Source organism: Alteromonas sp. WD8-37 (assembly GCF_055326825.1).
Map to the genome: position 1 here is coordinate 1 of NZ_JBUZOV010000004.1, position 57,671 is coordinate 57,671.

Here is a 57,671-nt window from a genome sequence, read left to right on the forward strand (position 1 = left end):
GATACACCGCGGAGTGGCCGGGAGATCCCGACTTTCGTCGGGATGACCGCTGGAAAAGTCATCGCGGCGCAGGCCGCGATCTCTATGCATTATGAGTAATGTTGGCAACACCACGGAGTGGCTGGGAGATCCCGACTTTCGTCGGGATGACGGGTTTTTATGGCCGGCGTCCGGCGGGATGACTTACCCCTACAGTCATCGCGGCGCAGGCCGCGATCTCCATGCACTACGAGTAATGTTGGATACTCCGCGGAGTGGCCGGGAGTTCCCGACTTTCATCGGGATGACGGTTTTTTTGGCCGGCGTCCGGCGGGATGACTATTAATTTGAGGCCTGCGTCAGTGGTATCTCGATACAATCCGGGCTTAGGTAAAATGCGCGGCTGCATTTGCACTGGTCAATATTTACTTTAGACAGCTCCCGGTTACCTAGTAAAACAGAAAAAGACTGGTGGCTGGCGAGCACATCGGGTGAAGCCCAAATGGCGGCCCGTTTGGGTTGCAAGGTGGCGCGGAACTGGCCGAGCTCTTTATCGTGGGCGCGCAGGGTGACAGTGTGTGTCGATAATGGATTGCATAACATGGGTGGCTCCGAAAAGGTGATTTAAAATGTCGCTCTCACCTACGTGCGTCGAATTCGGGTAGATTGCCGGGCAACAACAAAACCACGTAAATTGCTCAGCAACCTGAATTACCCATACTTAAGTACCAGCGCGTATTTGCGATAAGCAGCGGCGTTACTCACCTTCTTTGGGCAATCCCACATGCATCCGCCCGCGGCCGTAGTCCATGGTCAGTATAAAATGTTTGAGCACATCATAGCCAATCAGTCCGGCCACCCGTCGGCTCCTGATTCTAGACCCGGTGGTATGTACCTTACTATTAAAACTGGTGTTGAAGTCTTCAGTGCTGAAAGTTACCAGCACGTTTTCCAGTGTGTAAGGGCCAAAACCAACTTCCGAAGCCCGAGTAGATTCCACGGTGGCTTTGGAGTTTACCCCACTGACTTCCTCAATGGCGTTATCATCCTTTAACAAATCCAGTTCGGCAGCCAGTGAACGTTCAATCATGATTCCCCCAGAGCTGCCGGTATCCAGCATGAGCCAGACATCGTGACCATTTAACGACACCTCCACTAACGGCATACCGGAATTTCGCTTACTGAACATTGCAATGTTGGTGAAATCACGCAACTCCATGGCGTCCCGGGTGACCACACGCAGGCGTTTGCTCGGGTAGTCTATCTGCAAAATACGGCCATAAATTAGTGGCGCTCCCAGCAGCATGCCCACCGAGTGATGGCCCAGCGATACTTCCACCACATCGTCAAAATCGGTTTCGTTACCAAACATGGTCACCGGGATATTCGACAGGGTATCGCGCTCCTGCTTTTTGAAGACGCCTTCAATGCGTACCTTGCCTAGCCGCGGGTAATCAAGACTATGCTCTTGCAAAAAAGCTTCGTTGATCCCGTTTATCTGCGCCCCACTGTCCAAAATAGCGTGGCTGGGCACCCCGCTGACCGCAATGGGAATCGATATATGGCCGTTGTGAAGAGAAAAATCCAGCCACGGAGTGACCCCGCCGGCTTGCGCAGCACTGGAAACGAGCGCCATACAGCCAAGAGATGCTGCACCGACGCAGCGTTTAAATGTGGAAAAACATGACGAAAACAGCATGACAAATCCTTGTTAAATTACATCCTTTAAATCACCTTACCACAGGCGAGCACACAATAAAAAGCCGCCCTAAAGGACGGCTTTGTCGAAATTCATACAAACATCGCGGTTACGGCATGGGGTCCATGTCCGCACCTTCTTTTTCTACCTGCGGTGGCATTAGATCTTCTTTGCTGATACCCAGCAATAGCGCCACTGAGCTGGCCACGTAGATAGATGAGTAGGTTCCTACCACCACACCAAACAACAAGGCAGTGGCAAAGCCGTGAATCAGGGCACCGCCTTTGAAGAACAGCGCCAGCAACACCAGTACCGTGGTCAACGAGGTGATAATGGTCCGGTTCAGCGTCTGGGTCAGTGAAATATTCACAATTTCCTCGGCCTCACCCTTACGGATTTTGCGGAAGTTTTCCCGGATCCGGTCGCACACAACGATGGTATCGTTAAGCGAATAACCAATCACCGCCAGCACGGCTGCCAGTACGGTCAAATCAAATTCGATTTGCAGCACCGAAAACAGGCCCAAAGTCAGAATTACATCGTGAGCCAGCGCAGAAACAGAACCCAATGCAAAGCGCCACTCAAACCGCATCGCCACATACATCAGGATACACAGCAAGGCCACCAGCATGGCCAAACCACCCTGTTCGGTCAGCTCGTCACCCACGTTGGGGCCGACAAACTCGATGCGGCGCATTTCCACCGGCTGGCCATCGGCGCGCAAGGCATCTAATACCTGGTTACCAATTTGGGCCGACTTTACCCCTTCACGCGGGGCGATACGGATCAGTACTGCATCGCTGGAGCCAAAGTTTTGTACCACTGCGTCGGCAAAATCCGCAGCATTTAGCTGCTCACGAATTTGCGGCAGATTTGCCGGTTCTTCATAGCCCACTTCGATGAGCGTACCACCGGTAAAATCCAGCCCCCAGTTCAGGCTGTTAACCGCCAGTGATGCCACAGAGCCCACCAGCAACAAGCCAGAGATCACCATCATGACTACACGCATGCGCATGAAGTTGATGGTATCGGCTACCTTTATAATTCGCATAATAACTCCTTAAATAGCCAGCTTGTTGACGCGGCGCCCGCCCCAAATCGCATTTACGATGATGCGGGTCAGCAGGATTGCGGTAAACATTGAGGTGGCGATACCAATCATCAGCGTAATGGAGAAGCCTTTGATCGGGCCGGTTCCAACGGCGAACAAAATCAACGCTGCAATAAAGGTGGTGATGTTGGCATCCATAATGGTGGAAAAGGCACTGTCATAGCCACGGTGAATCGCCTGCTGCGGGCTCTGCCCGTCGCGCAGCTCTTCACGGATCCGCTCAAAAATGAGGACATTAGCATCCACCGCCATACCTACGGTCAAGACAATCCCGGCCATGCCCGGCAGGGTCAGGGTAGCGCCTGGGATCATCGACATGATACCCACAATCATCACCAGGTTAGACACCAGCGCCACATTGGCCACCAGGCCAAAGGCTTTGTAGTAAATCAGCATGAAAATCAGGATAGCAATCAGGCCGTAAACAATGGCCTGCATACCCAGGTCGATATTTTCCTGGCCCAGACTTGGTCCAACAGTTCGCTCTTCCACAATCTGAATCGGTGCAATCAGCGCACCGGCACGAAGCAGCAAGGCCAAATCACGGGCTTCTTTAGGTGAGTCCAGGCCGGTGATTCGGAATGAGCTACCCAGCTGTGCCTGAATGGTGGCCACCGAAATCACTTCTTCGTGTTTTTCGAAAATCAGCTTGCCTTTGTCATTTTTTTCGCCAGTCGCTTTATATTCGATGAACACCGTCGCCATCGGGTTGCCGATGTTGCCACGGGTACCGCGAGACATCTTGTTGCCGCCCTCGGAATCCAGTGAAATATTCACCTGGGGAATACCGTATTCATCCACACTGTTATTGGCATCGATAATATGGTTACCGGTCAGCATCACCCGCTTTTCCAACAACTGTGGACGGCCATTTTTGTCCATAATCAGCTGTGAACCCGGCGGTACCCGCCCTTCAACAGCGTCACGCACATCATTGTCCTGGTCCAGTAGGCGGAACTCCAGGGTGGCCGTGGCATTCAAAATTTCTTTAGCGCGGGCAGTATCCTGTACGCCTGGCAGCTGCACCACAATGCGGTCGGCGCCCTGCTTTTGGATCAGTGGCTCAGCCACACCCAGTTGGTTTACCCGGTTGCGCAAAATAGTGATGTTTTGTTTTACCGCATAATCGCGAATCTCACGTAGCTTATCTTCTGAAAAACTGGCTCGCAGCACCAGGTTATCCTGTTCGGTGAACAGCAGATCCGGGTTGCGGTTGCGTAAAAAGAATTGCGCGCTGTCCAGGGTTTCCTGGTCGCGGAACGTGATATCGATATAATCATCACGCTGGGTGACAGTGCGATAACGCAGTTTTTCTTCACGCAGAGAGGTCCGGAAACTACCTTCGGCATCTTCCATGGATTTGCTGATGGCTTCGCTCATATCCACTTCCATTAAGAAGTGCACTCCACCACGTAAGTCCAGGCCCAGCTTCATCGGTGAAGCGCCCAGCTCTTCCAGCCACTGTGGCGTATCGGCAGCCAGGTTCATGGCCACCACATAGTCGTCGCCCAGGGCTTTTTCCAGGGTTTCGCGGGCTTTTAGCTGTTCTTCGGAGCCAGTTAGCCGAACCAGAATCTGATCGTTGGCAAATTCAACCCGTTTGGGGTCAATGTTGGCACTGCTCAACGACTGCTCGACTTGACTCACCATCGCTTCGGTGACGGTGGCATTACGGCCTGCAGAGATTTGTACGGCATTGTCTTCGCCGTAAAGGTTGGGAAGCGCGTACAAGGCGCACAAGCCGACAAACAGGACTGCCGCCAGTACCTTCCAGACAGAATTCTTGTTTAACACAGACAAATTCCTTTTTGCCGGCAGCCGGAACAGGAGGTCCGGCTCCGGCGTAGAACTTTTTTTAGATGGCTTTCATGGTGCCTTTAGGCAGCACCGCGGTGACCGATGATTTTTGCACAACAATGTTATTGGTGTCGTTAAGCGCAATTTCGATAAAGTCTTTTTCTTCTGACACTTTAGTGATACGCCCTACCAGGCCACCCTGAGTCAGTACTTCATCGCCTTTACCCAGCGACGAAACCAGTGCTTTATGCTCTTTCACACGCTTAGCTTGTGGGCGGTACAGCAAAAAGTAAAAAATCAGGCCGAATACACCCAGCATGATCAGCATTTCAAAGCCGCCGCCTTGCTGCCCTGCGCCCGCTTCCTGAGCATACGCGTTGGAAATGAATAAACTCATAGTCTTCCTCTATCTTAGTTGTTGTTATAGTGCCGGAACCGGCAGCCCTTTTTGAGCATAAAATTCGCTGACAAAGCCATCCAGATCATCGGCATCCAGGGCATCACGCAAACCTTGCATCACACGCTGGTAGTAGCGCAGGTTATGAATGGTGTTTAACCGTGCGCCCAGTATCTCATTGCACTTGTCCAAGTGATGGAGATAGGACCGCGAATAATTTTTACAAGTGTAACAGTCACAATTTTCATCCAGCGCCGAGGTATCATTACGGTGCTTGGCATTGCGGATCTTAATTACCCCTTCGGTCACAAACAGGTGGCCGTTACGGGCATTGCGGGTCGGCATCACACAGTCAAACATGTCTACACCGCGACGTACTGCTTCGACAATATCTTCCGGTTTGCCCACGCCCATCAGGTAACGTGGCTTATGCTCCGGAATTTGGTGAGCAGTATGATCGATGATGCGGATCATGTCTTCTTTGGGCTCGCCAACGGACAAACCGCCAATAGCGTAACCATCAAAATCAATCTCTTCCAAGCCGGCTAGCGATACATCACGCAGATTTTCGTACATGCCGCCCTGAATGATACCGAATAACGCCGCCGGGTTGTCGCCATGCGCTTCTTTTGAGCGCTTAGCCCAGCGCAGTGACATTTCCATAGACACCCGGGCTTCCTGCTCGGTAGCCGGGAAAGGGGTACATTCGTCAAAAATCATCACGATGTCAGAGCCCAGGTCGCGCTGTACTTCCATCGATTTTTCCGGGGTTAGCAGAATTTTTTCGCCATTAATGGGCGAACGGAAGGTCACTCCTTCTTCAGTGATCTTGCGTAAATCGCCCAGGCTGAACACCTGAAAACCGCCGGAATCGGTCAGGATCGGCTTGTCCCAGTGCATAAAATCATGCAGGTCGCCGTGCTGGCGAATAATGCTTGTGCCCGGACGCAGCATCAGGTGAAAGGTATTGCCCAGACAGATGTGTGCGCCGCTTTCCTCAAGCTCTTCAGGGGTCATGCCCTTTACCGTGCCGTAGGTGCCCACCGGCATAAAGGCCGGGGTTTCCACTTCACCGCGTTCGAATTTCAAGCGGCCGCGGCGCGCTTTTCCTTGGGTTTTTAACAACTCAAATTGCATGGATGTGGGTGTCCCAGTAACAGGCGCAGCTGCGCCACAGTCAAAAATAAATTGGCGGCGATTATAGCAGTTCTGTGCTGCAGATCATGCCCTGCGGCGGCAAAATTCTTAGTCGCCAGCGCACAGGGCCTCTCGCCGGCTATGCTTACGCTTTTTCGATAAACATGCTGTCGCCATAGCTAAAGAAGCGATAGCGCTCGTCGATGGCCAGCTGATAGGCCGCCATCACATTGTCGCGGCCGGCAAAAGCACTGATCAGCATCATTAGCGTAGACTCAGGCAAATGGAAGTTGGTGAACATGGCATCCACCACTTTAAACTCAAAGCCCGGGTAGATAAAAATGTCAGTGTCGGCAAAAAATGGCGCAATCACATCATTCTGCGCAGCCCGCGCGGCAGACTCTAACGAGCGTACCGAGGTGGTGCCCACTGCAATCACCCGTTTGCCAGCGGCGCGGGTGCGCTTGACCGCCTCCACCACATCGTCGCTGACTTCGGCATACTCAGCATGCATCTTGTGCTCAAGGATGTTGTCGACGCGCACCGGCTGGAAAGTGCCCGCGCCCACATGCAACGTCACAAACGCGGTTTGCACACCTTTGGCAGCCAGGGCGGCCAAAATATCATCATCAAAATGCAAGCCGGCAGTAGGGGCAGCTACCGCGCCTGGCTTTTGGTTGTAGACCGTTTGGTAGCGCTCTTTATCGCTGGACTCATCTGGGCGATCGATATACGGCGGCAATGGCATATGGCCATGGGCTTCAAGCAGGCTTAACACAGACTCGTCATGCTCAAATTGCAAATGAAACAAGGCATCCTGACGACCGATAACCGTGGCCTGTACAGCCTCCTCCAGAATCAGCTGGGTGCCGGCTTTGGGTGCTTTGCTGGCGCGTACATGGGCCAGCACAGTGTCATCAGGTAAAATGCGCTCTACCAATACCTCTACCTGGCCACCGGTAGGCTTACGCCCTTTAAGGCGCGCCGGAATGACGCGGGTATTGTTAAATACCAGCAAATCGCCTTCTTCCACCAGCGCCGGCATCTCGGCAAACATGCGGTGATTGACCGCCCCGCTTTGGCCATTGAGGTGCATCAGCCGGCTGGCGCTGCGTTGTTCGGTCGGGTATTTGGCAATCAGTTCTTCAGGTAGGGAAAAGTTAAAGTCGCTTAGTTTCATCACACCCACTGCATTGGCTTTTCAGGCTTGTGGCCCTCCTGCGGCTGCGTATTCACCGGCATACGGTGGACTCGCAATCAATACGCACAAAAAACACACAAGCAAACTTAATCGGTTAAGATAGCACCTGATAGAGATGACGTTCTCCCATGCTTATCCTATTACTCTATGCCCGGCTCATGTAGCCGGGTTTTTTATTGCACCTAGTTTACCTGTCTTTGCCGTCAAGATCAGTCAGGATTTCGGCTAAATCAGCGGTATCAATTGGCCTGGCCCGTAACACCAGCAGGATTTGCAACAGCAAATCGGCCCCCATAATACCTTTATTGATTTTATTGCGCAGGTTATCCGCGCTTTGCGCAATGCCGATCTCTGCCAGTCGCTCACTCAAGCCCTGGTATTTAACCCCACGAACCGACATTTCTGACTTTACAATCCGTTGCACCACCTGGCGCCATTGCTGCTGCGTTTTCACATAATCACCATTTGTGAATGATATTTTACAAATAAATATTTATTTACACATTTATGCCGTATATATTATTGACCATCACGGCTGTGCTGTCTACACTGAGCATGCGATGGTTGGCGGGGTATAGGTTGTTGGGTAAAGTAACTGTCTACCCCACCAGTATTTTTGTGAAAGGAGAACGACTATGAGCTGGGATCTGGAACAACTTGAATCCCTTTTAACCCAATACGATGATTTTGTGGTAACCCGGGAGGAAGGCTGTTTGCTGATCGCCAACCCAGATGGCATTGATGCCTGGCTGGCCATAAGCGGAGAGCAAATTCTGGTCGAAAGCCTGTTATTCAGTGCCGACCAGGTGGCCAACAAAGCGGCCCTGGATCATGAAATTTTGTCGACGCACATGGTGTTTCCGCTGACCACAGTGGGGATCTCAACCATCAACGGCCAGGAATACTACACCGCCTTTGGTGCGCTGAGCGCCCAGTCAAAAGCCGTCAGTGTCGTGATTGAAGTGGAAACGCTGTTTCAGAATGTGGCGTCATTTTTAGATGCCTATGAAACACATCTTAAATAACTGGTGCATAACAGGAGAATTGTATGTCTGTTTGGAAAAAATTGATTACTGCGGTAAAAGGCGGTGCCACCGAGGCAGCTGAAGCAGTGGCCGATAGCCAGGCGATCCGCATTCTGGAACAGGAAATTCGTGAAGCCAAAGAAGAGCTGCGTAAGTCAGATCATGCCCGCACGCAAATTCTGGCCAAATGCAAATTGTCCAAGCAAAAGATTGACAGCTTCAATGCCTCGATCAGCGAGTATGAAGCCCATGCCCGTAAAGCCGTAGACAATGACCGTCAACTGGCGCTGGACTGCGCGCAAAAAGTGGCGGAGCTGAAAGAAGAACGGGCCCAGGAGCAAAGCTATCTGGACCAGTTTGAGCAAAGCGAAAAACAACTGGCCGGCAATATTCAAAAAGCCAAAGCCAACTTGCGTCGCCTGGAGCAGCAAGTGGATATGGTAAAGGCCACCGAAAGTGTGCAAAAAGCACAGGTTGCGGTGTCGTCACGCCACATGGGTGCCAACAGCAAGATGAAAACCGCCACTGAGTCGCTAAGCCGCATTCAGGATAAACAAAAGATGCGTAATGCAGAATTGCAGGCGGCAGAAGAGCTGGCCAGTGAGGACAGCAATACCGACCTGGAAAAACGCCTGGCCGATGCCGGCATCAAAGGAGGCAAGTCCTCCGCTGATGATGAACTGGCCCGCATTCTGGGTAACTAATCATCACAACGTCTAAGGGGCCAGCTGGCCCCTTTGTTGTTTTTAAGGCAATGTGTGTGAGGCTTGCCTGACGCCCCTTGCCACAGGCATACTTGGGTCACAAAAAGAATACAAACAGGATGTTAGGTTGCCAATGAACACCTTGATTCAGCTGCGCAAGCTGATGGCCAAATATTTCAGCGAGTCGCGCTGGTATACCATTGTGGTGCTCACACTGGTGTATGCCATGATGAGCTGGTCACTGCTGTTTGCTACCGGCGAGGAAGCACTGACCAACCAGGTAGACTTTATCTACTGGCTGGCGGTCACCGCCTCCACGGTGGGCTATGGCGATTTATCTCCGGTGACCCCGGCTGGCAAGCTGGTGGTGGCCTTGTTTGTGATCCCCGCCGGCCTGAGTATTTTCGCCATGGTCATCGGCCGGGTCGCAGCCTGGGTGGGCAATCAGTGGCAAAAAGGATTAACAGGAATGAAAACACTGCACGTCAAAAATCACATTCTGGTGATTGGCTGGAATGAGCAAAAAACCCTCTTACTGCTGGACTTACTGCTCAAAGAACGGGCCGACCTGGCCGATCCGCCGGACATCGTGTTATGTGTTAAAGCAGACATCACCAATCCCCTGCCCGGCCTGGTGGAATTTGTGCACGTCGAGTCGTTCAACAAAGACGCCGACATGGACCGGGCGTGTATCGCCGATGCCGGGGTGATTTTAATTGATAACCCGCAGGATGATGTGACTCTCACCACCGCGTTGTATTGCAGCAAGCGCAACCCCGATGCCCACCAGGTGGCCTATTTTACCGATGATTCGCTGGTGTCTTTGCTGCAAACCCACTGCCCGAATGTGGAGTGCACCCCCAGCGTGGCGGTGGAAATGCTGGCTAAGTCTGTGTTCGATCCCGGTTCCAGTATGCTGCATCATGATTTACTCAGCGTAGATGAAGGTCAGGCTCAGTTTTCGACGCGCCTTCCCGCGGCATGTGAGAGTCTGACGGTTGGTGAGTTATTTATTAATATGAAAAAGCAGTACGATGCTATCTTTATTGGCTATGCCCCTAACGGCGAATACAAAAAGATGGTGGTGAATCCGGATTTTGATGCGGCGTTATCGCCCAACGATACGGTGTTTTATATTGCCCGGGCTCGCATCAAAAAGATCGACTGGCAATCACTGGGAGCAGCACATGTTCAGTAAATGGTTTGGCCAAAAAAAATCATCTGATAACACCCCCAAAGCACCTGAAATCATGGGCCTGTATTTGGGTGGTTCGTTTGAACTGGATGCCCTGAAACTTAAAATGCTTACCCCTGAGCTCACCATCAGTGAGTGCGCCGGTTCTCAGCTAATCCAGGCCGTCGGCAGTGCGCCGCTGGATACCGGCGGTACGCTGCTGCGCTTTTACACCGACGATGAGGCCTTTTTGCAGGTAGTGACGGATGGCGGCTTAACCGAAAATCACATTACCGATGTGAAACTGTGGCATTTTTACGAAACCAAAACCATTGGCAGCGATGCCCAATGGAATGCCTGCCTTAAAGATACCATCTCGCAGCCCACCTTTGAACTGGACGGCCATACCTTTACCCGGGTGTGGGATGCTGTGGGCGAAAACTCACCACCGGTGGCGGTCACCGAAACCACTTATGAAGAAGACGGCGACACCAGCACCACCGATCAGTTTATGATGCTGTATGAGCGCCCGCTGGATAACGACCGCTACGAATCGTTATTAGTGGTGGGCGAAGAAAAAATCATTGGCAATAACAAAGATCGCTGCCTGGTCATCAGTACCGGCTTTGACATTTTACCTACTGACATTCAAATCAACGGCTAAAGGACTTTACATGGACTCGATAATGGCGTCGCTGGCAGGGCTGGACAACTTTGCCCTGTATTTTGTTATCTCAATTGTGTTTTTGTTTATCTTCAAATTTGTCTATGCGCTGGTCACTCCGCATGATGAATGGAAGCTGGTCAAAGACGACAAAAATGTGGCAGCGGCGGTGGGCTTTGGCGGCGCCATCGTCGGCTTTGCGCTGGCCTTGTCCGGCGCAGCCGCCAACTCGCTGGGAATTATCGATTTTGCTATCTGGGGTGTGGTGGCGATTATTGCCCAGTCGCTGGCTTTCGCACTGCTGCGCTTTACCTTTATGCCGCGTATCGCCGAACGCATCAACAACAACGAAGTCTCGGCCGGGACCATGCTGGCCGCCATGTCCGTGGCTGTAGGCCTGCTTAATGCAGCCTGCATGACCTACTAAGCAGGAGGCTTTATGACCGCCTTAAAACGCACCCGTCACATCAACTTAAGCCGCATGCGTAAGTCGTTTGCTCTCAAGCCGCTGGCTGTGGGCGTCGCCGGTGTGCTGCTCAGTGCCTGTTCGGATAACCGCCAGCAAGCACAGATTTATACCTCGGTGAATGACTGTACTCAGGATAACCCGGACGCCAAACAGCAATGCCAGGCTGCCTACGAGCAGGCGATTGACGAAGCCGCCCGCACCAGCCCGAAGTTTTCCTCGGAGTACGATTGCGAATATGAATTCGGGCCCAATCAGTGTCGCCAGGTGAGCAACGACTCAGGCAGCTTTTTTATGCCCTTTATGGCCGGCTATATGGTCAGCCAGTTGCTTTCGCCACGTTCCTACTATTCGCAACCGGTGTTTACCTCGTATTCGCCTTATTCGCCATTTCGCTCACGCTGGGTGACTGCTGACGGCTACATTTTTGATGGCGATATCCGCAAACGTAACTACAAGGTTAAGCAATCAACCTTCAAACCTAAGCCTACTGTGACCCGGACCATGAGTCGCGGCGGTTTTGGCAGTTCGGTGCGGGCCAAATCCAGCTGGGGCAGCAGTTCTCGTTCCAGTGGCTGGGGCGGCTAGCCGTTGTTTCGCCAGACCATCGCTGCGCGCCCGCACTGGCAACAACTGGCGCAGGAATTTGGCTTTCATTTTCATACCATGTACGGCCAGCCGTACTGGGACGAAACAGCCTATTACCAGTTTTCATTAGCGCAAATCGAGCAGGATCTTGAAGATCCTACCGCCGAATTGCACCAGATGTGCATGGCGGTGGTGGAGCGCGTGGTCCATAGTGAAGCCTTACTGACCCGCTTTCAGATCCCCTCTGCGTACCATGAATTGGTGCGCGACAGCTTTTTAGCCGGCGACCCGTCGCTCTATTCGCGCCTGGACCTGGTCTATGATGGCCGCAACCCGGCGAAGTTACTCGAAAATAACGCCGACACCCCCACCTCTTTGTATGAATCTGGCTTCTGGCAATGGCTATGGCTGGAGCAACAGGTGGATGCCGGCGTACTGCCCCGGCATGCAGACCAGTTTAACTCGCTGCAGGAAAAGCTGGTGCATCGCTTTGCCAGCATTGCCACGCGCAATCACATCACCCAGATGCATTTTGCCTGCTGTCAGGATACCGATGAAGATCGCGGCACCGTGCAGTACTTACAGGACTGTGCCAGTGAAGCCGGTCTGCAGGCTGATTTTGTCTACATGGAAGATATCGGGCTGGCTGATACCGGGGTCTTTACCGATCTTAACGATGCCCCCATCACAGATTGCTTTAAGCTCTATCCGTGGGAATTTATGCTGCGCGATCCGTACGCCGAGCACCTGATGCAGGCCGGGGTCAGTTGGCTGGAGCCGGCTTGGAAAGCCATCGTGTCGAATAAAGCTTTAATGCCGCTGTTGTGGGAGATGTTTCCTGACCACCCCAACCTGCTGCCAGCGTATTTTGCTGATAGTGCACCGGCAGGCCTGGCTGGCAAGTGGATCAAAAAACCGCTGTTTTCCCGCGAAGGGGCCAATATTTCCATGTTGGAAAATGGTCGGGAACAACAACTATCGCCGGGGCCGTACGGTGAAGAAGGCTTTATTCTTCAACAGTATCATCCACTTCCGCAGTTTGACCGTAACTATACGCTGATCGGCAGCTGGTTGGTGGACAACCTGCCTGCCGGAATCTCAGTGCGCGAAGATACCTCTTCGATAACTCAGGATCTGTCGCGATATGTACCCCACATAATTATATAGGCTGGTTTGCATGAGCCCGATGCCCAAACTGAAAGATCAGTTTCGTCTGATTGCCATTGTGGCAGCAGCATTAATCATTATAGAAATTATCAACCTGATTACCCTGCGTAGCCTGAATGATTTAGGGATCCTGCCACGCTTTTTACCCTCGTTATGGCATATTTTGACCGCCCCCTGGGTACACCAAACCCCGGCCCACCTGATTGCTAATCTGCTACCTCTGCTCTTGTTTGTCTGGCTGACGTTGCAGTGGGGTAATAAAACCTTTTTTCAGGTCACGGTGGCAGTGATGCTAATTGCCGGCCTGGCAGTATGGCTATTTGGCCGCTCGGCGGTGCATCTGGGTGCCAGCGGCATGGTATACGGCTACTTTGGTTTTTTATTGCTTGCCGGGTTTAAAACCAAAAAAATTCCCTACATGATCATTTCGGTATTAGTGGCTATTGTTTATGGAGGGCTGATTGTTGGCGTACTCCCCGGCCGGGACTTTGTCTCTTACGAATACCATCTGTTTGGCTTTCTCACCGGCCTGGCTGCCGCCTGGCGCTGGGGTGCAACCCGCACAGTATAATCCGCATGGTGTACGCGGCGCACGCCGATTTAATGTGCTGCTGTTGACACGCGATGTTACATTAATGGTGCGATAACCCCGTTGGCAGCCACCCGTAAATTCTTATAATGCAGTTAAGAAAAGTGAATTAATTTGTCATGACTTCCACAAATCAAAAGCAACAACAAAACCAGGGCTTTTTTGGCAACCTGGCCTTTAACATTGTGATCCCTGTGGTCATCATGAGCTATACCAGTTCAGACGAATACCTGGGTCCGGCCTGGAGTATTGTGGCCGCGCTGGCCTTTCCCATCGGCTATGGCTTATGGGATCTAAAACAGTCTGGTAAGGTTAACGGGTTTTCGATTCTGGGGATTGTCAGTGTGCTTTTAACCGGCGGCATTAGCCTGTTGAAGTTGCCTGCCGAATATATCGCCATCAAAGAAGCTGCCATTCCGGCGCTGATTGGCCTGGCGGTGCTGATTACTCAGTACACCAAAAAGCCGCTGGTCAAAATGCTGATCTTAAATGACCAGATCATCAACTGGCCGGCGTTGAATGACGCACTGGAAAAGCAGGGCAAAGAACGGGAGTTTCGTCGCAAAGTGGCGAACAGCTCTTATATCGTAGCCACCTCCTTTTTTGTGTCCTCGGCACTGAACTATATTCTGGCCAAAGTGATCCTGGTCAGCGAACCAGGCACCACCGCCTACACCGAAGAACTGGGCCGAATGACCGCCCTGAGCTACCCGGTCATTGTTATCCCCAGCATGATTTTGCTTGTCACTGCCCTGTGGTACTTGTTTAGCCAGATAGGCAAAATCACCGGCCAGGACCTGGACAACTTTTTAAATCATCAATAACAAAAAAGCCTGCATCAGCAGGCTTTTTTTATATCTCACTTATTTAGTCACAATGTGACTGTTGGCTGAAATCACAGTGAGTATCTACTGCCGGCAGGCTGTCAGCATTGTTGCCTGTCGCCACCTTTTGATTTTTCACCATAGCTTTTAAGCGCTTGGCGATATCCGTGTTGTCCATCTGGCCCATAAACGCTTCTTTACCGGCACCAAAGGCAAACACTTCCACATCGACCCCGGTGTGGCCGCCCGTGGTCCAGCCGGTATTGGTTTTACTGTCTAAAAAGCGTTTTAGCACCGCAACCCGCTCGCGCTCATTGTCCTGATCAACCAGCGTTTGCAGCATGGCCTGGTCATCCTCGCTAAACGCAAAACCCAGTTGCTGGCTGACATAAGCCAACGGCTGGTCCATCTGCGGCATGTTTTTGGCGATGGTTTCCACCGAAGACTTCATATTGTGCAAAAACTCAGGTGACCAGCGGTACTCGCCTTTTGCGCCAATGCTCAAACCACCCGTGCTGTGATCAGCAGTCAGCACTACCAGGGTATCCGGATGCTTAGCCACATAGTTTTTTAAGTATGACATTGTCGCGGCCAGATCATCCATCTCGGCCATGGCTGAGCCAATATCATTAGCATGTCCGGCCCAGTCAACCTGGCTGGCTTCCACCAGTAAAAAATACCCGTTCGGGTTTTCCAGATGCTTGATGGCATGTTCAGTTAAATATGCCAGGCGATGTGGACGGCTATCATCCAGCGCGGCGGGCAGACCGACAGGCGCAAATAGGCCCAACACCTGGGAACCGGCCGGCACAGTGGCCAGCTTATTGTAGGTATCCACATAGGCATAATCTTCATCGATAAAGCCTGCCACCAGGTCACGGTCTTCGCGTTCAAAATACTGCGTACCACCGCCCAGCATCACATCGGCAATGGGCTTACCATTAATGCGATTATCGTAAAAACTGTCGGCCAGCGCATTGTAGTTTTGGCGGCTTTCATTATGCGCAATATACGAGGCTGGCGTGGCATGCACGATTTGTGAGGTTACCGCCACACCGGTACGCAGGCCCTGCCGTTTAGCTAGCTGCAACACTGACTCTACCGGGCGTTTGTTCACATCCACTCCGATGGCACCATTGTAGGATTTCACCCCACTGGCCAGCGCAGTAGCCGCTGCCGCCGAATCAGTAACATAGCCTGAAACGTGCGCCGGGTGCGTGGAGGCATTGCCGGTCAATAGATCATCAAACACCACGGGTTCAATCGCCGGAGTGGCCGGGTCATCTTTAAAATTTCTGTAGGCAGTCGTATAAGCCGGGCCCATGCCATCAGCGACCACCATAATAATATTTTTAGGGCTGTGCGCTGGGCTATTATTGGTGCCTGGGTTCGCATCGGCTGCTGATGCCGTTCCGGCACCGGACTGGGTAGCCTGACAGCCGGCCAGCAGCAAAGCTGCCGCCAACGAGGCAAAAGAGAATTTTTTCATCCTAACTTCATCCAAGAATAATGACTGCGCGAAAGTGTAAAGCACGCGCGCGTCAGTCACAAAGATTTTACGGCTATTGGCCTGAATTTCCCGGTGTTTTGATGTAAAGACCACATTTTGCAAATGAGCTTGCTAGACCAATCACTCCGACAAAGTCTTTGAAACGCAGGCTGCACCGATGTCGCTACAGCTCGAAGCCATTATCATCAAGGCATTTTCGCCAATACATTCAAATTATGAATGACGGCAATGCAAATTATATATTTACGTTATTGATAAATCCCGCCTAGGATGAAATTGACCCTACGCAATGCAGGCGCTGACCTGGGCAGTTCCAGAGAAAACAGCAGCCGCATACAGACAACAAAAAATGATGGAGAACGAGCATGTCGCAATACCACACTGATCTCGATGCGATCGCCACGTTAAAAAACAGCCAGAATGGCACCTGGGATGGAATCAACCCTGAATACGCCGCCCGCATGAAAGCCCAAAACCGGTTTAAGACCGGCCTGGATATCGCCCGGTATACTGCCGCCATCATGCGCCAGGATATGGACGACTATGATGCCGACCCGACCAATTATACCCAGTCTTTAGGCTGCTGGCATGGTTTTGTCGGCCAGCAAAAAATGCTGTCAATTAAAAAACATCAGGGTACCACCAGCAAGCGCTACCTGTACCTGTCTGGCTGGATGGTTGCCGCGCTGCGCTCTGAGTTTGGCCCTCTGCCAGACCAGTCCATGCATGAAAAAACGTCGGTACCGGCTCTTATTGAAGAGCTGTATACCTTCTTACGTCAGGCCGATGCCCAGGAATTGGGTAAGCTGTTCAAGCAACTGGATGACGCTAAGGCTAACGGTGGTGATGTCAGCGCCATCGAAGAGCAAATTGAAAATTTTGAAACCCACGTGGTGCCAATCATTGCCGATATCGATGCTGGCTTTGGTAACGAAGAAGCCACCTATCTGCTGGCTAAAAAGATGATTGAAGCCGGTGCCTGCTGTATTCAGATTGAAAACCAGGTATCTGATGCTAAACAGTGTGGCCACCAGGATGGTAAGGTGACTGTGCCCCACGAAGATTTTCTGGCCAAAATTAACGCGGTTCGCTATGCCTTTTTGGAGCTGGGCGTAGATGATGGCGTGATTGTGGCGCGCACCGACTCCCTGGGTGCCGGCCTGACCCAGAAAATCCCGGTATCTACCGAGGCGGGTGATTTGGCAGCGCAGTACAATGCCTTTTTGGAAACCACCGAGGTGACTGATGTCAGTCAGCTTAATGACGGTGACCTGGTCATCAAGCAGCAAGGCAAACTGGCCAAGCCGACCCGTCTGCCCAATGGCCTGTTTAAATTCAAAGCTGACACCGGCGTTGACCGGGTAGTGCTGGACTGCATTACTTCGCTCCAGCATGGTGCTGATTTGCTGTGGATTGAAACTGAAAAGCCGCATGTCCGTCAAATTGGCGACATGGTCGACCAGATCCGTAAAGTGGTCCCCAATGCCAAGTTGGTATATAACAATTCACCATCGTTCAACTGGACGCTGAGCTTCCGTCAACAGGTATTTGATCAGTGGCAGCAAGAAGGCAAAGATGTGTCTGAGTACCAGCGCGACCAGTTAATGGCCGCTGAGTACGACAGTACCGACCTGGCCCAGGAAGCTGATGCCAAGATCCAGAGCTTCCAGCGTGATGCTGCCCGTGAGGCCGGTATCTTCCATCACCTGATTACGCTACCCACTTACCATACCGCCGCCCAGTCTACTGATACCCTGGCAAAAGGCTACTTTGGTGATGAAGGCATGCTGGCATACGTTAAAGGTGTACAGCGCAAAGAAATTCGAGACGGATTAGCGTGTGTGAAACACCAGGCCATGGCCGGCTCTGATTTAGGTGACACCCACAAAGAGTACTTCTCCGGTGAAGCGGCCCTGAAAGCCTCAGGCAAAGACAACACCATGAACCAGTTTGATGTCTAAGCAATAGACACCCAATCAGTTCCAACCTCTGGCTCCTTCGGGAGCCTTTTTTGTGGCCGGCACCTACCAAGGCCAACCTGTATATTCTGCCAACAGATATCTGACAGTCGCACCAAATGCCTATATACTGACAACGCTCTCTTGCATGAATAAAGGCATAATTTGCATGAATATAGCCAAAGTGGATTTGAACCTGCTGGTGTACCTGGATGTGTTGTTGCGGGAAGGCAGCGTCACCCGGGCGGCCAATCAGCTCAGTATTACGCAGCCAGCCATGAGTAATGGTCTTAAGCGCCTGCGCGATTTATTTAAGGATCCACTGCTGGTCCGCACCAGTGATGGCATGACCCCCACTAAGCGGGCCATGGAGCTGCAACCGGTGATCCGCGATGTGCTCAGCCGCCTGGAAAGCTCCATCCAACCGGAAACCGATTTTGACCCGGCCACCAGCCGCCGCACCTTTCGGATCATGACCAGCGATTATGCGGAAAGCACTTTGCTATTAGGTTTGCTTAGTGAACTGGCGGTGCAGGCACCGAATATCACCCTGGATCTCATCACGCCCAGTGATGTGACCTTTCACGATGTGGAACAGGGCAAGGTGGACATGGCCATCAACCGCTTTGAAGAATTACCCCTTTCATTTCATCAAAAAGTCATCTGGTATGACAGCTTTAGCTGTGTACTAAGCGCCGACCACCCGCTGGTGAATGAGTGGAGCCTGGACGGCTACCTCAATTCCCGCCATGTGTGGGTAAGCAAAACTGGCTTCGGCGTGGGTGTGGGCATCGATCCCAACGAAGTACAAAAGCTGGGCTGGGTCGATGCAGAGCTGATTAAGCTAGGCAAACAGCGTGATATCCGGGTGTTCACCCGCCATTATCATGCCGCGCTGCAAATCGCCAAAACCCAGCACCTGATTGCCACCTTGCCAACTAAAGCCGCCCGCTTGTTCAGCGACGATCCCAGCGTGGTTCTGAAAGCGCCGCCCTTTGACATTCCGCCCATCGCGCTGAAGATGGCCTGGAGTGCCCTGCTGCACCATGATGCTGGCCATATTTGGTTGCGCCGTCTTATTGGCGAGGTCGCTGACCAGCGCACTGCGGGAGAAACATTCAGCTAATTTATGGCAACAATACAAGCCATAAATTCATCATAGGCTGGCTGAGCCCGTACACTGAAGAAAAAAGCAATGGAGATAACCCTTATGGAAGGTTACACCGCAAAAGGTCGCCTTAAGATCGCCTCTGCCCTACATCAGTTTATCGATCAGCAGGCCCTGCCGGGCACCGGCATCAGCGCCGACTCATTCTGGCCAGCCTTTGAAGAGCTACTGGCCAGCCTGACTCCGGAAAACCAACAATTACTTGCCACCCGCGATTCCCTGCAACAACAACTGGATGCCTACCATCAGGCTGGCAAACCGGTGAACACCGACAGCTATCAAGCCTTTTTACGTGAAATTGGCTACCTGGCCCCGCAGCCAGACACCGTGCGCATCACCACCGCGAATGTGGACCGCGAGATTGCCACCATGGCCGGGCCCCAACTTGTGGTGCCCATCAACAATGCCCGCTATGCCTTGAATGCCGCCAATGCCCGCTGGGGTAGCTTGTACGATGCATTTTACGGCACCGATGTGATTGAGCAAAAAGGCGAACTCGCTCCTGGTAAAAGTTATAATCAGCAACGCGGCGATGAAGTGGTTGCCCGGGCCCGCCGCTGGCTTGATGAGGTGGTCCCGCTGCAGGGTGCCAGCCACAGCCAGGCTACTGCCTATGCTATTGCCGATGGCCAACTTGCAGTCACTCTAACCAACGATGAAATGGTGGGCTTACAGCAGCCAGGCGCTCTGGTTGGCTATCAGGGCCAGTCGGATGCCCCTTCTGCCATTTTGTTTGTACATAACCAGCTGCATTTCGAATTGCAAATTGACAGCGATCATCCCATTGGCCAGCGCGATGCTGCCAGCGTCAAAGATATTCTGGTAGAAGCAGCATTAACCACCATCATGGATTGTGAAGATTCGGTGGCTGCCGTGGATGCTGAGGATAAAGTGGTGGTGTATCAAAACTGGCTGGGCCTGATGCGGGGCAACCTGTCCATTAAGGTAACCAAAAACGGTCAGTCGTTTACCCGCACTCTCAACCCTGACCGTGAGTATCACTCAGTGTCAGGCGATGAAACAGTGACGCTGCCGGGCCGTAGCCTGATGTTTGTGCGCAACGTGGGCCACTTGATGCAAAATGATGCGATCCTGCTCGACGATGAGCCGGTGTATGAGGGCTTGATGGATGCCATGCTCACCACTCTGATTGGGCTGCATGACATCGAAGGTAACAGCCAGTTTGTGAACTCCAAACAGCGCAGCATCTATATCGTCAAACCCAAGATGCACGGCCCGGCCGAAGTGGCCTTTGCCAACCGCTTGTTTGGCCAGGTAGAACAAGCGTTGAATCTGCCGGCCAATACCGTAAAAATGGGCATAATGGATGAAGAGCGCCGCACCAGTGTGAACTTACAGGCGTGTATCGGCGAAGCTGCTGCCCGGGTGGTGTTTATTAATACCGGCTTTTTGGACCGCACTGGTGATGAAATCCACACCTCCATGTATGCCGGTGCCTTTGCCGCCAAAGCTGCCCTTAAAGATCGCCCCTGGATTGCTGCTTACGAAAAAGCCAATGTGCATACCGGGCTGGCCTGTGGTTTATCTGGCGTTGGCCAGATTGGTAAAGGTATGTGGCCCACTCCGGACAATATGCAGGCGATGATGGAAGCCAAAATTGGCCACCCCAAAGCCGGGGCAACCACTGCCTGGGTCCCCTCGCCCACCGCGGCCACCCTGCATGCTTTACACTATCATCAGGTAGATGTGTTTGCCTTACATGGCACGCTGCAACAGCAAGCCTACGACGGACTGTCAGATATTTTAACAGTGCCCTTATTAGGTGAAGATGAGCAACCTAGTGCGGAAGAAATTCAGCATGAACTGGATAATAATGTGCAGGGCATTCTGGGTTATGTGGTGCGCTGGGTGCATCAGGGCATTGGCTGCTCGAAGGTGCCGGACATCAACAATGCGGGCCTGATGGAAGATCGCGCAACCTTGCGTATCTCTTCTCAGCATATCGCCAACTGGCTTGAACATGGGCTGGTCAGCGCGCAGCAGGTGCAAGATACCTTACAGCGCATGGCCGGCCTGGTGGATGAGCAAAATCAGCACGACCCGGAGTATATTGCGATGGGCCCGGATCTGGACGACTCGCCCGGCTTCCAGGCTGCTTGTGAGCTGATTTTTAAAGGCACCGCCCAGCCTAACGGCTATACCGAGCCCTTGCTGCATCAAAAGCGCCGGGAGATGAAGGCTCGCCTGGCCTGAGCCCAGTCTTTTGCCGCCTTCTTGCTAATTGATTAAAACGCCCGCCCCTTGCGGGCGTTATTTTTTCAGGCATCCCCTTTCTGATACCGTCCAATATCCCCGGTAGCAGTGCGAATGCTAGCCCGCTGTTGGCCTGACCTGATGGCACCACGCTCGTAGGTATCATTAAAGATACCCGTCTAACCTGATTTACCACCACTTTCTGCTTGGAAATTAAACAAACAGATGCAACACTTATTAAACGCCCCAGCTATCACAAACAACGCCCGCAGGGAGTCTGCTGGCAGGATGTGACATTTAGTAGTTTGATTATGGCCAACAAGCAATCAATGATGAGTTCTTTTTCACGCCGCATGAGCAGCACCAAGCTTGGTAAGTTGTACAAAGGATACCGGCAACTGCGTGAAGCCAATTATATTTCCACACATTTTGGAAACTACCTGTCTCCAGTGCTGGCCAATTCCCACGAACTGCGTAATGCGGCTTATAAAATACGCCACAATGTGTATTGTGAAGAGCTAAAGTTTGAGCCGACGACAGCCAACGGCCTGGAAATGGATGAATTCGATCAGTATTCCCGCCATAGCCTGATCCGCCACCTGACCAGTGGGGAGCTGGCCGGTACAGTACGGATTGTGCGTCCGCTGCAATCTGATGAATTACTGCCGATTGAAAAATTCTGCATGTCATCCATTACCCGCGACGACCTTAACCCGCAAAATTTCAATCGTCGCGATATTTGCGAAATTTCACGGTTGGCGGTACCGGCCGCTTTCCGGCGCCGTCAAATGGACCGCTTTGCTGGGGCTGCCACCGGTGTCATCAACCAGGCGTCTTATTCTGAAACTGAATTGCGTTGCTTTCCGTTTATCGCCATCGGTCTGTATTTTGCCGCAGCGGCCACCGCGGTAGAAAGTGATATCAAGCACGCGTTTGTGATGATGGAGCCGCGGCTGGCCAGAAGTATGAGCTTTGTCGGCATCCGCTTTGAACAAATCGGCCCGGTGATCGATTATCACGGTAAACGCGCCCCCTACTACATCAGCCGCGAGCTGCTTATCAAACATCTTAAGCCCGGCTTTCGCACCATGCTGGACAACATCCGCAGTAATATTCGCCAGCAGTTACCGGCAGCCGAACAGTTTTATGCCAAAGAGTTGGCCCAGGCCCAGGCTGAGCCATTGTTGCGTAAAGTGTACTAGCATAAAAAAAGGGGCTTCACGCCCCTTTTTTTATTCAGTCAACGCTGCCTTTCACACCTTGTAGTAGTCGCGGTACCACTCCACAAAGTTGTTCACGCCAGTTTCAATGGTCGTAGTGGGCCGGTAGCCGGTATCTTTGACCAGCGCTTCCACATCGGCAAAGGTATCAGGCACATCGCCCTGCTGCAGCGGTAACAGCTCTTTTTCTGCTGTCTTGCCTAATGCTTTTTCCAAAGTCTCGATGTACGTCAGCAGATGTACCGGGGTTTGTGCGCCGATGTTATACACTTTCCACGGCACCTTGCTGGAGCCTGGATTGGGCTGCTCGCCTGTCCAGTTCGGATCGGCTTCCGCGGTATTATCCAGCGTGCGGATCACGCCTTCAACAATGTCATCGATGTAGGTGAAATCACGGCGGTGATTGCCGTAGTTGAATACCTTAATCGGCTCATCTTCGATGATAGCTTTAGTGAACAAGAACAGCGCCATGTCCGGACGGCCCCAGGGGCCATACACGGTGAAAAAGCGCAAACCAGTGGTGGGCAGGTCATACAGGTTACTGTAGGTGTGTGCCATCAACTCATTGGCTTTTTTACTGGCTGCGTACAGTGACATGGGGTGGTCCACATTGTCTTCCACTGCAAACGGCATGCTTTCGTTGGCTCCATAAACCGAGCTTGAAGAGGCATAGACCAGATGCTTCACTTTGTTATGGCGGCAACCTTCCAGAATATTCATAAACCCAACAATGTTGGAGTCGATGTAGGCGTGGGGGTTTTCGATAGAATAGCGAACGCCGGCCTGTGCTGCCAGGTGCACCACTTTGTCGAACTGCTCGGCCTGGAACAACTCTTCCATGCCGGCGCGATCTTCTACCGACATTTTCACAAAGCGAAAGTTACCGGCGCTGGGTAACTGGTTGATGCGCTCTAGCCGGGCCTCTTTAAGGGTTGGGTCATAATAATCATTTAAATTATCCAACCCAACCACTTCATCGCCGCGCTCCAGCAGATACATTGAAACATGCGAACCAATAAAACCCGCTGCTCCGGTAACAAGCACTTTCATTTTTTAGCAATCCTTATAAGCGAATATCTACGCTTGATTTATCAAACATGTATTTTAAATCAAAAACCACACTGTCTTTTTTGCACAAGCTGCGGAATTCTTCAGTACTCCAGGCTTTAAACTGATTATGGGCCACTGCGGCGATGATTGCATCGTATTTGCCTTTTTGCGGCTCAGCAACCAGCTCCAGGCCATACTCATGCAAAACTTCCTCCGGATCAGCCCACGGATCGTAAATATCCAGATTTACATTGTATTCGCGAAGCTCTGTGGCGATATCAACCACTTTAGTATTGCGAATATCCGGGCAGTTTTCTTTAAAAGTGATACCCAGCAGCAACACATTGCCGCCATTGACCATAATTTGTTTTTTCAGCATGGTTTTTACCAGCCGCGACACCACATACTCGCCCATTTTATCGTTAATGCGCCGGCCCGCCAGGATCACATCCGGATGGTGCCCGAGCTCTTCTGCTTTGTGGGTCAGATAATACGGGTCGACGCCGATACAGTGGCCGCCCACCAGGCCTGGACGAAACGGCAAAAAGTTCCACTTACTGCCTGCCGCTTCCAGCACTTCTTCGGTGTCGATGCCGACCTTATCAAAGATCATAGCCAGTTCGTTGATGAGCGCGATGTTCAGATCCCGCTGGGTATTTTCAATCACCTTGGCGGCTTCAGCCACCTTAATAGATGATGCTCGATGGGTACCGGCCGAGATAATTTCGCGGTATAACGCATCCACTTTTTCGGCAATCTCCGGCGTGCTGCCGGCGGTTACTTTGACGATGGACTCCAGGCGATGCTGTTTGTCACCGGGGTTTATGCGCTCAGGGCTGTAGCCGGCAAAAAAGTCTTTGTTAAAGGTGAGCCCGGACTGCTGTTCGATAAGCGGCACACAATATTCTTCGGTGGCCCCCGGATACACGGTGGACTCGTAAATCACCACGGTGTTCGGCGTGATCACCTCACCAATCATCTGGCTGGCCTTATGCAGCGGCGTCATATCAGGCTGCTTATTTCTATCGATTGGCGTAGGCACAGTAACAATGATGACATCGCATTCCGACAAGGCCTGTTTGTCATCAGTAAAGCTTAACTGAGAAGCTGCCTGCAGTTCCTCACTGGTCACTTCCAGTGTGTGGTCCTTGTTGGCCTGCAACTCTTTGACCCGGCGTGAGTTGATATCAAAGCCTACTGTGGGGCGATATTTTCCAAATGCGACAGCCAGGGGCAGACCGACATAGCCCAGGCCAATAACACCGATTTTTTTAAATTCTACTGACATACAATTACAATGCTCATGATTTGTGATGTTTGCACATGTTTTTTAGCAAAGAAACGGCAGCCTGCCCAGTGAGTATTCACTCAATAGGCAAATTGTGCTTACGGGCCAGTGCAATAATATGCTTCGCCGGGATGGCGTAGGTAATGCCGCTGGGGTGGGTAATGGCCGATTCCTTGGTTTCCTTAACAAATACTTTATTAATTACAGCAAATACCGCGCCGGTATCTGGGTGGTACACCGGGCTGCCACTGTTGCCTGGATAAGCAACAATATCCAGCTGATATACCATAAAAGGACTACGCAAACGGTTAAGGAATTGTTCAGATATCTGCTTAATGTTTTTAGCAGCGATAATGTTGGGAGTAAAGGCCGCTACGATACCTTTGTGTGTGGCCGGATACAGGCCTAATACACCACCAATTGGAAAGCCGGTGGTTGCAACATCACTGCCATCTCCCACGGGAGTATCGCTACCGTCTAATGCAACCGCAGGCAGGCGGGTATCAATTTTTAGAATGGCAAGATCGTGTTCTTCGTCCCTGTAAATTTTTTTGACAGCCAGCGCGCGCCCTTGTCTGCCGTGGCCTGCAAAGATGGTGCGCTGAAATTTCACATCGTCAGGAACCGGTGTATCCACCACATGGGTGTTGGTAACCACATATTCTCCATTACCTACCACAAAGCCGGTGCCTTTAAGCTGATGGCTCACGGTGGCCAACGGCGCCACCAGGCCCACGCCTACCACAGAAGGTTTAATTTTTTCGACAGTCTGCGCCAGGTTGGCCTGCACCACGGGGCTAGCCAGCAAACATAAAAAAAGTAGAACAAGCACGCGCATTTGCATGAACAGCGATCTCCTTATCATCGATAATAGTTTGAGTATGCATGAAACCAATGCCCAGCACTAACCCAAAATTTAACCATTTGCACCCGCTGGTGCGGCGCACACTGTACACAAATTCATATCGACGGGTATACTTCAGTGAATTGGACCAAGGCAAGCGAGCAACACGTGTTTGACTATGATGTAGCGTTTTCACGCAATATTGGCTGGGTAACCCGGGAAGAACAGGCTTTATTACAAACAAAACGGGTGGCAGTAGCCGGATGCGGTGGCGTAGGCAGCCTGCATGCACTGACATTGGCCCGCATGGGAATTGGCAAGGTCAACCTGTCTGATTTCGACGAATACGATGTTCATAATTTTAACAGGCAGGCCGGCGCCTTCTTATCCACGGTGGGTAAGAACAAGATGGATGTTATGCACGGCATGCTCAAAGACATCAACCCTGAGATGGATATCCGCGAATTTGGCGAGGGTGTCACCCCGCAAAATGTGGATGAGTTTCTTGATGGCGTTGACTTATATATAGATAGCCTTGATTTTTTTGCCCTGGATGCACGCAAGCTGGTATTTCAAAAGTGCTATGACAAAGGCATACCGGTAGTAACCGCCGCCCCGCTGGGCATGGGCTGCGCCCTTTTGTGTTTTATGCCCGGCCAGATGAGCTATGAAGAGTACTTCCGCTTTGAAGATAAAGCCGATGTTGAAAGCCAGTTGATTCAATTCTTAATTGGTTTATCCCCGGCCATGCTGCAGCGCCAGTACCTGGTCGATGAATCGGCTGTCAGCTTTGCCGAGCGTCGCGGCCCCTCCACAGCCATGGCAATCAACCTGTGTGCCGGCATGGCAGAAACCTATGCACTAAAAATCCTGCTTAACCGAGGGCCGGTGATCAGTGCCCCCTATGGCCTGCATTTTGATGCCTATCGCAATAAATTTACCCGTACCTGGTGCCCCCGTGGTAACCGTGGTCTGATTCAAAAGCTTAAATTTAAACTGGCGGCGCGTATTGTGGCGGATGACTAGTAAAAAGGTTGTCAAGAAATTTTACACGCGGTCAAATTTAGCTTCAGCTGAAAATTAAAACAACAGCAAAATCAATCAGATAAAAAGTTGGCATCATAGCTGCTATATCTCTAGCGTGGCTTTCTCAGGCCTCACTAAATTGGAATATGGAGATGGTTATGAAAATTAAACAACTTGTAAAATCTTTAGCTCTAACTGCTGGTCTAACTGCTTCTTTTGCTAGCCACGCTGACTTCCTGGACTTTCAGGTAGATGAAACTCCTTACGGTGGCGAAGTTATCACTGCTGATAAACTGAACGGCGGCTACGAAGAAATCATCACTTTTGATGGCATGGGCGGCTTTACTGCTAATGCTTTCGCAGCGATGAACCAACTGTTCTCAAACGATGGTACGCCAAATTCAAATAATTCAGTGCTTGGTTCAAACTACAACCTGTACGCTACTTTCACTGCTTCAGGCACAGTAATGACTCCAGGGGTTGATGGTTCAATCTCTTCACTGTCTGCTGACTCAGGTTCTTTCCAACTGTACCTGGATCCAATGCGTGATACCACAGCTACAGACGTAGCAACACTAACTTTGTCCGGTACTGCTGACGACTTACTGTTAGGTTCAAGTGATGACATCGGCCGCAATGTTGGCTTGTTATACGGTTTCGGTGGTGTATTCGATTTCATGTTCTCTGATTTCGAACTGACTGCAGACGGTGACTCTTACTTCGTATCACCTACTCCGTTCTACATGTATGTGAACGTAGATGGTGACTTCGACACCTTCCCTCTGGAAGGCCAACAACGTGTAACTGGTGATGTGAGCGCAGTATTCGTTCCAGAACCTTCTACACTGGCTGTTTTAGGTCTGGGTCTGCTGGGCTTAGGTGCTACCAGCCGTCGTAAGTCATAATATCGCCTAAAAAAGAATATAGAGGCGGCCTTTGGCCGCCTCATCTGTTCAAACTTTATACATAAAGCTGTCAGCTTTATTTACACTTCCCCTTACATTCAATTTTCTTTATAAACCATTTCTGATTCAAATCATGAAGATGACGATTTGGCACCAAAGCTGCTACCTCCTCGCCGTGGACGACTCATCCACTTTTTTTGGAATATGGAGATGGTTATTATGAAAATTAAAACCTTAGTAAAATCTTTAGCGCTAACTACTGGAATCATTGCGTCTTTTTCTTCTCACGCTGACTTTCTGGATTTTCAGGTAGATGAAACTCCTTACGGTGGTGAAGTTATCACTGCTGACAAGCTGAATGGTGGTTATGAAGAAATCATTACTTTTGATGGCATGGGCGGCTTTACTGCTAATGCGTTCGCAGCGATGAACCAACTGTTCTCAAATGAGGGGACACCAAACTCAAATGATTCAGTGATTGGTACTAACTACAACCTGTATGCAACTTTCACTGCTTCAGGCCAAGTTATGACTCCAGGAGTTGATGGTTCAATCTCTTCACTGTCTGCTGATTCTGGTTCTTTCCAACTGTATCTGGATCCAATGCGCGATACTGTTGCTACCGATGTAGCGACGCTGACTTTGGACGGTACTGCTGACGACCTGCTGTTAGGTGAAAGTAGCGACCTGGGCCGTAACGTTGGCTTGTTATACGGATTCGGTGGTGTATTCGATTTTATGTTCTCTGACTTCGAACTGACTGATGCCGGTGACTCTTACTTTGTATCACCTACTCCGTTCTACATGTATGTGAACGTAGATGGTGACTTCGATACTTTCCCTCTGGAAGGTACCCAACGTGTGACTGGTGACATGAGCGCTGTATTTGATGTTCCAGAACCTTCTACGCTGGCTGTGTTAGGCTTGGGCCTGTTGGGCTTGGGTGCTACCAGCCGTCGTAAATCATAAGTTCGCATAATAGCGAATAGAAAGGCGACCTTCGGGTCGCTTTTTTTATACCTGTTTTTTGCCCTACTAGTGTCAGGCTACTTTACACGAACGTACAACTTTTTCATTAACAATAGATAATAACTATACATTACAGCGAGTTACAGTAGTGGCATCGTTATTGCTACCCTGTTCGCCTATTGAAGATACGTAATTGAAATACACGGACGACTATTAGAATGAAAATTAAAAGCATACTAAGAACGCTGGCGCTAACCACCACTTTGGCTGCAACATTCTCTAGCCACGCAGAATTTCTCGACTTTCAGGTTGATGAAACTCGCTATGGCGGAAGTGTGACCACTGCCGATAAACACAATGGCGGATATGCTGAAATTATCAATTTTGATGATGAAGGCAACTTTGTTGCAACCGCCTTTGCAGGATTTGGCCAGTTGTTCAGCAATGACGGTGACCCAGATACGGGAAGCAACTTTACACTAGGCACCAATTATTTGTTGTATGCCATTTTTACAGCAGAAGGTAATCTGAGTGGCCCAATTAATTACGGTAAAGAGGTTAAAAATGCTGCCACAAACGGCGGGTTTTCTCTGTATCTTGATCCAAACAGCGATACAACTGCCGATACCTTTGGTAGCGAAATGATTATGACTGGCACCTCAGAGGACATCTTTTTGGGTGGCAGTGATAATTTAGGCAGAAACAGCCTGGTATTTACCCCCAGCGGCGGTGTTTTTGATTTTATGTTCAGCAACTTCGAACTTTCTACTGCTGGGCATGAATATTATGTCTCACCTCAACCTTTTTATTCTTATGTAAATGTCGATGGTGACTTTGACAACTTCGCCTTTGGCGGTACCCAACGGGTAACGGGGGATGTCAGCGCCGTGTTCATCCCGGAGCCATCAACCCTGGCCGTTTTAAGTTTAGGTCTGTTAGGCCTGGGCACAAATCGCCGCCGTAAAGCTTAATATAATCTACAGTTAAATAATGAGGCGACCTTCGGGTCGCCTTTTTTTGCCTGATCAAAAACGCTCAATACGCGTATTGTCTTTAACTTTTTTAATAATCGGCTTACAGTAAACCAGTAGTCACTTAATAAGCGGACGTTTATGAAAACATTCTCCCGAAAAATGCTTCTTGCCACCCTGCCTCTGGCCATCATGGCCGGATGTGCCGACCAAAGTATTGAAGAGCAGCTTGCCAAAGCCCAAACCGCCCTGGACAGTAAAAATTACCAGGAGGCGATGATCACGCTAAAATCAGCGGTGCAGGACAATCCAAATAATCAGGAAGCGCGGCTGTTATTAGCAGATGCTTATTTTAGTATAGGAGACATGGAAAGCGCAGTCAGCGCGTACGACCGTGCCATGGAAGCAGGGGCTTCGCCGGCCAATTTTGCTGATCGCTACATTAGCGCCACGTATGCCTATGCAGATAACAATGGCACATTGCAAACCATTGAACAGCTAGAGGCGCGGGAAGATTATACTGCATCCAACTTTGTTCAGCTGATAGAGGCTTTAGTACTCGGCCGGCAGGGAGACACTCAGGAAGCCCAGGCTATTCTTGATGAACTTGCTAATACTCAGCTAGATGGCCGTGAAGCCACCCTGCTGACTCTGGTAGATAAATTTGTGGTGAACCCTGGCAGTGCAGACAAAGCATTGCTGGAAAAAGCACAGGATCGTATGGCTGATGACTGGCTTACTCAGTCGCTTGTAGCCGAGATCCAGTTTGGAATGGGCAATACCGAAGCGGCTCTGGCAAATTTTAAAGCCTTGCTTGAGCGCAAACCCGCCTTCCAACGGCTAAACTTTAATATCGCCGAAGCTTTGATACGGCTGGAGCGCTTCGACGAAGCAAAAACCTACGTTGATGACATTCTGAAGCGCTATCCAGACCAAGCACTGGCTAATCAGCTAGCCGCCATTATTGCTTTATCAGAAGAAAATTACGATAAAGCAGTGAAGTCTATTGAAAAAGCGCAAAATGCCGGCCTCAATCAGCCGCTGACCATTTATGTGGCAGCGCTGGCGCACTTTCAGCAACAAAATTACGAGCAAACATTGGCTAATCTGGAGCGCATCATTCATCAGGTGCCTAAAGGACACCCTGCCAAACAAATGTACGTGGCGGCCAAGATTCAAACCGGCGGCAGTAACGATGCTTTAGAGATTTTAGAGCGCGACCCCGATATGGTATCCGAGAATGCTGAATTGTCAGTAGTCACCGGTATGCGCCTGATTCAGGAAGGCTTTTCAAAAGGTGCTAACAAGGTTTTTTCTAAGGTTGATGCCAATACACTGGAAACTGAACAGCAGCGTCAGGAAGTGGGCTTATTCAAGCTGATTTCCGGCGACAGATCCGGCATGGACATGGTACGCCAGTCTTCCCAGCGTATTTTGACTCAGCAGGCAGAGGGCGATACCAAACAAGCTAAGTTGATTTTGTTGACGCTAAAGGCCGACGAAGAAGGTGAAGAAGCCGCCCGGGCTCAGCTGCAGCAATGGCAACAAGAGGAGCCAGACAATCTGGATAATTATCTGATTGCGGCAGAATTTGAAAAGTATCAGGGTAATTATGGCGCACTGGACGATATCTATGCCAAAGTTCAGGAGCTGGACAGCGACAATCTTATCGCATTGAACCACCAGGCCATTCGCGCGCTGGAGAAAAATGAGTTTGATAGCGCCTACAAGCAGTTTTCTGACATTCTGGCCATGTCACCCAATGACGAACAAGCCTTGAAAGGTGCTGTATTGGCGGCACGCAGCACTAGCAACCCGCAGAAAAAACTTTCGGCGATTCGCGAGCAGGTGGTTAGTGCTAAAGAGGCCTCCCCTTACACCAAAATGTACGTGAACGTATTAACCGGTAACCTTAAGCTCGCCATCGATATTGGTAAGAACGCCAATTTCAGTCAGCAGGACGCACCTAAAGCGCAATTTTTACTGGCTCGCGCTTTTGTGCAAACAGGCCAGTATGAAAAAGCCGAGTATCGCTTAAACAAAATGGTGGAAAGCGAAATGACCACCCCGGGTGTGATTTATCTTCTTGGCCGCACTCAAGCTTTACAAGGTGCCAATGATACTGCGCTGCGTACCCTGGAGCCTTTATTAGAAGCTGAGACGCCAGTGAAAGATCGTGCCCTGCTGCTTGCAGCAGATATTTATCTGACTAAAAAGCAAGTGGGTGACGCCAATCGACTGATTAGCCAGCTGAATAATGGTGATTCAGCCGCAGCCAAACTTATTCAGGGCAAAGTCGCTCTGGCGCAGGACAATGCCTCTCAGGCAGTGGCTATGCTGCGTGAAGCCTATGATGCCTCACCTAACACCAACACTGCACAGATGCTGTATCGGGCGCTTAATGCCGATAATCAGCAAGAGTCAGGGTTAGCTATTCTGGAACAGCATTTAGAGAGCCACAGTGATGCGCAAACCATTCGTGAGCTATACGCCAGCGAACTGGCTAAAACCGCTCCACAGCAAGCGATTGCTGAATACCGCACCTTGGTGCAGGACCAGCCAAAACATTGGGTAGCGATGAATAACCTTGCATGGTTGTTGAACGACCAGGGCAACCACGATGAAGCCTATCGCTGGATCCAAAAAGCATTGGAGATAAAGCCTAATCAGCAGGCATTGTTGAATACGCAAAAAGAGATTGAAGCGAAGATGTAAAGACTGTTTGCCTGGCTCGAGAAGCAGAGTCAGGCATCTGTACTACAATATTCTTTGCGCCTGTACGATCTTCGTGCACATCCTCTAGTTGGAGCAGTCAGTGTCGTTAAATGTTCGTTCCCCCTACCTCGTAAATCGAGAAAGACTTCCTGGTTTAGATTTAGTGAGGGTTTTAGCGGTATATTTCATAATACTAAGTCATTCAGGGCTCACTGCATTTCGAGGTATAGGTGTTCCTTTTTTATTGGCACTGTCGGGTTTTTTAATCACCAACTCCCTATTAAAGGAAATTGAAAATAATAATGAGATAAAAACAAGAGCCTTTTGGAAAAATAGGTTTTTAAGAATTGCACCAGCTTATTATGCCTTCATTATTGTCGCATACCTTCTGGATACTGTCGTACTGGGCGATACATGGGAACACAATCTTTTGTATCATGCTACTACGCACACAGTTAACTACTACAACTCAGTCTATGGTCATGGCACGGGGATGGTTGCCCATCTGTGGACACTATCGACAATGGAGCAGTTTTATCTTCTGTATCCGTTAATCCTGCTCTTCGCGTTTAAAACTAGAAAACCAGTTTTTGTACTTGTTTTCATCATATTAGCAAGTATTACCTGGCGAACCGCCATCTACACAGAATTTTTTTACATAGAAAATAAAATTACGTGGATTTACAACTCTCTGGATACCCGATTTGACTCACTCATAATCGGTTCTTTAGCGGCATTCCTGTTAGCAAAAAAATCGTACTCTTCATTTTCTTTAACAATTCCTTACTGGATAGCACTTCTGTTAGTAAGTGGAATTGCTATGAATATTTCAAAGTCAATTCCTGAGATACATTATACCGTGGGTTTTACTATTGAAGGTACTTTGGCTTTGTTAGTTATGTTGTCGATTATGAAGCTTTCAGAAAGTCGCTGGCTTTCCTTTGCCAATAGTAGCTTAATAACAAAATTAGCGAAAATTTCCTACCCGATGTATCTATACCATCCAATTGGTTTGGGCGTTGGGTTTAAGTTTAGTGGAAACTTTATGGTTGGATTAACACTTGGTACTGCTACAACGATTATTTTAGCGGCGTTGTCGTTTGCAATAATTGAAAAGCCTTTTATAAAACTAAGAACTCGGAAAGAACCTATTGGACTGCTCGCAAGATAAAGCTGTTATCAGGTAAAATGGATTCAGTTTTACCCGCTCGAAACCGATTAAAGCTTCCCAAAATCTAGTATCACATTATCTCGGACTTGGAGCGGATGTCCCCCAGACTTCCGCTTACTTGTTTGCCCTCCTGATTCTATTCCTGCCTGCTAGATGGTACATGTTCAACTTTTGAGCAATATATTTTACTCGATGAAATATGAATATTGTGCAAGTATAGTACTAAAGAAAGCGTATTTTCTGGGATTAGAGGTATCAATGGAAGATTTAAGACACATAACTCCAGTTTTTGTCGTAGGCTCTGCCCGATCAGGTACAACTATGATTGGGAAATTACTTTTTTCACACAGCTCATTTTTTCAGTATAGAGCGGAAACTCTTCTAAAGACTGTATGCCAAAAAAAATACGGCGATATATTTTCCGATGAAAATCTAAAAGATAAATTTTACAGTGACTGGTTTAAATCGAGACAATTTTCACGTTCAAACTTAACGGAAATTGACTTCAAAAATCTTGTCGATAGTAGCCAATCTTACTCCGAGCTGTTGGTCAAATTTCTAAGAAAAATGGCAAAAAAAGGTGAAAAAAAATACATTGTTGACAGTACACCTGCGAATGTATTTCACATTGATAGTATTTTAGAATTCTGTCCGAAGGCAAAGTTTATCTGGGTAATTCGGGATGGTCGGGATGTAGCGATATCGCAGGAGAAATTAGGATGGGTAAATCCACCTTCCCCGTTCACATCAAGGCCTGACAGATTAGCATATTCATTGATCAATTGGAGACTGACAAATGCTCATGCAGCAGGCATTAAGAACAAACAAGTATTGACTCTGAAATATGAAGACTTTTTAGATGACCCCGTGAATAGTACCCGTCTAATTGCAGAATTTCTTGAGACATCTTCGACAGAGTTTGACCTTGAATCAACCTTAAGAAGAGAAGGATCTAATAGTGCTTTTGGAAAACTTGGTGAGTCTCAAAACCCATCCGCCCGGGGCAGGTGGAAGAGCATCGATACGGATCTGATAGCAAACTTCACTATGCTCTGCACAGGTGCGCTAGAAAGATTAGGCTATGAAAGTAATCAAAAAAAATTATCACTTCCAGGTTTAATTAGATCTCTTTATTTCTACACCCATATATTACTTAAACGAAACCTGAATAAATTTTACTTCCTATCAAAAAGAACATCTGAAAAACTTGAATATTAAATTTATTCTTATAAATGCACACAAGCCAACTCTAAGTTGGCTTGTGTGTAATATATCTTATCGCTTGTAACCTACACTGCCTTCGTATTCTTTCGCAAATCCCATTAAGTCACCCTCTTCATTAGAAATGAAATCGCCTTTAGTGCCAGTCAGGTTTGGAAAGTAAGTCTTCATAGTTGATTCATTCCACTTACCAGGAAAATCAGAAACAACCACATTGCCGTCAGCAAAATATTTGTTTTTTCCTGGAAAACGTACCCAAGCCATACCGTTTACGAAAGTATTTCTATATATAAAAGAATCATGGTGTTTACCGTTCCAAGAATCTTGACCAGCAAACTGTAGAGCAATAGCACGATCGTACTTATCATTGAACACAATTTTATTCCAAGCTACTTCATGATGATGCGGGATCTCCGGAGATTCTTTTCCATATCCGACACAAATACCACCACTAGTGATATTGTCGACTGCATGATTGTTTCTTATGGTGACATAACTTGTAGTTCCTTTTGCCCAGAACCCACATTTATTATCACTATTTCGAGCAACATTACCTTCAATCAGTACATAGCTTGAGTAATAAATATCTACATAAGAACCGTTACCACGCCCATTGTTAAATTCATCATGTAAGTTATCTTTGTATAGAATATTTTTCTTGTGCTTGCGCCTACCTGAAATAAAAACTCCCGCAGGATTGTCATTCCCTTTTTTGCCCATACCGTGATTTTTAAAAGTATTTCTCCACCACGTCGAACGACTGACATCACCAATTGCCCAAAAGAAATGCGCGTTACCTACGTCCTGTCGAGAATCAGAAAAAGTGAGATCCGCAACAAATAAATCCGTCATTTTTCTTGGGTCGGTAAAAATTTTTGCTTGGGAAGCATTAATAACAGCCTTTTCTCCTGGATAACCGATCAGGCTAGGGGTCTTGGTATTTGCATCTAGACGAACATTACCGTTTGTCTTCTCTGAGCCGTATAGAAGATATGAACCACCTCTGAAAACTATTATCTTGTTGTGGTACTTTTTATTTCTACGATCATTAAGATACCAATCGCTAATATCTTCCAGTGGAGCGTCTATAGTTCCTTTCTTGTCACCGACGTAGTTATCTTCAATAAAAACAAATTTGCTGTTATCAATGGTAACAGTCCAGGTGATATCAATATTATTACCCGCTTTATCGGCAACTCGTACCCGAAAAGATTGCTCAGTAGCATCACCGGGAGATGGCTTCCAGGAGATTACTCCGTACTTATCAGATGCTTCTGTTTTACCAATGCTAGCGCCTTCCGGGCCTTCTATCAGAGTATAGGTAAATGGCCATGCACCGCCTTGCACTCCAATAGGGATCTCGTAAGGCATATCAGTATGCGCCCAGCGATGTCGGGCGTATTGCTCTGTCTCACAATCAGGCCGCGGGTAAACCGCATGCATAGGCATCTTTGCCTCATAGGTCCATTCCTGGACCTTTGCATTGGCTTGCGAAGGGCCGATAAACGCAAGCACTGCCAGTGACATTAAAACCAGGTACTTGATAGAATTCATGTTGTTACCTTACATCTTAAAAAGCGTAACCAGCTATTAATATTGATAATTCACTTTTGCTAACACCTGAGATTTAGCCTCATCGAGTTTCAGGTGATATCCATCTTTGAAGAATCTGATCTGCTCGGTCACATCCGTATTGATTGCTTGATTGATACAGTCGCGAAGCGCTGCACTATCATTTTTAGTATAAAATGCTGCGTTGCCAAACAGTTCACGGTTAACATGCGTATCAGACAAAATAACTTTCTTAGAAGCCGCAATTGCCTCATAAGCGCCGCACACTAAGCAGTCATCTCTGAGCGTAAGATCTAAAACAGCTTGAGCATCAGTAAGTAAGCCAACATACTCGGCTTCACTCACAAATCCAGCCAGAATGATATTACTGGGCAGCGCATTGATTTCACTTTGTGCAAAATATTTTTTGTAATTTCCGGAAAATACAAAATTGATGGCAGGCATTCGCTTTGCAGTCTCCATATAAGCCTGAATCGGTTCGTCCTCTGCCCAGGAGCAAACTACAAAAATATAGTTTGTGTAATGTGAGCCTTCTGGTTCCAACAATTCTGGCAAGGGATCAGTAACAGCGGCACTAGATACTTTATGCGTACTTAAGAATTGCATTAAGCGCTGGTTTGTCACTATTACACAGTCAGCGCCACGCAGTATCGCCATATTAATCTTCTGCAGTAAGACATTCTTACCTTCCCTTGGTCTGACGCCGGCATTATGCGCATCTATAACAAGTTTATACTTCAACAGTGGCTTCAGAATGACCGCAAGAGCAGCAAGGATTATTGAAGGATTTTGAACAAAAACCAGCTTATACCGATTACTTTTCAAAAGGCGGTAGGTGGTTTTTATACAGTAAAGGTAGCGCTTAAATCCCTTATGCTGCGATATTACCTGCTCGAACTGTGCACCAAAAATGTTTGCCATGGAACGGTTTCTGGGTTGTTTCTCCCACGTGATCCATACTTTATCGTACTGCATGACTACTCATCTTATAACTTTGTTGCTGTTGGGAAGGCACTCTTTGCTGCTTAAATGCATTATTAAGTGCTGTTTGAAGTGCTATTGAGATCCATAAAAAAGGATAATAGCCGACCGTCACGAACTGACCCGCGATTACAAAACCAATGATACCAATTTTCAAACCTGGCCAGATATAATGATATACCTCGTCAACCTTATGCTTTTCATTCGAATTGGATATAAAGGTCATTCGCTTTTTAAGCAGAGCTGTTGCAATAATAAGTAAATAAGCAAATAGACCAGCAAAACCAGCATCCGTACCGATTTGTATAAATATGTTATGCGGTAGCTCTGCATAATCATACAAAACATCTTCTGGGTAGTAGGTTTCAAAATATGGCCGGAAATTATAATACCCAACACCAAGTGCAGGATGGTCCTTCATCATCTCCCAGCCATTTTCCCAGTATAGCTGACGCTGCATAGACGATTTATCGGTTCCTATCGTGGTATATCTATCTTTTTGCTCTTGTGGTAGGACTTGCCAGCCAATGTACCCAACGATTACCATTCCTATTACCACTTTAGGCTTGAAAATCTGACGCCAAAACATTACAAAAAACTGCACTAATAGAGCGAGTTGAGCTCCTCGACTACTTGAGCCGAGAATTGTTAACACTGGGCATACAGTCGCTGCAAGTAAGATCAATTTCTCCCATGTTCTTACATCTTTTCTTAAGGATCTATAAAGATAAAATCCGATGGGAAAAAGAATGAGCATTAAAATAGCGAGCTCTCCTGAGTTTTCAAAATACCCAGAAGGCCCTTTTAAACCCCATGAAGTAAATCCAAAACCACGCAATGCCCAGTTTTTTGATGTACCTATGGCTATTTTCAACATACAAAGGAAAAACACCATGAAGAAAATATAGAACCGCTCTCTCGTCGTAACAATCGCAGTAATAAGATAGAAGATGACTATCCACTGCATAAATAAGATATAGTACTTTATTGACCATTCCATACTGAATGCAGTCACCATGGAAAGATGCATTATTAATGTAAAGAACAGCAATAAGGCATGCATACCTGTGAAGCGAAGGTTTGACCTTTCATCCGTGAAAATTCCCAAGAAACTTAGAACGAGAAAAACTTGCGCCCATGGCAAAAAGTCGATAATCGGGAAGATTTCTTGAGGCCTCGCGTACTCAATAAACATGTAAGCACAAATGCTTTTAAACGCCAGCGACTCACCTTTAAAATAAGTCCATAAGTTTTTTATTTTTAGAAATAAAAAATCCGTATCCCTGAGTGCCGGTGCTTGCGTTTTCATATGCTACTTCTTTATGGAGTTAATCAAAGCCAGGGTCGCTTCTTCGATTTGCTGCATGCAGCGGTCAAAAAAGGCCTGATTTGTATTGAATGGATCATGCAGGTAAACCGTGGTGCTGCTGGCAAACCAGCCAAGCAATACTTTTGCCTGATCTGGATAGAGCTCTTCTAACTCAACCAAATGCGCAGGCTCCATCACTACCAGCAAGTCGCCGGATTGCGGTTGATAATCTTGCATACGGGCAGAGCGGTGATTGCTTAAGTCATACTGATGACGATGTGCGTAATCCAGAGTTTTTTCGAATGCGGGATCACCGCCGCGGCAATGCAAGCCAAAAGAAATCGCTGGGAAGCCCGCTTTATGGCTTACCGCCTCACCAAAAGGGCTGCGGCAGATATTACCGCTGCAAATAAAAATCAGGCGTTTGGTGTCTTTTACCTGCGCTTTGCCTGCCTGGCGATAACCGCCCAGCCATCGTTTGGTATTGAATACTAAGTAACGGGCCAGGCCCCGCTTGGAGCCATAGGTATCGGCGATATACTGATTATAATTCAACGGCCTGGCTCCAGTGTTACAGCGTGCTGGGGAAATGCAGTATCAGCAGCCCGATACAGCTGCGCGTACGCATTAACCATCGCCTCTTGCGAAAAGGCACTTTGTACTCGCGATATCGCGTGCTGGTTCACCGCCAAAGTAGGCTGGTTTGCTACCAGTTCACAAATTGCATCGGCCAACGCGCCTGCGTCAATGTCTACCAGCGTCGCCTGCTGAGGGTTCTGGATAATCTCTTCAGGCCCGCCACACTTAGTGGCAATCACCGGCAAGCCGGTGGCCATGGCTTCTATGGTGCTGATGGAAAAGCCTTCGGCATCCGAGCTCAACACAAAGCCATCAAGGTTTTGCAGATACTCCGGGGTATCATCAATAAAACCAATAAAATGGATGTTGGTTACTCCCAGGCGTTGCATTTGTTCGTCCAGTGCCTGTTTCAATGACGCCTTCGGGTCGCCGGCTACTGCCACCGCCACTTTGTGGCCGCGCTGGATTACCTGATGGATGGCCTCAATGAGCAAATCATAGCGTTTGGATTTGCGGATATTGCCTAGTGCGCCCAATAAAAAGGTATCCTCGGCGAGCCCCAGCTGTTGCTTGAGCCGGGAACTTCGCTGCCCCTGATATAACGCAGTATCAATGCCGTTATAGATTACACTGGTGCGTTCCGGCACCAGCAGATTATGCTCTTGAATTTTTTGTTGCAGCGAATTACTCACGGCTACAAAGCGGGCAATACCATTACGCATAAACCATAGCTTCAACGCTTTGAACCGTTCGTTGGGAGATACATCTACCATACCATGGTATGTGGCTATCACCGGGGTGCGGGTAAGCAGGCCCACAATACTGGCGTACACATTAGAGCCCAGCAAATGCGACTGAATAATTCGCACCTTGTGCTGTTTTACCAGCTTGCAGAGGTCACGAATAAATCCAATGTTGAAGCTGCCTTTGGAATCCAGAATGATCGGTTCCAGCCCTTCTTCGCGTAAACGCTTTGCCACGTATCCTTCGCCGCGGATCACCACGACGGAGTGAGTATTGAGGCGGCGTAACTTATCGGCTAATGTGATGAACACATCTTCAGCCCCTCCAGGGCCGGTAGTGTCAATCAAGTGTAAAATTGTGTACGTCATAATGAGGTGTAAGGCGTTAGCCGAAAAACTTCCTATTTTTTACTACTCCAAGCAAGGATAACAAGCAAAATCCTTGCTGCATACTGGACATTGTTGTATTGCCATGGAAAAAACAGCGGTATTAATTTTTGATGCAGCTCAGCGCAGTGCGCTGGCTGCCACCCGGGCTCTGGGCCAGCGCAGTGATATTAAAGTATACACCACCGATAGCCGGCTACAGGCCCTGGCGGGGTGCTCACGCTACAGTGCGCAATACCTGCCCTGCCCTAATCCCACAGATGATACGGGTGAGTTTATCAACTGGGTTCACCATACAGTGACAAAATACCATATCGACTTTCTGCTACCGGTTACCGAAGTGACCAGCCGCACTCTGGCAGAGCACCGTGAGCAGTTACCAAAGTGCAAGCTTCCTTTTGCTGATATCAGCACTTTGTTGGCATTAAGCGACAAAAGTCGGCTCACTAAACTGGCCGAATCACTGGATGTCCCGGTGCCCTTTTCTCAGTATTGTTCATCCCCGGATGATGTCAACTGGCAAGGCCTAAGCTTCCCCTGCGTATTGAAACCGGCGCTATCCAAGGTTCTCGTAAATAATCAGTGGCTGGAAACGCAGGTACATATCGCGCAGTCTCAGGCCGAGATGCAGATGCTGTTGGATGAAAAAGAATATTTTCAGGCCCACCCATTTATGGTGCAGCAGTATATTGAAGGGCATGGCGCCGGCGTGTTTTGTTATTACCAGCACGGCCAGGCGAAAGCCTTTTTTGCCCACCAGCGTCTGCGCGAAAAGCCCCCCTCAGGCGGGGTGAGCGTATTAAGTGCCAGCGCGTCCATCAACCCTTATATGAAAGCTCATGCGCAGGCGCTGCTAGATGCAGTAAACTGGCATGGGGTGGCAATGGTGGAATTTCGGGTTGCTGCGGACGGCACTCCCTACCTGATGGAAATCAATACGCGCTTATGGGGCTCACTGCAACTGGCCATTGATGCCGGAGTAAACTTTCCGGAGCTGCTATTTGACGGCGAATACAAAGATTTGCCTGACCATGCCGGCTTTAAAGAAGGCGTGCAATTGCGCTGGTTGCTAGGCGATGTCGATAATCTGTACCTGCAACTTAAAGATAAACAGTTATCAGGCAAAGATAAAGTAAAAGCCGTGACCCGATTTTTAACGCCAAAATGGCGCGGCCGGCGTCATGAGATCAACCGCCTGCACGACATGGGCCCGTTTTGGTACGAACTGAAGCATTATTTGTAGGAAGTCAGCATGGTTAAGCAACTGCTCAAACACACTTTGAACCAGGTAGCCGGCCGCCTGGGCTGGTCTATGCTAAAACGCGGCGAGAATAAGCTGGCTATTTTAATGTATCACCGGGTGCTGCCTGTTAATGATCCCCGCTATCAGCGTGAGGAGCCTGGCATGGTGGTATCAGATAAAACCTTTGCGATGCACATGCATACCCTGCATGAAGAGCAGATACCGGTAATGACGGTCACCGACTGGCTCAAACAACCTGATACCGCCAGAGTGCCGCTTACTGTGGCAATCACTTTTGACGACGGCTGGCTGGACAACTATCAATATGCTTTTCCGGTACTCAAATCCTATGGCTTTCCTTCCACCTTATATGTGGTCACCGACTTTTTAGGGCAGCCAGCGCCATTCTGGCCTAACCGGGTATTGAATTTACTGCTTGATGGCAATCAGCAGGTCGATGAACACTGGCAACCCTTGCTAGACCTGATCGGCCAACCGGTTCAGCCACCCCTTAGTCGGGATCACGCTGCACAAATAATCAACGATCTTAAACAGTATACTGATGACGAAATCTATTCTAAACTGGAACATATTCCCATTACGGAACAGGCTTCACCGGAAATGATTTCAGCAGAACAGCTGTTAGAGGCTCAGCAGCATATGCTGGTCACTGTAGGCAGTCACACGCGTCGTCATTACCGGCTCAAGGACAATATGGACGAGGCATTACTGCGCGAAGAAGTGGTGGAAGCCAAAGATATCTTGGAAACCCTGACCGGGCGAGCAGTTGACTCTTTTTGCTTTCCTAATGGGGATTTTTCTGACGCAGCTTATGATCTGGTTAGCCAGCACTATTCTGCCGCTGTTACTACGTTGCGCGGTATTAATAAAGAATCCAGTCTGGTGCGTCACCGTCTGCTGCGCATTGGTGTGCACAATGATATTAGTGACACACCTCTAAAATTTAAAGCAAAATTAGCAAATGTATTGTAATAAAATGACAACAAAAGGAATGTTGTGTCGATGAACAATGGAAGAGAAAAATATAAGTATATTATTACTTCCGGCTGGTGGTGCGGCGAAGAGCCAAACGAACGACGGGTACGCTACGGAAGTGAAGAAATTCGCTCAGTCTCATTTTTTCGAAAATGGAAACAATCAGTACTCACCAATACCAATCCGCGAAAAATTCTTGTTGTAGACAGTAATTCGCCCATCAAGCCCAACCCGGATGATCTAGAGGGTGTGGAATTTCTTTCTTTGTCTGAAAATGCCGGGCACAGTACCGAGCACTCAGGCAAATACTGTGGTTATATGCGCTCAGTAATTATGGGGCTTACTTACGCCTCTTTGTGCGATTGTGATTACTGGGTGTATGTAGAGCAGGATGCTTTGCTGCAGGGCGAAGGTGTTATTGAATATTGCATTTCAAAAATGGATAAGCCTTTTATGTTTGGTAATGCCCAGGGAGTCCCACAATTGCTCCAGCAAAGCCTTATCATTATTCGCCGGGATGGATTCGAAGATTTTTTAAAGCATCTGAATAATATCGACCTGACTGACAACCAAATGCCGCCGGAAACAAAATTTGCTTTGGCCGCCAGCCCTTACTTACGACTTTTGCCACGCTCTTTGTTGATGCCAAATGTAAACAATAGCTGGATCCGCAGACAATTACGAATAGTCGTCAGATTCCTTGTGCCGCGCTTGCGCGGCTATCAGCATTTGCCGATAGGTTACGGCCGGGCCAGACCAATCAAATTTAACGATCCTTATCTGTATTTTCAGCATGCCAGTGACGCAGAGTTGAGCCATTACTTTACTAGTAATGAGTAACAAAAATTCAGCTTACTCTTTACCTTTTATAAGCGTTAAGTAGAAAATTGTCTGCAGCAGCGCCTCCCCCGAGATTCAATCTGACTATCAAGATGAAGTCACTATAGAGAGCTCTTTTACCGAAGGGAGTTCTTTATTATCGCTTTGAACCTTTTTTTCTGCCGTTTGAAATACTCACCAAAAGGCTTCACAGGGTGATACAACATGTTTCGCTTCAATCCGGGAATGAGTTTAGGCGGTGAGTAGATAAAGGTACCTGGCCCCATACCCAGCTTATTAGGATTACTGGTGTAGTATTGCCTGCCAAGGGAATTAATGTCGGCAACCTGAAGACCATGGTATTCCAGAATTGATAGCCAGCTCACTTCGTGGTGTCCAGCCCAGCCTTTTTCATAGGCTGATTGAATAGTCTCTGCCCCTTTTTTTGAAATACGGAAAAAAGGTAAAAAAATGTTTTCGGTGGGTGTTATCTCGCCAACCTGATCGCCAACAGGAGCTCGAAATGAATTTTTATGCCACCAGCCTTCAACAATAGATTTTCGATTAGTAGCCAAAAGATCCGCCGTTGAGACAGACAGTTCATCAATTAATGCCGCAAACTGCCCGGTGTAACGCACGTCGTCTTCGCAAAACCAGTAATGAGTATAACCGGGATGGTCCTGAATAAACCTCAACTGGCAAAGATCCAGGTTGCCAGGCATGATTTTCCAATTTTCGCGATTAAATTTAGGGGTGTAGTTGGAAAATCTTTCTTTCAATGAATTTTTGTTGTAGACAGATTTTTTAATTCCGGTGTCGAGCTCATCGATCACCTGCTTATCGTTCTCGGCATAGGTAAGTAAAAAATAGTCACACGTTCCCTGCAACTCTTTCTTAAGCTGTAACGCAAATTTATTCACATGCCTGGAGAAAAGAACAAAACAGTGGTCATCATAGGTACTGATGCCACTTGATTGATTATTACCTTTCACTATTTCCTTTCCTCCTCCCCTATGCTCGCTGTCACTGATATATAAGCCACTGACACTCAAACTTATTTATCTTGCGCTTTCCTAAAGGTGCGACATCTTAGTTGAACTGCGACCTAAACAGAAAAGGCTCCCCTCCATGGAAGCCGCATAAATTATGTTCCGTAAACCAGTTCTCTGAAATAATCAGATTTGCCCAACAATTCGTTGTACTTACCCTCGGATGAGATCTTTCCATCCTGGAACACAAAAATATTGTCGCAATGTTCCACTGTCGAAAGCCGATGCGCGATCATAATAATTGTCATTGATTCAGACAATGCTCTGATTTCTTTAAGAATATTTCGCTCGGTAATATTATCCAGCGCACTTGTGGCCTCATCCATGATCAACAAACTTGGCTCTCTGTACAAAGCACGGGCTATCGCCAGGCGCTGGCGCTGCCCGCCACTGAGCAATTCACCATTTTCACCTATTGTGGTGTCATAGCCGTCGCTCATCTGTTCAATAAAATCATGAATATTGGCGCGTTTTGCTGCAAGATAAACTTTATCCAGTTCGATTTCTTTTTCCGGGACACCAAAGGTAATATTTTTTGTTACCGTATCATTGATCATAAAGATATTTTGCGGAACGTAGCCAATGGAATGCTGCCAGCGCTTAAGGTTGGTTGCGTCCAAAGGCGTGTTATCAATCTCTATTTCACCTTCGTTGGTGGTCAGCAATCCACACACCAGGTTTGCAACGGTGGTTTTTCCTGCTCCAGAGCCGCCTACAAAGGCCACCAGGGAATTTGCTTTTACGTCAAAGCTCATGTTGTGAATAGCCGGGGCTGATTCTCGAGGGTAAGTATAGGAAATATTTTTGACACTTAGCGTTTGCTCCAGGTTCAAGCGTTCGACTGCGCGCTTATCTTTTTGAGTAGCTGAAGAGAGCGCATCGTCAAATTCCTCGCTAACATCCCAGACCACTTTTCCATGGGCTTTTAACGTGGTGATAGACTTATAAATACCCTGAGCGGCAGGCAAGATTTTATATCCTGCCATAGCATAAAAACTTAGCGTTGATACCACAGAGGTTTCATTGCCTTGTTGGATGAGCATATAAAGAGCTAAACTGATGATGGCCAAAAAGACGATGGTTTCTACAATAAAACGCGGAAGATCCCCTGCTAACGCGATATAGGAACTGGCTGTTAACCCTTTGCGAGTCGTTCTGTCCAGCCTGTTTTCATACCAGCTCTCAATATGCATCAACTTAACATCGCGGATCCCGCGAATACTTTCTTGCAAAATCTCTAACTTTTGACGATTGACATTCGTCACCACCTTACCGGCATCTACCGTTTTCTTTCTGACAATCATGTAAATAAGATAGTAAATGGCGCCCACAACCAGGCCAGATATTATGGAAAGTAAAGGGTCGACGACAAATAATGTAATGATGATCAGTGCCACGATTAAAAATTGAGAAACCAGCTGTAAAGATGGCTGCATCACCATATAAATCATGCGGGGCACCTGCCCGTTGATCTTATTTATCATGTAACCAGGGCTGTGTTTCATGAAGTAAATGTACTGGTTCGCCATATACAGGTTAAATAAGCGCCGCTGCAATTGTGAACCTATAGAAACTGACACCCTAAATGAAAACCAAATTACAACAGAAGAAATAAAGTTGCCGATAAGAATCACAAAACAGACTGCCACACCATACATTATCAAAAATTCATAAAAACTGGAGGCAGTAGAGAAGTCGTAAATGGTGCGATAGACCGGATGAGTTTCCACCAGTTCGGGGGCGGTAATGATTGCGATAAATGGTGCGATGCTGCCAATGGTTGCAATCTGTGCTAACGCAGAGATAAAAAACAACATCTGCAATGCATACACTTTTAATCGCTGCCTCGAATTAAGTAGGCGAAAAAGCTCTTTTAAATCATGTAACATGAAATTTAGACCTCAAAAATCATTTGAATTTAAATAGTGTTAATTGCTACGTATCTAGAAGCCATTCTAAGAAGAGCTTTTATAAAGGAGGGGGCAAGCACAACCTGAAGTCATTAACATGCTCTCACACTGGAGTATTATTATCATTTTTTTATAGGTCCTGTGTAGTCAACGAGACTCATGCTTAACCCTAAGATTGATGAGCTAAACAGCATCGCTTTTTCTTTTTGTTCGCAAGTAAAGTTACAAGCGCCATTCTCTGCTTCAACTTCTATGTGTTCTATCCAGATTTCTGGTCGTTGGGTCCATTCATCAACCACAGCGTGAACTGGCGGCTATAACATTCCTGGTATCTATGCGAGTTTGTACCAAGTTCCCTATCATAGTAGAAATATAGTCTGTCAGCATCTGGTTGCTCACAACCAGCGCAAATCTATGGTGACGCTTCTACAATTGCGACTCAGCAAGGCAAAAATACCGAATTGATGTTCAGTTTTCACCTACTAATGTTTATCGGAAGCAGATAATTTCATAAGAGCATGCCAGTAGGTTGAGGATAGCGATCAAATAGTCAGGTCACTATCCGCCAACGTTCTTGAACTTAGTGAGAAAGCACAAACTGGTAGTATACGAAGAAAAGGTATTGAGGTTCCATTTGCTAATCCACTGCATTTTTCATCGAGCATTAGAGTATCCGTTCCATCCTTTTGGTTTTCATCAGGTTATATAATGCTAACGATGACAATGGATCACTTAAGAGTCCTTTTGATTTGTCAGCAGTCAGGTAGTCTCAACTAAAGCCCTAAGTATACAACATCCATTAAGCTCATCTTGTCGTTCAACATGAATATAGAGCTTTGCATCATGCCTGATACCGATAATAGACTATTTGCTTTCACGCTAAGCCATACGCTGGCGCACAAACCGCTTAAGTTCGCTACCGGTATTACGCCAGCAGACGATAAATGTACCTAGGATAAGGACATACAAGATACACCCTCCTACAAGCATACCCGATTTCACTAAAAAGTCAGGCTGGTTTGCTGCAAGCATCTGTACTGCCTGAATAAAAGCAAAGGTTGCGAAGGTCAGGCTGTAAAATCTTACCATTGGCAGGCCCTGATCATAATGGCGCTGGCCGAACCATTGGGTAAAAACAAAATCCAGCCCCTGGCAGAGGGCCATCGCAGCCACAGCGCCCATCACCCCCCACCAGTACGTACCCGCTGTCACGGTTATTGTGATACCGATAGCTTTGACCAGTTTTATTTTTGGGAAAAAGCCGGTCTTGCCGGATTTTAAAAATGCAAACTGTACAAAAAAATTAAGTTGGCCGAACAACACCATCATACACAGCACCGGCACCACATCTTTAGCCGGGGCATAGGCGGCGTCAGCCATGATATCGATAACAACACCTGCCAGAAGGCTAACCCCCACCACAGCGACCAGTAATATAGACGATATCAGAGTAAAGGCGGCAGCGAATTCTTGCTGCGGCGCGGCCGAGTGCCGGGCAATCTTGAATCGCTCGGTCTGCCACCACTGATTAAACGGCCGCCATACCATCAAGGCGATCAGTGAGCTGAATTTAAGCGCGAAGTGATAGAAGCCAACGGCTTCGAGCGAGGCAAAGTACTTGATAAGAAAGTTGGAGACAAAATTGATGTAGATAGCCCCCAGCCCTGCCAGCCAAAGTGGCCAGGTGAAACTCCATAGCGCTTTTGCCTGTGATGGCTGAAAATGAAAGCCGGTGTACCAAAATGTATAAACGCCTGATATTAACGCCAGTACCAAAGACGCGATTATTGTGCCGTAAATGACTCCTTGTACCCCCCACTCCAGCACCACCACAAAATAGATGTTCAGGGAAAGTTGCAAGGCCAGTTTAAACATCGCAAGTGCGAAAAAATAAAACGGTTTATCACGTAGGCGCAAGAATACGAGCGCATATTCTTCGATGGAGCTGCTGATAAGGATTACGCCGTATGCGGCCACCGCCCAAACCAAGTCAGTTCGCTCAAAAAAATGCTCGGACAAAGGCTGTGCACTTAACGCAAATACGGTGCCGCCAAGCAGGCTCACTGAGGTGGTAAATAGTAAGGCGGTAGAAATCAGTGCCTTTCTGTTTTTTGTGTCATCGGTATCGTAATAAAATTTAGGTAATGCGTTGCCAAACCGGGCACCAAGAAAAATTTCATACAAGCCAAGGATCATCGCCAGCAATCCGATAATGCCGTATTCCGCAGGCGACAAATAACGTGTATACACAGGTAGCATTATAAACGCCGACAACTGGCGCATTATGGTGCCGAGGGTATACCAGAAAACGGGTTTAGAATTGAGTTTACTAATCATATTCGAGGCCTGGCTCGCCCTATCTGCCAGCAGGCGCCTATCCTTCTACCGTATTACAACAATACTATGCGACCTGTTTGTTACATGAACAAAAAATAGGCTACGGTTAATATACAACCAAGTGAGGGATATCCACAATGTTTGTATCGCCGGAGCTCACCTATATTCAAATGCAAAAAACAGGGTGCACGCATATCGCTGCGCTGCTGGCTACATTGTTCGATGGTGCACAAATTGGTAAGCATAATGCTCCCGCTACCGATGACATCCGCGATGATCATTATTATGTTTCATCGGTCCGCAACCCCTGGGACTGGTATTTATCGTTATGGACTTTCGGCGTACAAGGTGGAGGGGGGTTACGTCAAAGACTCACCAGACGCTCGCCACAGCAGGCACTGGCGATGTTCCGGCGGCATCCCCGCCAGGCGCTGACCGTACTGAAGCATGAGCTCACCAAGCCAACCGGCCCCTGGTGTGCCGTATATACCAGTGCTGAGGATGTAATGGCATTTCGTACCTGGCTAACCATGATGCTGTCACCCGACTATGCTGAGGCCCTTGGTGAAGGATTTCACCGTTCTGCCATCAGCCAGTATGTGGGATTTATGACCTACCGGTATTGCTATTTATGTTGCAAGCACCATGAGTCGCTGGGCCAGGCACAATTCACCCATTTTTCCACCATTCAGGAATATATCGACTCAAACTGCTTTGTTAATTTTTTCATTCGGCAGGAGCATTTGGAACAGGATGTCTGCAATGCAGTGCAGCAAGTTCGCCCCCTTACCGCTGAAGAACAGCAGCATATTGTCAGCGCTCGCAAAACAAATACCTCCTCGCGCGCATTATCTCTTGAAGATTATTATGACCAAAAAAGCATCAATCTGGTGTATGAAAAGGAGCGGTACCTTATTGAAAAATTTAACTATCAGCCACCAGTGACAGCACACTGAAGCGTACCTGGGGCATGATACTGGTTAAGGAATGCACTATGATTATCAGCCACACGCAAAAATTTGTTTTTTACTCTAACCCAAAAACTGGTTCAGAAAGTGTGCGCGCGCTTTTGGCTGACATTAATGAAGAAACCATTGTTAAATTTGATAAAACCAGCGCCGAACAACCTTTTTACCCGCATATGCGGCCGGTGGAGGTTCGCCAGGTATTTGCCCAGCGGGGCATTGATTTTGACCAGTACCAGCACGTGGTAGTGACACGCAATCCCTGGGCACGACTGGTTTCTACCTATGAAAATATCTACTGGTATCATTTGCACACTAAAAAGCCGTGGTTCCGCCATAAACCTTGTTTTGAAAAATGGCTGCGCGATTCCAGACCGGATAATCAGGGCGGCGGCGGCATTGGTAACCGCCGCTGGCTGACCTACGGCACCTACGCTTTGCAACATTTTGCCGGGGATGAAGACGGCAACCTGTTAACCCAGCATATCATTAAGCTAGAAAATATAGACATAGAGCTGCCGCGGGCGCTCGAACAAGCCGGGCTTACCCAGTATGCCCATTGCAGCGTACCCCGGGTCAATACTCTGGAAAACCGTAAACCTGCAAAACGCCGACGCTACAATGAATTTTATAGCCCCGCCACCCGCGACCTGGTAGCCGAGCGCTACCAGTTCGAAATAGATAAATTCGGCTATCAGTTTGGCGCAGCCTGAAATGCCTTGCGGCGCACAAAGCGCGTGACATTAGTGCCCTGGCGGGTCAGGCCAAACAGTAGTATTGCCAACACCGCTATATAGGCCAGCAAAGCAACCACATTCATGCCATTGCGTGGCCAGAATGCAATATCAGAGCTGATCAGACCTTGCGCGATAAAAATGGCAGCAAAAGTCACAGTGTATAACGCTACAAATGTTTTCATTGGTAGCCCCTGGTCATAATAGCGCTGGCCAATCGCGTATAGCCCGACAAACTCAAAGGTCTGGCTAAGCAAAATAGCATACACTGCGCCCTGTAGCTGCCAGTGTGATGTAAACTGCCACATCATCGATGTGATGAGAATAGCTTTTATAAAGCGAAGTTTTGGAAAAAAGCCGGTTCGGCCTGTTTTCAAAAAGGCAAAATTCATAAATAAATTGAGCTGACCAATGACGACCGTGGCACAAAGTACCGGAATAATGTTGGCGGCCCCCATATACGCTGGATCTGCCATGAGTTCAATCACACTGCCGGCAAATATACTAATGCCAAACGCCCCCACACACATCGCTGTTGCTACCAGCATAAACGCGCCGGCAAACTGCGCTTTGGGATTATCTGCCTGACGCGCTACCTTGAATCGCTCGGTTTGCCACCACTGATTAAATGGCCGCCAAATCATCATCGCAATCAGGGTGCTAAATTTAAGCCCAAAGTGATACAGCCCCAGTTCCTCTAGTGAGGCATACAGCTTGAGCAGATAGTTGATGATAAATTGAATGTACACTGCGCCCAGCCCGGATAACCACAAGGGCCAGGTAAAATGCAGCAATGCTTTAATTTCCGCCCAGTCAAACCGCAACCCGCAAATACGAATAATGTAATAAGCCGATACCAGCGCCATTAACGCAGAAGCAATGACTCCGGCGTAAATGACTCCCTGAACGCCCATTCCAAGTCCTACAAGAAAATACACATTCAAAGAGAGCTGGATGACCATTTTGGTAATGGAGATGACAAAAAAGAAAAAGGGTTTATCACGCAGGCGCAAGAAAACCAGCGCGTACTCTTCCACCGAGCTGGTCAGTAATGTAATGCCATAAGCAGCCAGCGCCCAAACCAAATCAGAGCGTTCAAAAAAATGCTCTGCCAATAACGAAGAAGACAATGCAAACAGTACCGCGCCAATCGCACTAGTACCGGCGGTAGCCAACAACGCACTACTGATAAGCCGATGGCGCTCTACTGGCTTGTCTTTGTCAAAATAAAATTTTGGCAGCGCGGCACCAAATCTCGCGCCTAGAAAAAGCTCATAAACTGCCAAAATTGCCGCCAACATCCCCACTATGCCGTATTCGGCAGGGGTAAGATACTGGGTATAAATGGGCAGCATTATAAATGCGGTGAGCTGGCGCAAGATGGTGCCTGAGGTATACCAAGCCACCGGATTTTTGTTCAGATTACTTAATTGCACAGTTCAACTCCGAACACATCATGCAAAATTAAAAATTATTTTCTTCACACCAACGGGGGTGAAATCGAACCTGGGTGTGGGCTTTGACTATTCGAATTGGTAGTCCAGAAGCTCAAGATCTTTTTTATACAACTCGGCTACCCTGTCAACCATGTTGGGGGTTGTATAATACTTGCGGAAATGTTCATGCCCTGATTCATTGACTTTGCGCAACTGACCGGACAATTTTAACCTCGCTGTGACATCGCTTAACACCTCTGAAAGTTGCTCCTGTTTGCCCACATAATCCACCATAAGTGTTTCACGCTCATCAAAGATGTAGGAAAACTGCGGCCTGAACATACTGTGGGCGTGTAAGCGCTGGCAATCCATATATTCAAAAAGAAACTTTTCAAATGTCAGGTTATTTCGTTCGAAGTAATCCTGAAAATGTTTATCGGCAAACTGGTTACCGCCGGCTTTTAAATAAGCGTATACCGATACAATTCGGTCAAACGGATTACGTACCACCGCAAACTTAAAAAAGCTGTTGTAATATTCCTTGCAGGCGTTGCGATAGGCGAAATAAGGCAGGTGTATACGATTCTGTTGTTTGTCTCCCAACGCATCACGCAGCGCGGTACCGGCACATTTAGGTATGTGGATAAAAATATACCGATGTTGCAACTGATGCTTTTTAAACGGGTAAGCATTCAATGAAAACGCGATTTTGTGTTTTAGCGAACGAAAGACAGCCATATGTTTATTTCATCACCCGTAATACAACAGCATCAAACAATTTTGTAAGCAATGGAGAGGCTTTTAATACTGAATACAAAAAGGAGTTCTGCAGCACATAATCATCCACTTTAATGCGGGTAATGCGGTTTCCACGCATCCCTGCATAATGGATAAAATACTTAGAAAAGCGCTTTTCAAAACAGCCCCATGCTTTGGTGAAATTGAACGCGTTGTCCATATAGGTAAGCGGAACATCCCACTGATTCATGCGAAAATTGAACACACTTTGGTCATTAAGCCCGGCCACATTGCGCTGATTTTTGGCTTCAATCCACTTTTCTATTAAGCCATCATCTGTGTTTACAACCTGCTTGTGCGCAGCAGAAAATAACACCACACCGGTATTAAAATACTCTTTGGTCCAGGCAACATCGCCCAACTCCTTAATGAGTGTCTGCTTTTCTTTTTCGGCGGCTTTGTAGACCTGCTCGACACTGACCACACCGATGTTATCACCCGGGTACTGGGTAAACGCATTAGGCGCATCAGGCGACACCAGGATATCCGCATCGATATAGAGCACTTTTGAATAGTGCTCTAGATAATCACGGATCTGGTTTTTTTCATAAAACTGAGAGAGCTTTTCAGAAATATCGGTTTTTTCCAGTACTTTAAAGTCTGCACCGATTTTTTCCGCATATTGCCGAATTGATGGCACTGTATACCGGGCCAGCGCTTCGATTTCGTCGCCAATGACCAACGTAACAACCAGGAAATCACTTCTTTTTTTCATACTACCTTTCCATGAACACGCCAGCAGGCAACTTGTAATACTGCAAACACGCCTCTAGTTGTTTATCATTTCCTCCACCTTTGACATTCTCAGGGCCCAGCTTGCTGGCTTCCTGGCTGCCCTCCATGGTGGGGTACTCTCTAAACTTGGCCCGGATCTTTGATGTTTGCGTGCCATTTAATACCGCCATCACCTTAAACCAAATATCATCTGCCCGTGGCGATAGCTGTTGAAACAACTCAATATTGGTGGCGTCAGCGTGTAAGCTGCCAGGTGGATACAAAACGCCGCCTACACCGGTGGGAAATATGCGCGCATCTTTACCTTGTACACCATGAGCCAACCACCCCCATTTGATATAAGGGGCGATATTCTGGTTTGCATCGAAGGTAATATAGTGCGCACGATGACAATGGATCACCGATGGCTCTTTTTGATGCGCACTGACCAGATCGGCCAGCCAGTTTTTAGGATAAAGAGTGTCATCATCAGCGGTGACAATCACATCTTCGGGATAAGCATTCAGGCTATGAACCAGCTTGGTGTGCGGCCCCACATCCTTGCATAACTTGACGGTGATACCACGGCGTTCGAATGCCTGTACGTTGTCTGGTATTACGTCAATGGTATCTGGGATCCACAGCACGATTCGGGTCGGTTTGACCGACTGCGACAACAACGACGCCAGGGTCAGGTCAACCAGGTGTAGCCTGGCTGGTACCGAGGTTAAAGATATTGTCAGGTTTCGACCCTGTAACGGTGAGCCGGATGAAAGCAGGCTACTGGTGTCATTTTTGAGCCGCCAGATGAGGCTCGCATCCTTCAATTCATTTAATTTTTTGCGAAACACAAGCGCTCTCCCTGTTAACCTATTACCTGTTGATAATACTGATTCATTTTGGCGCCAATCACATCAGCGGCGTAGTGTGTTTCTACCCAGTCGCGGGCTTTGGTCTGGATATCGACCCAGTTGTCCGCCTGACTGATTATAGTAGCCAGCATGTCGGCCAGGCCGTCTGCATCCCGGTCGGGGACTAAAAACCCGGATTCGCCATCGTCGATACACTCAGGAATACCGCCACTTCGGGTGGCAATAGTAATCAGGCCGGTCGCCTGAGCTTCCTGCAGTACCACGCCCTGGGTTTCTTCATGAAAGCCATCTTTTGATTTTAGGCTGGGCAGCACAAAAATGTGCGAGCGCCGATAAATCGCTGCCAGTTGCTTATCCGGAATGGCGGAGTGAATTTCTACCCTGTCAGCGATGCCCAATTGTTCTGCCTGCTGGGCTATCTGTTGTTTCTGCGGGCCACTGCCCACGATGGTGTAGTGAATATCATGGCCTTGTGAAATCAACCGGGCAACCGCTTCTAACGCGTATTTATGGCCTTTATCCGGATGCAAGCGACCTACTGTCAGCAAACGCACTGTTCCATCGCTGGGAAATGGCCGTGGCTCAAAGGGCCAGCGCGATAAGTCGATCCCCTGAGGAACAATAATGAATTTGTCTTCCGGTGCGCCCAGCGACAGATACTGCTGTTTAGCAAACTCGGTATTTACGAAGATCGCTTCGGCAGTGGCTGTGTATTCTTTGCGTTGCTGGTCAGAAATAGGCGTTACACCAACCGGCGGCAGTCCGTGAAAAGTCATCACCATGGGCGCGCGACTGGCTTGGATAAGCTTAATAAAGCGGGTTCCTGCCGGCTCACTGTGGCAATGAATGATGTCCGGGGTATGGGCAAATGCCGGGCTGGCCAGGCGGTCAAATAATTTATGTTTCAGTGACCGCGCGCCCGGCTGGTAATGCTGCATCAACTGCTGGGTGCGCTGGCGCAATTGGCTGTCAGCCATAGCCTTCACATAAAAAGCCAACAACTCGGCTTTGTTGTCACCGATACAGCAGTATTTTTCCAGCAGGTTGTTTTCCACAATGGCGTCAGTAAATACATCCTGTTCTTCCCGGCGAGACACTATACGGTTATCGCCGCCATGACGAATGATTTGCACCAGATGATTGACCAGCCAGGGCTGGATCAAGCTGGGAAATGAAGCGGTAATGGTTAATACATTGACTGCTTTGCTGGTCGCGCTTGCCTGCAGAGGCGCAAAATACGTGTGTTTCATTACATCCTTTCCGCTGTGTTAACCAATCACTTGTTTCAGCGCGTGTGCCAGGGCACTATGGGTAGCTTGCAAGGTATATTGCTGCGCAACCGTTTGCGTTGCCTGCGCACCATGACGAGCCTGGCGTGCCGGATCGTTAAGATATGTGAGTATAGCGTGCGCGGCAGCCTCAACATCCTCATTAGGGTATATCGCGCCGGTTTTACCGTCTTCGGTGGCTTCACACACCGACGGATTATCCGGCACAATCACCGGTAACCCTGCATACATGTATTCTAAAATAGACAGGGAATACCCCACTTCCCCCTGAGCAGGCTGAAATCCCAGGTAACATTGCGCCAGTAATTCACTGGCATTATCAATGCGCCCCGGAAACAGGCAGTAATCCTGCACAGCAGCCTTCCTGGCTTGTTGCCTGAAAGACTCCAAATCCGGGCCGTCTCCAAACAGAACATATTTAAAACCGGTAGCTTGAAGCTTATGCACCAGATGTGCCATCACCTCGATGGCAAAGCCAATGCCTTTGTATGAATTGGCTCGGGCGGCAGTGACAATCAGCTTGTCAGGCAGCTTTGCGCCAATCGCTGCAATGCGTGCTGCCGCATTGGCTGCGGGTGTAAACGGCCGGATGCCATTTTGTACCGTGAAACACCGCTTGGCGGCAAAACAAGCGGTCTTTTGCAGCCGCTGGGTCACAAATGCTGTGGCCCCAAAGGCTGCGTCGGCCCTAAGCATTGGAAAATTGGCTTTCACGGTCTTTAAGACTTTTTTGACCCCGCCCGCTGTGGTACGCAAGCCGGGAGTGTGATCGTGCACGATGATTTTTTTCACACCGGCCAGTCGGTACAGAGCGTACACCAGGCTGGAAACACCGTAATCAGAAAGATACAACACCTGAATATTGTAGCGCCGGATCAGAGCCAGATTTTGCTTTATATCAGCCAGTGAATTAACAGCAAACGTGTGCGCAAAATATTGAATGTCACTGTGGGTGATAGCTTCGGGTACTGTGTTGATTTCTGGATAGGCCAGGTACGTTTGATAACGGCCAGCATATAGTTCACTGATTTTTACCCAGTAACTTTCCATTAGCCACCATGCATAGCCAACGTCTGATTTCCAGTTGGCCACGCACAATATGCCCGGCAATGAGGGCTTATGCATTGATGAACTGCCTGTTTACTATCTGTTGGCGGTTGAAGCCGGCAAAGGTGTAGCCAAAATTCGCGATATCCCGAGCATACAGCAGCGCGACTTTTTGTTTGGCGGCTTCTGTATAAACCTCTTGGTAACCCTGCCGTTGGGACTTATTGGTGTGTTGCAGATGTTGCTCACAACCAATTTTTTTCGCGATGACATCAAAATCGTCACCGATGGTTTCAAAATACGCCAGGTAATCAATCATCGCGCGATTTTTACCGTCGCAGATAAAATCACTCTGTGGCCAAAAATGAATATAGGCGTACAAGCGGTCCGGGGTTAACCAGTTCAGCACAAAGTCATTAAAATCCGTGATGCCGCCAAGATTTTTTTCTGCCCATTGGCGATCGTTTTCATCCCAGCCGCCGCCTTTTAAAAATGAAAACGCAGAATACAGGCGGTCCCAGGGGTTGCGCACAAAAGCAAATTTAAAATACTGATCGAAATCTTTGCGGCCGAATATAACTCGGTATTCCCAGGCGCGATAATGGTAGGGCAACGCGCCAAATAAAGTGAGTGCCAAAGAAGTACCAGCGGTTTTTGTAATATGCACAAAAATAGCTTTTTTCTGGTCGTAAGGCGCCAGTGAAAAATCGCCTTTTGGGGACGGATTCACACGGGTACGCAATTGCGCCATATGCTCGGCATTTCGTTGTTTATAAAACCAAAAACGCCATTCTGCCGGTACTACTTTTTGATAAATACTTCTAATCACGGGCAACTCAAAACTCTTTAATTCAGGGTGTGGTATAACAGCTTTAGCATTTTTGCCACATACCAGGAAACAAGAGCCAAAAACCTAGCATGTCTGGCGTTCAAATACACTCTTCAAGGGTACCATTTTTAGCCGTTATTTAGCTACATAGGAGTCATACATGTGACAACCCTATTTTGTAACCACAAATATTCGTAATAAGTACATTTTTGGATCAGTTTTAACGTTTTTTGAGCTATTTACACGGTGACATGTAGAAGCAGACCAAACTCGAACAGCGTTTTAAGTGTTAGCATTACCAGTTTACCCA

52 protein-coding genes and 1 pseudogene (1 of these 53 running past the window's edge) are annotated in these 57,671 nt (G+C 48.4%); 26 read left to right on the plus strand and 27 right to left on the minus strand.

Annotated features, from left to right (window positions below; translation table 11 throughout):
- Positions 1-321 precede the first annotated feature (321 nt).
- The 8 genes from ACTUJZ_RS10745 to ACTUJZ_RS10780 form a co-directional block, all read right to left on the minus strand.
- Positions 322-582 carry a hypothetical protein gene (locus ACTUJZ_RS10745; protein WP_463636315.1) on the minus strand — a complete coding sequence of 87 codons (261 nt, stop codon included), beginning with the start codon at positions 580-582 and terminating at the stop codon, positions 322-324.
- A gap of 154 nt (positions 583-736) precedes the next feature.
- Positions 737-1,615, minus strand: a complete 879-nt coding sequence (locus ACTUJZ_RS10750) for an aspartyl protease family protein (RefSeq protein WP_463636316.1) — start codon at positions 1,613-1,615, stop codon at positions 737-739.
- Between the two features lie 172 nt (positions 1,616-1,787).
- Positions 1,788-2,729 carry a protein translocase subunit SecF gene (gene secF, locus ACTUJZ_RS10755; protein WP_463636317.1) on the minus strand — a complete coding sequence of 314 codons (942 nt, stop codon included), beginning with the start codon at positions 2,727-2,729 and terminating at the stop codon, positions 1,788-1,790.
- Positions 2,730-2,738: 9 nt separating this feature from the next.
- Positions 2,739-4,583, minus strand: coding sequence for a protein translocase subunit SecD (gene secD / locus ACTUJZ_RS10760; protein WP_463636318.1), 1,845 nt, complete (start codon positions 4,581-4,583; stop codon positions 2,739-2,741).
- 61 nt (positions 4,584-4,644) lie between these two features.
- Complete coding sequence (gene yajC / locus ACTUJZ_RS10765) at positions 4,645-4,983, minus strand: preprotein translocase subunit YajC (RefSeq protein ID WP_463636319.1); 339 nt, start codon at positions 4,981-4,983, stop codon at positions 4,645-4,647.
- Positions 4,984-5,007: 24 nt separating this feature from the next.
- Complete coding sequence (gene tgt, locus ACTUJZ_RS10770) at positions 5,008-6,120, minus strand: tRNA guanosine(34) transglycosylase Tgt (protein ID WP_463636320.1); 1,113 nt, start codon at positions 6,118-6,120, stop codon at positions 5,008-5,010.
- A gap of 145 nt (positions 6,121-6,265) precedes the next feature.
- Positions 6,266-7,300 (minus strand): tRNA preQ1(34) S-adenosylmethionine ribosyltransferase-isomerase QueA, encoded by a 1,035-nt coding sequence (gene queA / locus ACTUJZ_RS10775; protein ID WP_463636570.1) that lies wholly within the window; start codon positions 7,298-7,300, stop codon positions 6,266-6,268.
- Between the two features lie 208 nt (positions 7,301-7,508).
- Positions 7,509-7,775: a DUF6471 domain-containing protein gene (locus ACTUJZ_RS10780; protein WP_463636321.1), complete on the minus strand. Its 267-nt coding sequence runs from the start codon at positions 7,773-7,775 to the stop codon at positions 7,509-7,511.
- Positions 7,776-7,956: 181 nt separating this feature from the next.
- On the opposite strand from ACTUJZ_RS10780, the gene ACTUJZ_RS10785 reads away from it, so the two are divergent.
- The 9 genes from ACTUJZ_RS10785 to ACTUJZ_RS10825 all read left to right on the plus strand — a co-directional run bounded on the left by ACTUJZ_RS10785 (position 7,957) and on the right by ACTUJZ_RS10825 (position 14,522).
- Positions 7,957-8,346, plus strand: coding sequence for a DUF2170 family protein (locus ACTUJZ_RS10785; protein ID WP_463636322.1), 390 nt, complete (start codon positions 7,957-7,959; stop codon positions 8,344-8,346).
- 23 nt (positions 8,347-8,369) lie between these two features.
- Positions 8,370-9,050, plus strand: a complete 681-nt coding sequence (locus tag ACTUJZ_RS10790) for a PspA/IM30 family protein (RefSeq protein ID WP_463636323.1) — start codon at positions 8,370-8,372, stop codon at positions 9,048-9,050.
- Positions 9,051-9,183: 133 nt separating this feature from the next.
- The gene (locus ACTUJZ_RS10795) at positions 9,184-10,248 is read left to right on the plus strand and encodes a potassium channel family protein (RefSeq protein WP_463636324.1); all 1,065 of its coding nucleotides are present in this window, start codon (positions 9,184-9,186) and stop codon (positions 10,246-10,248) included.
- Positions 10,238-10,888: a YjfK family protein gene (locus tag ACTUJZ_RS10800; protein ID WP_463636325.1), complete on the plus strand. Its 651-nt coding sequence runs from the start codon at positions 10,238-10,240 to the stop codon at positions 10,886-10,888. Before ACTUJZ_RS10795 ends, ACTUJZ_RS10800 begins: the two co-directional genes overlap by 11 nt.
- Before the next feature lie 10 nt (positions 10,889-10,898).
- A complete protein-coding gene (locus ACTUJZ_RS10805; RefSeq protein WP_463636326.1) occupies positions 10,899-11,315 on the plus strand; it encodes a DUF350 domain-containing protein in 417 nt (138 codons plus the stop codon).
- A 12-nt stretch (positions 11,316-11,327) separates the two neighbouring features.
- On the plus strand, positions 11,328-11,942 hold the full coding sequence (locus ACTUJZ_RS10810; protein WP_463636327.1) for a DUF1190 family protein: 615 nt from the start codon (positions 11,328-11,330) through the stop codon (positions 11,940-11,942).
- Between the two features lie 3 nt (positions 11,943-11,945).
- Complete coding sequence (locus tag ACTUJZ_RS10815) at positions 11,946-13,109, plus strand: glutathionylspermidine synthase family protein (protein ID WP_463636328.1); 1,164 nt, start codon at positions 11,946-11,948, stop codon at positions 13,107-13,109.
- Between the two features lie 19 nt (positions 13,110-13,128).
- Positions 13,129-13,680 (plus strand): rhomboid family intramembrane serine protease, encoded by a 552-nt coding sequence (locus tag ACTUJZ_RS10820; protein WP_463636329.1) that lies wholly within the window; start codon positions 13,129-13,131, stop codon positions 13,678-13,680.
- Between the two features lie 137 nt (positions 13,681-13,817).
- Positions 13,818-14,522: a VC0807 family protein gene (locus ACTUJZ_RS10825; protein ID WP_463636330.1), complete on the plus strand. Its 705-nt coding sequence runs from the start codon at positions 13,818-13,820 to the stop codon at positions 14,520-14,522.
- Between the two features lie 43 nt (positions 14,523-14,565).
- Here the strand turns inward: ACTUJZ_RS10825 and ACTUJZ_RS10830 are convergent, their stop codons facing one another.
- Positions 14,566-16,011, minus strand: a complete 1,446-nt coding sequence (locus tag ACTUJZ_RS10830; RefSeq protein WP_463636331.1) for an alkaline phosphatase — start codon at positions 16,009-16,011, stop codon at positions 14,566-14,568.
- Positions 16,012-16,397: 386 nt separating this feature from the next.
- Here ACTUJZ_RS10830 and ACTUJZ_RS10835 point away from each other — a divergent pair, with 386 nt between their 5' ends.
- From ACTUJZ_RS10835 to ACTUJZ_RS10850, 4 genes are all read left to right on the plus strand, one after another.
- On the plus strand, positions 16,398-17,993 hold the full coding sequence (locus ACTUJZ_RS10835) for an isocitrate lyase (RefSeq protein ID WP_463636332.1): 1,596 nt from the start codon (positions 16,398-16,400) through the stop codon (positions 17,991-17,993).
- Positions 17,994-18,159: 166 nt separating this feature from the next.
- On the plus strand, positions 18,160-19,116 hold the full coding sequence (locus ACTUJZ_RS10840) for a LysR family transcriptional regulator (RefSeq protein WP_463636333.1): 957 nt from the start codon (positions 18,160-18,162) through the stop codon (positions 19,114-19,116).
- 84 nt (positions 19,117-19,200) lie between these two features.
- Positions 19,201-21,372 carry a malate synthase G gene (locus ACTUJZ_RS10845; protein WP_463636571.1) on the plus strand — a complete coding sequence of 724 codons (2,172 nt, stop codon included), beginning with the start codon at positions 19,201-19,203 and terminating at the stop codon, positions 21,370-21,372.
- Between the two features lie 332 nt (positions 21,373-21,704).
- Entirely contained in the window at positions 21,705-22,574 is an 870-nt protein-coding gene (locus tag ACTUJZ_RS10850; RefSeq protein WP_463636572.1) for a PEP-CTERM/exosortase system-associated acyltransferase, read from the plus strand.
- A 51-nt stretch (positions 22,575-22,625) separates the two neighbouring features.
- Here ACTUJZ_RS10850 and ACTUJZ_RS10855 read toward each other — a convergent pair whose 3' ends face one another.
- The 3 genes from ACTUJZ_RS10855 to ACTUJZ_RS10865 all read right to left on the minus strand — a co-directional run bounded on the left by ACTUJZ_RS10855 (position 22,626) and on the right by ACTUJZ_RS10865 (position 25,768).
- Positions 22,626-23,642, minus strand: coding sequence for an NAD-dependent epimerase (locus ACTUJZ_RS10855; RefSeq protein WP_463636334.1), 1,017 nt, complete (start codon positions 23,640-23,642; stop codon positions 22,626-22,628).
- Between the two features lie 13 nt (positions 23,643-23,655).
- Positions 23,656-24,930, minus strand: coding sequence for a Vi polysaccharide biosynthesis UDP-N-acetylglucosamine C-6 dehydrogenase TviB (gene tviB / locus ACTUJZ_RS10860; protein ID WP_463636335.1), 1,275 nt, complete (start codon positions 24,928-24,930; stop codon positions 23,656-23,658).
- Between the two features lie 76 nt (positions 24,931-25,006).
- The gene (locus tag ACTUJZ_RS10865; protein WP_463636573.1) at positions 25,007-25,768 is read right to left on the minus strand and encodes a S1 family peptidase; all 762 of its coding nucleotides are present in this window, start codon (positions 25,766-25,768) and stop codon (positions 25,007-25,009) included.
- Positions 25,769-25,942: 174 nt separating this feature from the next.
- On the opposite strand from ACTUJZ_RS10865, the gene ACTUJZ_RS10870 reads away from it, so the two are divergent.
- The 7 genes from ACTUJZ_RS10870 (at position 25,943) to ACTUJZ_RS10900 (ending at position 34,749) form a co-directional block, all read left to right on the plus strand.
- On the plus strand, positions 25,943-26,800 hold the full coding sequence (locus tag ACTUJZ_RS10870) for a ThiF family adenylyltransferase (protein ID WP_463636574.1): 858 nt from the start codon (positions 25,943-25,945) through the stop codon (positions 26,798-26,800).
- Positions 26,801-26,958: 158 nt separating this feature from the next.
- The gene (gene pepA / locus ACTUJZ_RS10875; RefSeq protein ID WP_463636336.1) at positions 26,959-27,705 is read left to right on the plus strand and encodes a flocculation-associated PEP-CTERM protein PepA; all 747 of its coding nucleotides are present in this window, start codon (positions 26,959-26,961) and stop codon (positions 27,703-27,705) included.
- Between the two features lie 219 nt (positions 27,706-27,924).
- Entirely contained in the window at positions 27,925-28,674 is a 750-nt protein-coding gene (gene pepA, locus ACTUJZ_RS10880; RefSeq protein WP_463636337.1) for a flocculation-associated PEP-CTERM protein PepA, read from the plus strand.
- A gap of 218 nt (positions 28,675-28,892) precedes the next feature.
- On the plus strand, positions 28,893-29,645 hold the full coding sequence (gene pepA, locus ACTUJZ_RS10885) for a flocculation-associated PEP-CTERM protein PepA (protein WP_463636338.1): 753 nt from the start codon (positions 28,893-28,895) through the stop codon (positions 29,643-29,645).
- 141 nt (positions 29,646-29,786) lie between these two features.
- Positions 29,787-32,360, plus strand: a complete 2,574-nt coding sequence (prsT, locus tag ACTUJZ_RS10890) for an XrtA/PEP-CTERM system TPR-repeat protein PrsT (RefSeq protein WP_463636339.1) — start codon at positions 29,787-29,789, stop codon at positions 32,358-32,360.
- Between the two features lie 100 nt (positions 32,361-32,460).
- Positions 32,461-33,531, plus strand: coding sequence for an acyltransferase family protein (locus tag ACTUJZ_RS10895; RefSeq protein ID WP_463636340.1), 1,071 nt, complete (start codon positions 32,461-32,463; stop codon positions 33,529-33,531).
- 258 nt (positions 33,532-33,789) lie between these two features.
- Complete coding sequence (locus tag ACTUJZ_RS10900) at positions 33,790-34,749, plus strand: sulfotransferase family protein (protein ID WP_463636341.1); 960 nt, start codon at positions 33,790-33,792, stop codon at positions 34,747-34,749.
- 57 nt (positions 34,750-34,806) lie between these two features.
- Here the strand turns inward: ACTUJZ_RS10900 and ACTUJZ_RS10905 are convergent, their stop codons facing one another.
- From ACTUJZ_RS10905 to ACTUJZ_RS10925, 5 genes are read right to left on the minus strand one after another with little or no spacing between them, the layout of a single operon-like run.
- Positions 34,807-36,306: an Ig domain-containing protein gene (locus ACTUJZ_RS10905; RefSeq protein WP_463636342.1), complete on the minus strand. Its 1,500-nt coding sequence runs from the start codon at positions 36,304-36,306 to the stop codon at positions 34,807-34,809.
- A 36-nt stretch (positions 36,307-36,342) separates the two neighbouring features.
- Positions 36,343-37,299, minus strand: coding sequence for a glycosyltransferase family protein (locus ACTUJZ_RS10910; protein ID WP_463636343.1), 957 nt, complete (start codon positions 37,297-37,299; stop codon positions 36,343-36,345).
- Complete coding sequence (locus tag ACTUJZ_RS10915) at positions 37,286-38,614, minus strand: O-antigen ligase family protein (protein ID WP_463636344.1); 1,329 nt, start codon at positions 38,612-38,614, stop codon at positions 37,286-37,288. Before ACTUJZ_RS10915 ends, ACTUJZ_RS10910 begins: the two co-directional genes overlap by 14 nt.
- A gap of 3 nt (positions 38,615-38,617) precedes the next feature.
- Positions 38,618-39,169 (minus strand): arsenate-mycothiol transferase ArsC, encoded by a 552-nt coding sequence (locus ACTUJZ_RS10920; protein ID WP_463636345.1) that lies wholly within the window; start codon positions 39,167-39,169, stop codon positions 38,618-38,620.
- Positions 39,166-40,305, minus strand: coding sequence for a glycosyltransferase family 4 protein (locus ACTUJZ_RS10925; RefSeq protein WP_463636346.1), 1,140 nt, complete (start codon positions 40,303-40,305; stop codon positions 39,166-39,168). Before ACTUJZ_RS10925 ends, ACTUJZ_RS10920 begins: the two co-directional genes overlap by 4 nt.
- A 103-nt stretch (positions 40,306-40,408) precedes the next feature.
- Here ACTUJZ_RS10925 and ACTUJZ_RS10930 point away from each other — a divergent pair, with 103 nt between their 5' ends.
- From ACTUJZ_RS10930 to ACTUJZ_RS10940, 3 genes are read left to right on the plus strand one after another with little or no spacing between them, the layout of a single operon-like run.
- Positions 40,409-41,566 (plus strand): carboxylate--amine ligase, encoded by a 1,158-nt coding sequence (locus ACTUJZ_RS10930; RefSeq protein ID WP_463636347.1) that lies wholly within the window; start codon positions 40,409-40,411, stop codon positions 41,564-41,566.
- Positions 41,567-41,575: 9 nt separating this feature from the next.
- On the plus strand, positions 41,576-42,559 hold the full coding sequence (locus ACTUJZ_RS10935) for a polysaccharide deacetylase family protein (RefSeq protein WP_463636348.1): 984 nt from the start codon (positions 41,576-41,578) through the stop codon (positions 42,557-42,559).
- A gap of 30 nt (positions 42,560-42,589) precedes the next feature.
- Positions 42,590-43,402, plus strand: a complete 813-nt coding sequence (locus tag ACTUJZ_RS10940) for a hypothetical protein (RefSeq protein WP_463636349.1) — start codon at positions 42,590-42,592, stop codon at positions 43,400-43,402.
- Between the two features lie 116 nt (positions 43,403-43,518).
- Here ACTUJZ_RS10940 and ACTUJZ_RS10945 read toward each other — a convergent pair whose 3' ends face one another.
- The 3 genes from ACTUJZ_RS10945 to ACTUJZ_RS10955 all read right to left on the minus strand — a co-directional run bounded on the left by ACTUJZ_RS10945 (position 43,519) and on the right by ACTUJZ_RS10955 (position 48,677).
- A complete protein-coding gene (locus tag ACTUJZ_RS10945; protein WP_463636350.1) occupies positions 43,519-44,373 on the minus strand; it encodes a hypothetical protein in 855 nt (284 codons plus the stop codon).
- Positions 44,374-44,525: 152 nt separating this feature from the next.
- Positions 44,526-46,319: an ABC transporter ATP-binding protein gene (locus ACTUJZ_RS10950; RefSeq protein WP_463636351.1), complete on the minus strand. Its 1,794-nt coding sequence runs from the start codon at positions 46,317-46,319 to the stop codon at positions 44,526-44,528.
- Positions 46,320-47,219: 900 nt separating this feature from the next.
- Positions 47,220-48,677, minus strand: coding sequence for a lipopolysaccharide biosynthesis protein (locus ACTUJZ_RS10955; RefSeq protein WP_463636352.1), 1,458 nt, complete (start codon positions 48,675-48,677; stop codon positions 47,220-47,222).
- Between the two features lie 137 nt (positions 48,678-48,814).
- Here ACTUJZ_RS10955 and ACTUJZ_RS10960 point away from each other — a divergent pair, with 137 nt between their 5' ends.
- Both ACTUJZ_RS10960 and ACTUJZ_RS10965 read left to right on the plus strand, forming a co-directional pair.
- Positions 48,815-49,633, plus strand: coding sequence for a hypothetical protein (locus ACTUJZ_RS10960; protein WP_463636353.1), 819 nt, complete (start codon positions 48,815-48,817; stop codon positions 49,631-49,633).
- Between the two features lie 38 nt (positions 49,634-49,671).
- The gene (locus ACTUJZ_RS10965; protein ID WP_463636354.1) at positions 49,672-50,355 is read left to right on the plus strand and encodes a sulfotransferase family 2 domain-containing protein; all 684 of its coding nucleotides are present in this window, start codon (positions 49,672-49,674) and stop codon (positions 50,353-50,355) included.
- On the opposite strand, the gene ACTUJZ_RS10970 is transcribed toward ACTUJZ_RS10965, so the two are convergent.
- The 7 genes from ACTUJZ_RS10970 to ACTUJZ_RS11000 form a co-directional block, all read right to left on the minus strand.
- Positions 50,337-51,812, minus strand: a complete 1,476-nt coding sequence (locus tag ACTUJZ_RS10970; protein ID WP_463636355.1) for a lipopolysaccharide biosynthesis protein — start codon at positions 51,810-51,812, stop codon at positions 50,337-50,339. The genes ACTUJZ_RS10965 and ACTUJZ_RS10970 overlap by 19 nt on opposite strands.
- Before the next feature lie 87 nt (positions 51,813-51,899).
- Entirely contained in the window at positions 51,900-52,550 is a 651-nt protein-coding gene (locus ACTUJZ_RS10975; RefSeq protein ID WP_463636356.1) for a sulfotransferase family 2 domain-containing protein, read from the minus strand.
- 4 nt (positions 52,551-52,554) lie between these two features.
- Entirely contained in the window at positions 52,555-53,325 is a 771-nt protein-coding gene (locus ACTUJZ_RS10980; protein ID WP_463636357.1) for a glycosyltransferase, read from the minus strand.
- Between the two features lies 1 nt (position 53,326).
- Complete coding sequence (locus ACTUJZ_RS10985) at positions 53,327-54,175, minus strand: glycosyltransferase (protein ID WP_463636358.1); 849 nt, start codon at positions 54,173-54,175, stop codon at positions 53,327-53,329.
- A gap of 14 nt (positions 54,176-54,189) precedes the next feature.
- A complete protein-coding gene (locus ACTUJZ_RS10990) occupies positions 54,190-55,446 on the minus strand; it encodes a glycosyltransferase (protein ID WP_463636359.1) in 1,257 nt (418 codons plus the stop codon).
- A gap of 18 nt (positions 55,447-55,464) precedes the next feature.
- The gene (locus ACTUJZ_RS10995; RefSeq protein WP_463636360.1) at positions 55,465-56,610 is read right to left on the minus strand and encodes a glycosyltransferase family 4 protein; all 1,146 of its coding nucleotides are present in this window, start codon (positions 56,608-56,610) and stop codon (positions 55,465-55,467) included.
- Positions 56,603-57,361: a sulfotransferase family 2 domain-containing protein gene (locus ACTUJZ_RS11000; RefSeq protein ID WP_463636361.1), complete on the minus strand. Its 759-nt coding sequence runs from the start codon at positions 57,359-57,361 to the stop codon at positions 56,603-56,605. The genes ACTUJZ_RS10995 and ACTUJZ_RS11000 overlap by 8 nt, the downstream gene beginning before the upstream one ends.
- Before the next feature lie 301 nt (positions 57,362-57,662).
- Here ACTUJZ_RS11000 and ACTUJZ_RS11005 point away from each other — a divergent pair.
- Positions 57,663-57,671, plus strand: a pseudogene (locus ACTUJZ_RS11005) (transposase); its annotated part runs 314 nt beyond the window's last position; the annotation flags it as partial.

Coding starts and splice junctions, on each gene's coding strand:
- ACTUJZ_RS10745 (WP_463636315.1), bottom strand. CDS start 582: ATGTTATGCAATCCATTATCGACACACACTGTCACCCTGCGCGCCCAC.
- ACTUJZ_RS10750 (WP_463636316.1), bottom strand. CDS start 1,615: ATGGCGCTCGTTTCCAGTGCTGCGCAAGCCGGCGGGGTCACTCCGTGG.
- secF (WP_463636317.1), bottom strand. CDS start 2,729: ATGCGAATTATAAAGGTAGCCGATACCATCAACTTCATGCGCATGCGT.
- yajC (WP_463636319.1), bottom strand. CDS start 4,983: ATGAGTTTATTCATTTCCAACGCGTATGCTCAGGAAGCGGGCGCAGGG.
- tgt (WP_463636320.1), bottom strand. CDS start 6,120: ATGCAATTTGAGTTGTTAAAAACCCAAGGAAAAGCGCGCCGCGGCCGC.
- queA (WP_463636570.1), bottom strand. CDS start 7,300: ATGAAACTAAGCGACTTTAACTTTTCCCTACCTGAAGAACTGATTGCC.
- ACTUJZ_RS10785 (WP_463636322.1), top strand. CDS start 7,957: ATGAGCTGGGATCTGGAACAACTTGAATCCCTTTTAACCCAATACGAT.
- ACTUJZ_RS10790 (WP_463636323.1), top strand. CDS start 8,370: ATGTCTGTTTGGAAAAAATTGATTACTGCGGTAAAAGGCGGTGCCACC.
- ACTUJZ_RS10795 (WP_463636324.1), top strand. CDS start 9,184: ATGAACACCTTGATTCAGCTGCGCAAGCTGATGGCCAAATATTTCAGC.
- ACTUJZ_RS10800 (WP_463636325.1), top strand. CDS start 10,238: ATGTTCAGTAAATGGTTTGGCCAAAAAAAATCATCTGATAACACCCCC.
- ACTUJZ_RS10805 (WP_463636326.1), top strand. CDS start 10,899: ATGGACTCGATAATGGCGTCGCTGGCAGGGCTGGACAACTTTGCCCTG.
- ACTUJZ_RS10810 (WP_463636327.1), top strand. CDS start 11,328: ATGACCGCCTTAAAACGCACCCGTCACATCAACTTAAGCCGCATGCGT.
- ACTUJZ_RS10820 (WP_463636329.1), top strand. CDS start 13,129: ATGCCCAAACTGAAAGATCAGTTTCGTCTGATTGCCATTGTGGCAGCA.
- ACTUJZ_RS10825 (WP_463636330.1), top strand. CDS start 13,818: ATGACTTCCACAAATCAAAAGCAACAACAAAACCAGGGCTTTTTTGGC.
- ACTUJZ_RS10830 (WP_463636331.1), bottom strand. CDS start 16,011: ATGAAAAAATTCTCTTTTGCCTCGTTGGCGGCAGCTTTGCTGCTGGCC.
- ACTUJZ_RS10835 (WP_463636332.1), top strand. CDS start 16,398: ATGTCGCAATACCACACTGATCTCGATGCGATCGCCACGTTAAAAAAC.
- ACTUJZ_RS10840 (WP_463636333.1), top strand. CDS start 18,160: ATGAATATAGCCAAAGTGGATTTGAACCTGCTGGTGTACCTGGATGTG.
- ACTUJZ_RS10845 (WP_463636571.1), top strand. CDS start 19,201: ATGGAAGGTTACACCGCAAAAGGTCGCCTTAAGATCGCCTCTGCCCTA.
- ACTUJZ_RS10850 (WP_463636572.1), top strand. CDS start 21,705: ATGAGTTCTTTTTCACGCCGCATGAGCAGCACCAAGCTTGGTAAGTTG.
- ACTUJZ_RS10855 (WP_463636334.1), bottom strand. CDS start 23,642: ATGAAAGTGCTTGTTACCGGAGCAGCGGGTTTTATTGGTTCGCATGTT.
- tviB (WP_463636335.1), bottom strand. CDS start 24,930: ATGTCAGTAGAATTTAAAAAAATCGGTGTTATTGGCCTGGGCTATGTC.
- ACTUJZ_RS10865 (WP_463636573.1), bottom strand. CDS start 25,768: ATGCGCGTGCTTGTTCTACTTTTTTTATGTTTGCTGGCTAGCCCCGTG.
- pepA (WP_463636336.1), top strand. CDS start 26,959: ATGAAAATTAAACAACTTGTAAAATCTTTAGCTCTAACTGCTGGTCTA.
- pepA (WP_463636337.1), top strand. CDS start 27,925: ATGAAAATTAAAACCTTAGTAAAATCTTTAGCGCTAACTACTGGAATC.
- pepA (WP_463636338.1), top strand. CDS start 28,893: ATGAAAATTAAAAGCATACTAAGAACGCTGGCGCTAACCACCACTTTG.
- prsT (WP_463636339.1), top strand. CDS start 29,787: ATGAAAACATTCTCCCGAAAAATGCTTCTTGCCACCCTGCCTCTGGCC.
- ACTUJZ_RS10900 (WP_463636341.1), top strand. CDS start 33,790: ATGGAAGATTTAAGACACATAACTCCAGTTTTTGTCGTAGGCTCTGCC.
- ACTUJZ_RS10905 (WP_463636342.1), bottom strand. CDS start 36,306: ATGAATTCTATCAAGTACCTGGTTTTAATGTCACTGGCAGTGCTTGCG.
- ACTUJZ_RS10910 (WP_463636343.1), bottom strand. CDS start 37,299: ATGCAGTACGATAAAGTATGGATCACGTGGGAGAAACAACCCAGAAAC.
- ACTUJZ_RS10915 (WP_463636344.1), bottom strand. CDS start 38,614: ATGAAAACGCAAGCACCGGCACTCAGGGATACGGATTTTTTATTTCTA.
- ACTUJZ_RS10925 (WP_463636346.1), bottom strand. CDS start 40,305: ATGACGTACACAATTTTACACTTGATTGACACTACCGGCCCTGGAGGG.
- ACTUJZ_RS10930 (WP_463636347.1), top strand. CDS start 40,409: ATGGAAAAAACAGCGGTATTAATTTTTGATGCAGCTCAGCGCAGTGCG.
- ACTUJZ_RS10935 (WP_463636348.1), top strand. CDS start 41,576: ATGGTTAAGCAACTGCTCAAACACACTTTGAACCAGGTAGCCGGCCGC.
- ACTUJZ_RS10940 (WP_463636349.1), top strand. CDS start 42,590: ATGAACAATGGAAGAGAAAAATATAAGTATATTATTACTTCCGGCTGG.
- ACTUJZ_RS10950 (WP_463636351.1), bottom strand. CDS start 46,319: ATGTTACATGATTTAAAAGAGCTTTTTCGCCTACTTAATTCGAGGCAG.
- ACTUJZ_RS10955 (WP_463636352.1), bottom strand. CDS start 48,677: ATGATTAGTAAACTCAATTCTAAACCCGTTTTCTGGTATACCCTCGGC.
- ACTUJZ_RS10960 (WP_463636353.1), top strand. CDS start 48,815: ATGTTTGTATCGCCGGAGCTCACCTATATTCAAATGCAAAAAACAGGG.
- ACTUJZ_RS10965 (WP_463636354.1), top strand. CDS start 49,672: ATGATTATCAGCCACACGCAAAAATTTGTTTTTTACTCTAACCCAAAA.
- ACTUJZ_RS10975 (WP_463636356.1), bottom strand. CDS start 52,550: ATGGCTGTCTTTCGTTCGCTAAAACACAAAATCGCGTTTTCATTGAAT.
- ACTUJZ_RS10980 (WP_463636357.1), bottom strand. CDS start 53,325: ATGAAAAAAAGAAGTGATTTCCTGGTTGTTACGTTGGTCATTGGCGAC.
- ACTUJZ_RS10990 (WP_463636359.1), bottom strand. CDS start 55,446: ATGAAACACACGTATTTTGCGCCTCTGCAGGCAAGCGCGACCAGCAAA.
- ACTUJZ_RS10995 (WP_463636360.1), bottom strand. CDS start 56,610: ATGCATAAGCCCTCATTGCCGGGCATATTGTGCGTGGCCAACTGGAAA.